The 57,501-nt window shown below is 53.2% G+C and carries 54 protein-coding genes (1 of these 54 only partly in view); 35 read left to right on the top strand and 19 right to left on the bottom strand.

The features are described 5' to 3' along the window. The 3 genes from QRY16_RS22320 to glgP all read left to right on the top strand — a co-directional run. Positions 1-59 carry the 3' end of a GlgC family sugar phosphate nucleotidyltransferase gene (locus QRY16_RS22320; RefSeq protein WP_496201184.1) on the top strand. It extends 298 nt beyond the left edge of the window, so only the last 59 of its 357 coding nucleotides appear in the window; its start codon lies beyond the left edge, outside the window; the stop codon is at positions 57-59. A gap of 62 nt (positions 60-121) precedes the next feature. Next, positions 122-1,555: a glycogen synthase GlgA gene (gene glgA, locus QRY16_RS13220; RefSeq protein WP_289776909.1), complete on the top strand. Its 1,434-nt coding sequence runs from the start codon at positions 122-124 to the stop codon at positions 1,553-1,555. A 17-nt stretch (positions 1,556-1,572) separates the two neighbouring features. Then, positions 1,573-4,020, top strand: a complete 2,448-nt coding sequence (glgP, locus tag QRY16_RS13215) for a glycogen phosphorylase (protein ID WP_289776908.1) — start codon at positions 1,573-1,575, stop codon at positions 4,018-4,020. Positions 4,021-5,987: 1,967 nt separating this feature from the next. On the opposite strand, the gene glpD is transcribed toward glgP, so the two are convergent. After that, positions 5,988-7,487, bottom strand: coding sequence for a glycerol-3-phosphate dehydrogenase (gene glpD / locus QRY16_RS13210; protein ID WP_289776907.1), 1,500 nt, complete (start codon positions 7,485-7,487; stop codon positions 5,988-5,990). Positions 7,488-7,715: 228 nt separating this feature from the next. Here glpD and glpE point away from each other — a divergent pair, with 228 nt between their 5' ends. The 4 genes from glpE to malQ all read left to right on the top strand — a co-directional run bounded on the left by glpE (position 7,716) and on the right by malQ (position 11,994). Beyond that, the gene (gene glpE, locus QRY16_RS13205) at positions 7,716-8,042 is read left to right on the top strand and encodes a thiosulfate sulfurtransferase GlpE (RefSeq protein WP_193406032.1); all 327 of its coding nucleotides are present in this window, start codon (positions 7,716-7,718) and stop codon (positions 8,040-8,042) included. A 32-nt stretch (positions 8,043-8,074) separates the two neighbouring features. Beyond that, positions 8,075-8,899 carry a rhomboid family intramembrane serine protease GlpG gene (gene glpG, locus QRY16_RS13200; protein WP_289776906.1) on the top strand — a complete coding sequence of 275 codons (825 nt, stop codon included), beginning with the start codon at positions 8,075-8,077 and terminating at the stop codon, positions 8,897-8,899. Positions 8,900-8,946: 47 nt separating this feature from the next. Continuing rightward, positions 8,947-9,705, top strand: a complete 759-nt coding sequence (locus QRY16_RS13195) for a DeoR/GlpR family transcriptional regulator (protein WP_193406034.1) — start codon at positions 8,947-8,949, stop codon at positions 9,703-9,705. Between the two features lie 219 nt (positions 9,706-9,924). After that, positions 9,925-11,994: a 4-alpha-glucanotransferase gene (malQ, locus tag QRY16_RS13190; protein WP_289776905.1), complete on the top strand. Its 2,070-nt coding sequence runs from the start codon at positions 9,925-9,927 to the stop codon at positions 11,992-11,994. A 48-nt stretch (positions 11,995-12,042) separates the two neighbouring features. Here malQ and nfuA read toward each other — a convergent pair whose 3' ends face one another. Further along, positions 12,043-12,618, bottom strand: coding sequence for a Fe-S biogenesis protein NfuA (gene nfuA / locus QRY16_RS13185; protein ID WP_289776904.1), 576 nt, complete (start codon positions 12,616-12,618; stop codon positions 12,043-12,045). Between the two features lie 58 nt (positions 12,619-12,676). Next, positions 12,677-13,357, bottom strand: coding sequence for a DNA utilization protein GntX (gene gntX, locus QRY16_RS13180; RefSeq protein WP_289776903.1), 681 nt, complete (start codon positions 13,355-13,357; stop codon positions 12,677-12,679). Between the two features lie 34 nt (positions 13,358-13,391). On the opposite strand from gntX, the gene bioH reads away from it, so the two are divergent. Both bioH and QRY16_RS13170 read left to right on the top strand, forming a co-directional pair. Further along, a complete protein-coding gene (bioH, locus tag QRY16_RS13175) occupies positions 13,392-14,168 on the top strand; it encodes a pimeloyl-ACP methyl ester esterase BioH (protein WP_289776902.1) in 777 nt (258 codons plus the stop codon). A 169-nt stretch (positions 14,169-14,337) separates the two neighbouring features. Next, positions 14,338-14,607, top strand: a complete 270-nt coding sequence (locus QRY16_RS13170; RefSeq protein ID WP_193406039.1) for a YdgH/BhsA/McbA family protein — start codon at positions 14,338-14,340, stop codon at positions 14,605-14,607. On the opposite strand, the gene QRY16_RS13165 is transcribed toward QRY16_RS13170, so the two are convergent. From QRY16_RS13165 to yjbE, 4 genes are all read right to left on the bottom strand, one after another. Further along, positions 14,608-16,296 carry an alpha-amylase family glycosyl hydrolase gene (locus QRY16_RS13165; RefSeq protein ID WP_289776901.1) on the bottom strand — a complete coding sequence of 563 codons (1,689 nt, stop codon included), beginning with the start codon at positions 16,294-16,296 and terminating at the stop codon, positions 14,608-14,610. A gap of 284 nt (positions 16,297-16,580) precedes the next feature. Next, positions 16,581-18,902 carry a Tex family protein gene (locus QRY16_RS13160; RefSeq protein WP_419776132.1) on the bottom strand — a complete coding sequence of 774 codons (2,322 nt, stop codon included), beginning with the start codon at positions 18,900-18,902 and terminating at the stop codon, positions 16,581-16,583. 107 nt (positions 18,903-19,009) lie between these two features. Continuing rightward, positions 19,010-19,483 carry a transcription elongation factor GreB gene (gene greB, locus QRY16_RS13155; protein WP_289776899.1) on the bottom strand — a complete coding sequence of 158 codons (474 nt, stop codon included), beginning with the start codon at positions 19,481-19,483 and terminating at the stop codon, positions 19,010-19,012. A 166-nt stretch (positions 19,484-19,649) separates the two neighbouring features. Next, positions 19,650-19,895 carry an exopolysaccharide production protein YjbE gene (gene yjbE, locus QRY16_RS13150; RefSeq protein WP_193405722.1) on the bottom strand — a complete coding sequence of 82 codons (246 nt, stop codon included), beginning with the start codon at positions 19,893-19,895 and terminating at the stop codon, positions 19,650-19,652. Positions 19,896-20,436: 541 nt separating this feature from the next. On the opposite strand from yjbE, the gene ompR reads away from it, so the two are divergent. Together ompR and envZ are read left to right on the top strand one after the other, a co-directional pair. Next, positions 20,437-21,156 carry an osmolarity response regulator transcription factor OmpR gene (ompR, locus tag QRY16_RS13145; RefSeq protein ID WP_001157751.1) on the top strand — a complete coding sequence of 240 codons (720 nt, stop codon included), beginning with the start codon at positions 20,437-20,439 and terminating at the stop codon, positions 21,154-21,156. After that, positions 21,153-22,511: a two-component system sensor histidine kinase EnvZ gene (gene envZ / locus QRY16_RS13140; protein WP_193405590.1), complete on the top strand. Its 1,359-nt coding sequence runs from the start codon at positions 21,153-21,155 to the stop codon at positions 22,509-22,511. Before ompR ends, envZ begins: the two co-directional genes overlap by 4 nt. Before the next feature lie 34 nt (positions 22,512-22,545). Here envZ and pckA read toward each other — a convergent pair whose 3' ends face one another. The 5 genes from pckA to QRY16_RS13115 form a co-directional block, all read right to left on the bottom strand. Further along, positions 22,546-24,165, bottom strand: a complete 1,620-nt coding sequence (pckA, locus tag QRY16_RS13135) for a phosphoenolpyruvate carboxykinase (ATP) (protein ID WP_289776898.1) — start codon at positions 24,163-24,165, stop codon at positions 22,546-22,548. A gap of 285 nt (positions 24,166-24,450) precedes the next feature. Next, positions 24,451-25,317: an Hsp33 family molecular chaperone HslO gene (hslO, locus tag QRY16_RS13130; protein ID WP_289776897.1), complete on the bottom strand. Its 867-nt coding sequence runs from the start codon at positions 25,315-25,317 to the stop codon at positions 24,451-24,453. Between the two features lie 51 nt (positions 25,318-25,368). Then, positions 25,369-25,770, bottom strand: coding sequence for a ribosome-associated heat shock protein Hsp15 (gene hslR, locus QRY16_RS13125; RefSeq protein WP_193405593.1), 402 nt, complete (start codon positions 25,768-25,770; stop codon positions 25,369-25,371). 13 nt (positions 25,771-25,783) lie between these two features. Next, complete coding sequence (gene yrfG, locus QRY16_RS13120) at positions 25,784-26,434, bottom strand: GMP/IMP nucleotidase (protein ID WP_289776896.1); 651 nt, start codon at positions 26,432-26,434, stop codon at positions 25,784-25,786. Between the two features lie 51 nt (positions 26,435-26,485). After that, a complete protein-coding gene (locus QRY16_RS13115; protein ID WP_289776895.1) occupies positions 26,486-28,621 on the bottom strand; it encodes an intracellular growth attenuator family protein in 2,136 nt (711 codons plus the stop codon). Between the two features lie 388 nt (positions 28,622-29,009). Here QRY16_RS13115 and nudE point away from each other — a divergent pair, with 388 nt between their 5' ends. After that, on the top strand, positions 29,010-29,576 hold the full coding sequence (nudE, locus tag QRY16_RS13110) for an ADP compounds hydrolase NudE (RefSeq protein ID WP_193405596.1): 567 nt from the start codon (positions 29,010-29,012) through the stop codon (positions 29,574-29,576). Positions 29,577-29,643: 67 nt separating this feature from the next. On the opposite strand, the gene mrcA is transcribed toward nudE, so the two are convergent. Beyond that, on the bottom strand, positions 29,644-32,196 hold the full coding sequence (gene mrcA / locus QRY16_RS13105; protein WP_289776894.1) for a peptidoglycan glycosyltransferase/peptidoglycan DD-transpeptidase MrcA: 2,553 nt from the start codon (positions 32,194-32,196) through the stop codon (positions 29,644-29,646). Positions 32,197-32,313: 117 nt separating this feature from the next. Here mrcA and pilM point away from each other — a divergent pair, with 117 nt between their 5' ends. From pilM to trpS, 12 genes are all read left to right on the top strand, one after another. Next, entirely contained in the window at positions 32,314-33,117 is an 804-nt protein-coding gene (pilM, locus tag QRY16_RS13100; protein ID WP_289776893.1) for a pilus assembly protein PilM, read from the top strand. Then, positions 33,117-33,659 (top strand): PilN domain-containing protein, encoded by a 543-nt coding sequence (locus QRY16_RS13095; RefSeq protein ID WP_193405599.1) that lies wholly within the window; start codon positions 33,117-33,119, stop codon positions 33,657-33,659. Before pilM ends, QRY16_RS13095 begins: the two co-directional genes overlap by 1 nt. Next, positions 33,652-34,146, top strand: coding sequence for a HofO family protein (locus tag QRY16_RS13090; protein ID WP_193405600.1), 495 nt, complete (start codon positions 33,652-33,654; stop codon positions 34,144-34,146). Before QRY16_RS13095 ends, QRY16_RS13090 begins: the two co-directional genes overlap by 8 nt. Continuing rightward, positions 34,136-34,522, top strand: a complete 387-nt coding sequence (locus tag QRY16_RS13085) for a HofP DNA utilization family protein (RefSeq protein ID WP_289776892.1) — start codon at positions 34,136-34,138, stop codon at positions 34,520-34,522. The genes QRY16_RS13090 and QRY16_RS13085 overlap by 11 nt, the downstream gene beginning before the upstream one ends. Beyond that, the gene (hofQ, locus tag QRY16_RS13080; RefSeq protein ID WP_290428311.1) at positions 34,479-35,729 is read left to right on the top strand and encodes a DNA uptake porin HofQ; all 1,251 of its coding nucleotides are present in this window, start codon (positions 34,479-34,481) and stop codon (positions 35,727-35,729) included. The genes QRY16_RS13085 and hofQ overlap by 44 nt, the downstream gene beginning before the upstream one ends. Positions 35,730-36,108: 379 nt before the next feature. Next, positions 36,109-36,630, top strand: a complete 522-nt coding sequence (aroK, locus tag QRY16_RS13075) for a shikimate kinase AroK (protein WP_193405603.1) — start codon at positions 36,109-36,111, stop codon at positions 36,628-36,630. Positions 36,631-36,668: 38 nt separating this feature from the next. Beyond that, a complete protein-coding gene (gene aroB, locus QRY16_RS13070) occupies positions 36,669-37,757 on the top strand; it encodes a 3-dehydroquinate synthase (protein WP_289776890.1) in 1,089 nt (362 codons plus the stop codon). Positions 37,758-37,826: 69 nt separating this feature from the next. After that, complete coding sequence (locus tag QRY16_RS13065) at positions 37,827-38,861, top strand: SPOR domain-containing protein (RefSeq protein WP_289776889.1); 1,035 nt, start codon at positions 37,827-37,829, stop codon at positions 38,859-38,861. A gap of 96 nt (positions 38,862-38,957) precedes the next feature. Next, positions 38,958-39,770 (top strand): adenine-specific DNA-methyltransferase, encoded by an 813-nt coding sequence (dam, locus tag QRY16_RS13060; RefSeq protein ID WP_193405606.1) that lies wholly within the window; start codon positions 38,958-38,960, stop codon positions 39,768-39,770. Between the two features lie 67 nt (positions 39,771-39,837). Further along, the gene (gene rpe, locus QRY16_RS13055; RefSeq protein ID WP_289776888.1) at positions 39,838-40,521 is read left to right on the top strand and encodes a ribulose-phosphate 3-epimerase; all 684 of its coding nucleotides are present in this window, start codon (positions 39,838-39,840) and stop codon (positions 40,519-40,521) included. Next, a complete protein-coding gene (locus QRY16_RS13050; protein WP_289776887.1) occupies positions 40,505-41,182 on the top strand; it encodes a phosphoglycolate phosphatase in 678 nt (225 codons plus the stop codon). The genes rpe and QRY16_RS13050 overlap by 17 nt, the downstream gene beginning before the upstream one ends. Positions 41,183-41,198: 16 nt before the next feature. Then, entirely contained in the window at positions 41,199-42,203 is a 1,005-nt protein-coding gene (trpS, locus tag QRY16_RS13045; RefSeq protein ID WP_193405608.1) for a tryptophan--tRNA ligase, read from the top strand. A gap of 334 nt (positions 42,204-42,537) precedes the next feature. Here the strand turns inward: trpS and tsgA are convergent, their stop codons facing one another. After that, entirely contained in the window at positions 42,538-43,716 is a 1,179-nt protein-coding gene (tsgA, locus tag QRY16_RS13040) for an MFS transporter TsgA (protein ID WP_193405609.1), read from the bottom strand. Positions 43,717-43,979: 263 nt separating this feature from the next. On the opposite strand from tsgA, the gene ppiA reads away from it, so the two are divergent. From ppiA to argD, 5 genes are all read left to right on the top strand, one after another. Next, positions 43,980-44,552, top strand: a complete 573-nt coding sequence (ppiA, locus tag QRY16_RS13035; RefSeq protein ID WP_193405610.1) for a peptidylprolyl isomerase A — start codon at positions 43,980-43,982, stop codon at positions 44,550-44,552. 98 nt (positions 44,553-44,650) lie between these two features. Next, on the top strand, positions 44,651-44,821 hold the full coding sequence (locus QRY16_RS13030; RefSeq protein WP_193405611.1) for a FicA/YhfG family antitoxin: 171 nt from the start codon (positions 44,651-44,653) through the stop codon (positions 44,819-44,821). Beyond that, positions 44,811-45,404, top strand: coding sequence for a putative adenosine monophosphate-protein transferase Fic (locus QRY16_RS13025; RefSeq protein ID WP_289776886.1), 594 nt, complete (start codon positions 44,811-44,813; stop codon positions 45,402-45,404). The genes QRY16_RS13030 and QRY16_RS13025 overlap by 11 nt, the downstream gene beginning before the upstream one ends. 41 nt (positions 45,405-45,445) lie before the next feature. After that, complete coding sequence (locus tag QRY16_RS13020; protein WP_289776885.1) at positions 45,446-46,021, top strand: aminodeoxychorismate/anthranilate synthase component II; 576 nt, start codon at positions 45,446-45,448, stop codon at positions 46,019-46,021. An 88-nt stretch (positions 46,022-46,109) separates the two neighbouring features. After that, the gene (argD, locus tag QRY16_RS13015) at positions 46,110-47,330 is read left to right on the top strand and encodes a bifunctional acetylornithine/succinyldiaminopimelate transaminase (protein ID WP_289776884.1); all 1,221 of its coding nucleotides are present in this window, start codon (positions 46,110-46,112) and stop codon (positions 47,328-47,330) included. A 1-nt stretch (position 47,331) separates the two neighbouring features. Here argD and QRY16_RS13010 read toward each other — a convergent pair whose 3' ends face one another. Both QRY16_RS13010 and crp read right to left on the bottom strand, forming a co-directional pair. Beyond that, positions 47,332-49,407 carry a YccS/YhfK family putative transporter gene (locus QRY16_RS13010; protein ID WP_289776883.1) on the bottom strand — a complete coding sequence of 692 codons (2,076 nt, stop codon included), beginning with the start codon at positions 49,405-49,407 and terminating at the stop codon, positions 47,332-47,334. A 57-nt stretch (positions 49,408-49,464) separates the two neighbouring features. Then, on the bottom strand, positions 49,465-50,097 hold the full coding sequence (gene crp / locus QRY16_RS13005) for a cAMP-activated global transcriptional regulator CRP (protein ID WP_000242758.1): 633 nt from the start codon (positions 50,095-50,097) through the stop codon (positions 49,465-49,467). Positions 50,098-50,398: 301 nt separating this feature from the next. Here crp and QRY16_RS13000 point away from each other — a divergent pair, with 301 nt between their 5' ends. Beyond that, positions 50,399-50,803, top strand: coding sequence for an OsmC family protein (locus QRY16_RS13000; RefSeq protein WP_193405616.1), 405 nt, complete (start codon positions 50,399-50,401; stop codon positions 50,801-50,803). 30 nt (positions 50,804-50,833) lie between these two features. Here the strand turns inward: QRY16_RS13000 and QRY16_RS12995 are convergent, their stop codons facing one another. The 3 genes from QRY16_RS12995 to QRY16_RS12985 form a co-directional block, all read right to left on the bottom strand. Beyond that, positions 50,834-51,703: a phosphoribulokinase gene (locus QRY16_RS12995; RefSeq protein WP_193405617.1), complete on the bottom strand. Its 870-nt coding sequence runs from the start codon at positions 51,701-51,703 to the stop codon at positions 50,834-50,836. 61 nt (positions 51,704-51,764) lie between these two features. Further along, on the bottom strand, positions 51,765-51,983 hold the full coding sequence (locus QRY16_RS12990) for a YheU family protein (RefSeq protein ID WP_193405618.1): 219 nt from the start codon (positions 51,981-51,983) through the stop codon (positions 51,765-51,767). Positions 51,984-51,986: 3 nt separating this feature from the next. Beyond that, the gene (locus tag QRY16_RS12985) at positions 51,987-52,979 is read right to left on the bottom strand and encodes a hydrolase (RefSeq protein WP_289776882.1); all 993 of its coding nucleotides are present in this window, start codon (positions 52,977-52,979) and stop codon (positions 51,987-51,989) included. 84 nt (positions 52,980-53,063) lie between these two features. Here QRY16_RS12985 and QRY16_RS12980 point away from each other — a divergent pair, with 84 nt between their 5' ends. From QRY16_RS12980 to tauD, 5 genes are all read left to right on the top strand, one after another. Next, a complete protein-coding gene (locus tag QRY16_RS12980; RefSeq protein WP_289776881.1) occupies positions 53,064-53,666 on the top strand; it encodes a LysE family translocator in 603 nt (200 codons plus the stop codon). 201 nt (positions 53,667-53,867) lie between these two features. Further along, complete coding sequence (tauA, locus tag QRY16_RS12975) at positions 53,868-54,848, top strand: taurine ABC transporter substrate-binding protein (RefSeq protein WP_193405621.1); 981 nt, start codon at positions 53,868-53,870, stop codon at positions 54,846-54,848. A 21-nt stretch (positions 54,849-54,869) separates the two neighbouring features. Further along, positions 54,870-55,637, top strand: coding sequence for a taurine ABC transporter ATP-binding subunit (gene tauB, locus QRY16_RS12970; protein ID WP_193405622.1), 768 nt, complete (start codon positions 54,870-54,872; stop codon positions 55,635-55,637). Further along, positions 55,634-56,461 (top strand): taurine ABC transporter permease TauC, encoded by an 828-nt coding sequence (tauC, locus tag QRY16_RS12965; protein ID WP_193405623.1) that lies wholly within the window; start codon positions 55,634-55,636, stop codon positions 56,459-56,461. Before tauB ends, tauC begins: the two co-directional genes overlap by 4 nt. Next, positions 56,458-57,297, top strand: coding sequence for a taurine dioxygenase (gene tauD, locus QRY16_RS12960; RefSeq protein WP_289776880.1), 840 nt, complete (start codon positions 56,458-56,460; stop codon positions 57,295-57,297). The genes tauC and tauD overlap by 4 nt, the downstream gene beginning before the upstream one ends. Positions 57,298-57,501 lie beyond the last annotated feature (204 nt).

Genomic DNA, 57,501 nt, shown 5'->3' with positions numbered 1-57,501 from the left:
AGGGCATCGTACTGGTTACCCGTGCCATGTTGGCCAAACTGGCTAATGCGGGACAGTAAGCGATAAGCGGCACACGCAATCGGCACGCGGATCGTGCCTGATAAACTTAATGAGGTCGAGGATGCAGGTTTTACATGTCTGTTCAGAACTTTTTCCGCTGCTCAAAACTGGCGGGCTGGCTGATGTAGTCGGGGCATTACCTCAGGCACAAATTGCGGGTGGAACGGATACGCGGGTGCTGATTCCCGCGTTTCCAGCATTGCGCAAAGGCATAACGGAGACGCAAGTCGTCGCGGAGCTAAATACCTTTGCCGGTGATGTGCGCTTACTTTTTGGACATTTCAATGGTGTGGGCATTTATATGATTGATGCCCCAGGACTGTATGAGCGACCGGGAAGCCCCTACCACGACGAATCTCAGTTCGCTTACGTTGATAATTATCTGCGTTTTGCGCTGCTCGGCTGGATGGGATGTGAGCTGGCTTGTGGACTCGATACCTACTGGCGTCCTGACATCGTACATGCGCATGACTGGCATGCGGGCCTTACCTGTGCCTATATGGAAGCACGGGGTCGCCCGGCAAAATCAGTATTTACAGTGCATAATCTGGCCTATCAGGGGCTCTTTTCCGCCCATCATCTGGATCAGATTCAGCTACCCCGGTCGTTCTTCAATATGCACGGCTTAGAGTTCTTTGGACAAATTTCTTACCTGAAAGCCGGTCTGTTTTATGCCGATCATGTCACGGCAGTTAGCCCGACGTATGCTCATGAGATTACCTCGGCGGAATTTGGTTATGGCATGGAAACACTACTGGCGCAGCGCATGCTTGAAGGACGCCTAAGCGGCGTGCTCAACGGGGTTGATCCCTCCATTTGGGACCCGGCGCATGATTTGCTACTCAGTGCGCGTTACAACCGTGACACGCTGGAAGCTAAGGCAGAAAACAAGCGTCAGCTCCAGGTCGCCATGGGGCTGAAAGTGGATGAAAAAGCGCCGGTATTCGCGGTCATCAGTCGTCTGACGCGTCAGAAAGGGCTGGATTTAGTGCTCGAAGCATTACCTGGCCTGCTGGCGCAAGGGGGGCAACTGGTGCTGCTTGGGCAGGGCGATGCGGAGTTGCAGCAGGGCTTTTTAGCGGCTGCGGCAGAGCATCCCGGCAGCGTGGGGGTGCAGATTGGCTATCACGAAGCATTCTCACACCGCATTGTTGGTGGCGCTGACGTCATTATGGTGCCAAGCCGCTTTGAGCCTTGCGGCTTAACGCAGTTATACGGCTTGAAATATGGCACCTTGCCGCTGGTGCGAAGAACCGGTGGCCTGGCCGATACGGTTAACGACAGTTCGTTAGAGAATCTGGCGGATGGTATCGCCAGCGGTTTTAGTTTTGAGGACAGTAACGCCTGGTCACTTCTTCGGGCGATTCGGCGCGCTTTTGTATTGTGGTCCCGGCCCTCGCTATGGCGTTACGTCCAGCGTCAGGCGATGGGAATGGATTTTAGCTGGCAGGTGGCAGCACAAGCTTATCGCGATCTCTACCAACGTTTGCTGTAACTGATGAGATACTGGATATGAATGCACCTTTCACTTACGCCTCACCGACACTGACAGTTGATGCCCTAAAGCACTCGATTGCTTACAAACTGATGTTCACCATTGGTAAAGATCCCTCGATTGCCAATAAGCACGAATGGCTGAACGCCGCTCTGCTGGCGGTGCGCGATCGCATGGTGGAACGTTGGCTGCGCTCCAGCCGTGCCCAGCTGTCGCAGGATGTGCGTCAGGTTTATTACCTGTCGATGGAGTTCCTGATGGGCCGCACATTAGGAAATGCGCTGTTAGCGATGGGCATTTACGACGATCTCAACCAGGCGCTGGATGAAATGGGGCTTGATCTGGCTGAATTGATGGAAGAGGAGAACGATCCCGGCCTCGGTAACGGCGGCTTAGGTCGTCTGGCCGCCTGCTTTCTTGATTCCCTTGCCACACTGGGCATGCCGGGACGGGGTTATGGCATTCGCTACGATTACGGCATGTTCAAACAAAATATTGTTGATGGTCAGCAGAAGGAATCGCCGGATTACTGGCTGGAATATGGAAATCCGTGGGAATTCCAGCGTTTCAATACCCGTTATAAGGTGCGGTTTGGCGGACGTATTCAGCATGAGGGCGCTAAGGTGCGCTGGCTGGAAACCGAAGAAATCCTGGCGATGGCTTACGATCAAATCATTCCGGGCTTTGATACCGACGCCACCAACACATTGCGGTTATGGGGCGCCCAGGCCAGTAATGAGATCAACCTCGGTAAATTTAATCAGGGCGATTACTTCGCTGCGGTGGAAGATAAAAACCACTCGGAAAACGTTTCGCGGGTGCTTTATCCTGATGATTCAACCTATTCAGGTCGCGAGCTGCGTTTGCGGCAGGAATACTTTCTGGTCTCGGCCACCGTACAGGACATCCTGAACCGTCACTGGCGTATGCATCAAACCTGGGACAATCTGGCAGATAAGATTGCGATTCACCTCAACGATACGCATCCGGTTTTGGCAATTCCTGAACTGATGCGCTTGCTGATCGATGAACAGAAGTTTAGCTGGGACAACGCTTTTGAAGTGATCTGCCAGGTATTCTCTTATACCAACCATACATTGATGACCGAAGCGCTGGAAACCTGGCCTGTGGATATGATTGGCCGGATCCTGCCGCGCCATCTCAGTATTATTTTTGAAATTAACGATTATTTCCTGAAAACTATCCAGGATTACTACCCGGATGACTGGGATCTGCTGTCGCGCATTTCCATTATCGACGAAAAAAATGGTCGCCAGATTCGTATGGCGTGGCTGGCGGTAGTGATCAGTCATAAAGTTAATGGCGTTTCTGAACTGCATTCCAACCTGATGGTGCAGTCGCTCTTTGCCGACTTCTCCCGGTTGTTTCCAGGCCGTTTCTGCAACAAAACCAACGGTGTAACACCGCGTCGCTGGCTGGCGCTGGCAAACCCGGCGTTGTCTGACGTCCTGGATGAAGAAATTGGTCGTAACTGGCGCACCGAGCTGAGCCAGCTTAATGAGCTGAAAACGCAGATTGATTATCCTGCCTTTATTGAAAAAGTGGCGGTGGCGAAGCATCAGAATAAACGTCGTCTGGCGGAGTGGGTGGCGAAAAATCTGGATGTCGTGCTTGATCCGAACGCGTTATTTGACGTGCAGATTAAGCGCATTCACGAGTATAAACGTCAGCTTCTCAACGTGTTACATGTGATTACTCGCTACAATCGCATTAAAGCCGATCCGGATGGCGACTGGACACCGCGTGTGAATATTTTTGCGGGTAAAGCGGCATCCGCTTATTACGTGGCAAAGCATATTATTCATCTGATCAACGACGTTGCGAAGGTGATCAATAATGATCCGCAGGTGAAAAACAAGCTGAAAGTGGTCTTTATCCCGAATTACAGTGTCAGCCTGGCGCAGATCATCATCCCGGCTGCCGATCTTTCTGAGCAGATTTCAACCGCGGGCACAGAAGCCTCTGGCACCAGTAACATGAAGTTTGCGCTGAACGGCGCATTAACTATCGGTACGCTGGATGGCGCTAACGTTGAAATGCTTGAGCATGTCGGCGAAGAGAATATCTTTATTTTTGGCAATACCACGCCCCAGGTCGAAGCATTACGACGCGACGGCTACAATCCGCGTAAATATTATGAAGAGGATGCAGAGCTGCACCAGGTACTGACGCAGATTGCATCCGGCGTATTTAGTCCACAAGAACCGGAACGCTACCGTAATTTGTTCGATTCGCTGGTGAATTTCGGCGATCACTATCAGCTGTTAGCCGACTACCGCAGCTATGTGGATACACAGGATAAAGTGGATGCGCTTTATCGCCGACCTGAAGAGTGGCAACGCCGCGCCGCGCTGAATATCGCAGGGATGGGTTATTTCTCATCAGACAGGACGATTCAGGAATATGCGGATGAGATCTGGCATATTTCGCCAGTGCGATTGTAGTAGAGGTTACGCCTGGCGTGGAGGATCACGCTGTGAAGCGTTCCGCCCGCCAGGCGGGGGAGATAGTACGGTCTGACGGGCTGGCCAGGCACGCAGGGTGTGGTGGTTCACTCCGTGGAGGTTCCGCTCGCCAGGCGTGGGGGAGTTTCAGCCCGGCCTGTGCAGGCGGACGTGTTAAGGGGCTTACGCCCGCCCCTTAACAATCCCGGCGTCCGGCAGCCTTCGCTGTCCCTTCGTCACTCACTGCGGCCTGACGGACCGACCGGACTCGCCGTCCTGGCTCGTTCCGGCCTCTCGCCGACGTCCTGTCGGCTCGCCCTGGCCTCCGTTCTCTCCTCGGCGCGCCTCCTCAAACCGCCTTTTGTGAGTGATAGGTTTTTTCTCAGCCGGGCGTTGTCTGTTGGCTGGGGATGCAAAAGCCAGAAATTCATCGCGATGAAGGCAGAAGATAAAGAGGCCGCTGTTGCGGCGGAGATTTAGTGACTGCTCACTCTGTGAAGGTTCCGCCCGCCAGGCGTGGGGGAGTTTCAGCATGGCCTGTGCAGGCGGACGTGTTAAGGGGCTTACGCCCGCCCCTTAACAATCCCGGCGTCCGGCAGCCTTCGCTGTCCCTTCGTCACTCACTGCGGCCTGACGGACCGTCCGGACTCGCCGTCCTGGCTCGTTCCGGCCTCTCGCCGACGTCCTGTCGGCTCGCCCTGGCCTCCGCTCTTTCCTCAGCGCGCCGGATGCCTCCTCAAACCCCCGCCTGTGAGTGTTGGATTTTTTCTCAGCCGGGCGTTGTCTGTTGGCTAGGGATGCAAAAGCCAGAAATTCATCGCGATGAAGGCAGAAGATAAAGAGGCCGCTGTTGCGGTGGTTCACGCTGTGGAGGTTCCGCCCGCCAGGCGTGGGGGAGTTTCAGCATGGCCTGTGCAGGCGGACGTGTTAAGGGGCTTACGCCTGCCCCTTAACAATCCCGGCGTCCGGCAGCCTTCGCTGTTCCTTCGTCACTCACTGCGGCCTGACGGACCGACCGGACTCGCCGTCCTGGCTCGTTCCGGCCTCTCGCCGACGTCCTGTCGGCTCGCCCTGGCCTCCGCTCTTTCCTCAGCGCTCCGGATGCCTCCTCAAGCCCTGCCTGTGAGTGATAAGTTTTTCTCAGCCGGGCGTTGTCTGTTAGTCAGGAATGCAAAAACTACAAAGCCAGTAACTCATCGCGATAAAGCCATAAAATTAAGGTACCGCTGTTGCAGCGGGGGTTTGTCAGAGGCCATCCCGTCCGCTGAGCGGATGAGGGATTTCAGGACGAGCGGCAGGGAGGCCGCGAAGAGGACGGCATGAGCCAGGACGGCGAATCCGTCCGGTCCGTAAAGAAATCGCGAAGAAGCGAGGGAACCGCGTAGCGGCGGGCGGGCTGGCCGGAAGCGCGGGTCAAGGGTTGCCGCTCAGCAACCCTTGTCGGTCGCCCGCAGCGGGCAGAATGAAACTGCCCGTTTACCCGGGCGAACGAAACCTCACCGCTAGTTCGTACCACGAACAAATCTCTCACCACGCCGGTTCGCGCCCAGCCCGGTCAGCCCACCGCAGTAAAACAGCGACAGAAAGATACCGATGTCACAGCGGGGATGTGCCAGAGGCCATCCTGCCCGCTGAGCGGATGAGGGATTTCAGGACGAGCGGCAGGGAAGCCGCGAAGAGGACGGCATGAGCCAGGACGGCGAATCCGTCCGGTCCGTAAAGAAATCCCGAAGAAGCGAAGGCACCGCGCAGCGGCGGGCGGGCTGGCCGGAAGCGCGGGTCAAGGGTTGCCGCTCTGCAACCCTTGTCGGTCGCCCGCAGCGGCAGTAATGAAACTGCCCGTCTGCCCGGGCGAACGAAACCTCACCGCGCTGATCCGCAGCACCAGACAACTCCTCACCGCGCCAGTTCGTGCCACGAACAAATGCCTTTAGCGCCGGTTCGCGCCCCGACGCGCTCAACTGCGGTTATGAGGCCAATGACAGGGCAGGTTTGGCTGTCAGCCACTCGGCTACACGTGCCTGCTGCTCTTTTGTCAGCCACATACCCTGCTTGGTACGACGCCAAATCGCATCATCCAGCTCACGTACCCATTCGTTCTGCACTAAATAACGTAGCTCTGCTTCGTAGAAATCATGACCAAAGTTCTCACCCAGATCTTCCAGCGTTGTCGCACCCTCCAGCAGTACTTCGGTATTGCTTCCGTAAGTGCGGGCATAGTGGCGAGCCATATTTTCATTGATGAACGGATAGCGACGACGCAGGCTGGCGGCGTAATCTTCGCGCGTTCCGGCAATGTTACCCCCTGGCAGCACGCAGTTTTTTGTCCAGGCGGGTCCGGCGTTCGGGAAGTACCGGGCCAGTTTTTCCAGCGCATGTTCAGCCAGTTTACGATACGTAGTCAGCTTGCCGCCGAATACCGACAGCAGCGGAGCCTGACCGTTTTCGTCACGCACGTCCAGCGTGTAATCGCGGGTAATCGCCTGTGGTGAGTCGGATTCATCATCACACAACGGACGCACGCCAGAATAGGTCCAGACAATATCATCAGCGGCCAGCTGTTTGTTGAAGTGTCCGTTGTACACTTTCAGCAAATAATCTATCTCGCTGTCGTCGATTTTGACGTTTTTTGGATCGCCTTTGTATTCAACATCGGTGGTGCCAATGATCGAGAACTCATCCATCCACGGAATGACAAACACAATGCGGTTATCTTCGTTTTGCAGGATATAAGCCTGTTTCTCTTTATGCACGCGCGGCACCACGATGTGGCTACCTTTGATCAGGCGGATACCGTAAGGGGATTTCAGCTTCAGTCCATCGTCAAAGAATTGTTTCACCCACGGACCGGCTGCGTTTACCAGCCCTTTGGCGCGCCAGGTATAGGTTTTTCCGCTGTCGATATCTTCCGCTTCTACCATCCACAAGCCGCCTTCACGCCAGGCGCGCGTTACACGGGTGCGTGTTTTCACTTCACCGCCGTGCTTCACGACTTCCTGCGCGTTCAATACCACCATGCGGGCATCGTCGATCCAGCAGTCAGAATATTCGAATCCGCGCGTAATCTCTGGCTTCAGGGCCGAGTCCGCGCCAAAACGCAGGCTTTTACTGCCGGGTAAACTGGTGCGTTTACCTAAATGATCGTACATAAACAGGCCGGTACGGATCATCCATGCCGGACGCAAATGTGGACGGTGCGGTAAACGGAAGCGCATAGGGAACGCGATATGGGGCGCCATTTTCAGCAGCACTTCACGCTCTGCCAGTGCTTCACTGACTAAGCGAAATTCGTAGTGTTCAAGGTAGCGCAGGCCGCCGTGGATCAGTTTTGAACTGGCAGAAGAGGTCGCGCAAGCCAGGTCCCGCGCCTCCAGCATCAACACCGACAGTCCGCGTCCTGCAGCATCCGCTGCAATGCCGGCACCGTTGATGCCGCCGCCGATCACGATCAGGTCTTTGGTTTCCACGTCATATCCTCCGATGTTCGGAATAGTTCATTAATGTTCGTTTTCGAGCATAATAATAATCGTAAACCAACATTGATGCCAGCTTTTAACCAGGTAAAAACATTTTTGCGTGATATAGCTAACATTCTGAGGGTGAAAAAAATTCAAACACCTAAAGTTAGTCAGGTCATTGGGGCAAATTATCGGGTTACACTAGGCGCTCATTGTGACGCAGTAATGAGAGACACCATGGAAACGTTCGAATGTATTAATGTTCAGCAGGCTCAGGATCGCCTGGCGCAAGGCGCGCTGCTGGTAGATATTCGCGACCCACAAAGTTTTGCGTTGGGTCATGCAACTGGCGCGTTGCACCTGTCAAACAGCAACCTCAATGCGTTTATTGCCGGTGCCGATCTCACGTTGCCGGTGCTGGTGATGTGCTATCACGGCAACAGCAGCAAAAGCGCAGCACACTATTTGTTGCATCAGGGATTCGCGGCGGCATACAGCATTGATGGCGGCTTTGATGCCTGGCGTGCAGCTTTTCCAGCGCAGGTCGCTAACGGCAGCGTTTAAACAGCACATCATCGCACAGAGAGTTACGTATCATGCGCATTACCCAATTTAATCAGCCGCGTATGGCGCAGGCGTTCGTCGATTACATGGCAACGCGCGGCGTCGTTTTGCGCATTGAGCGCGAAAGTCATTACGTCATTATGCTGGATGATGAAAGTAAACTGACGATGGTCGAAAACGAACTTGAGCAGTTTGTGCGTGACCCTAATCATCCACGTTATCAGGCGGCTAGCTGGCATAGTGGTAAAACCGACAGCGGCTTACGTTATGAACGCACCAATTTCTGGGCGAATATTCGTGAACGCGCCGGCCCGCTGAGCATGACCATCATAGCGATGTGCATCGCGGTATTTATTTTGATGCAGGTGATCGGCGACAGCACCGTCATGTACTGGCTTGCCTGGCCAGACGGCCCGGATCAATATCTTGAAGGCTGGCGCTGGTTCAGCCATATCCTGCTGCATTTTTCGCTGCTGCACATTCTGTTCAACCTGATGTGGTGGTGGTATCTCGGTGGCGCGGTAGAAAAGCGTCTCGGCAGCGGCAAACTGTTTGTCATCATGCTGATTTCAGCGCTACTCAGCGGCTGGATGCAGGCTAAATTCAGTGGCATCTGGTTTGGCGGCTTATCCGGCGTAGTTTATGCCCTGATGGGATACTGCTGGCTGCGCGGTGAACGCGATCCTGACAGCGGCATCTATCTTGAGCGTGGCTTGATCGGTTTTGCAATTGTCTGGCTGGTGATTGGCTGGTTTGGCGCTTTTGGTCTGGCAATAGCCAATGCGGCGCATGTTGCCGGTCTGGTGGTGGGATTAGCGATGGCCTTTGTTGATACGCGCAACGTTAAGCGTCGTTAGGAACAATAAAAAGAAGAACGGCTCATGGCCGGAAACAGGAGAGCAATGTGAAGCAGACGCAACGTCACGACGCCATTATCGATCTGGTTCGGCGTCAGGGATATGTCAGTACCGAAGAGCTGGTGGATCACTTCGAGGTGAGCCCGCAAACCATTCGTCGTGATCTGAATGATCTTGCTGATCAAAACAAGATCCAGCGTCATCATGGCGGTGCTGCACTGCCGTCAAGTTCTGAGAATACCGCCTGGCAGGATCGTAAAATGATGTGGTCGGCAGAAAAGGCGCGTATTGCTCAGCGCGTCGCCAGCCAGATCCCCGATGGTGCAACGCTGTTTATCGACATTGGCACGACGCCGGAAGCGGTTGCGCATGCGTTACTCAATCACAATGATTTACGTGTAGTCACCAACAACCTTAATGTGGCGATGCTGTTGATGGGTAAGCCGGATTTTCGGGTCATCATCGCCGGTGGTGAAGTGCGTACCCGTGATGGCGCAGTGATGGGCGAAGCCACGCTGGACTTCATTTCACAGTTCCGCCTTGATTACGGCATCCTTGGCATTAGCGGTATTGATACAGATGGCTCGCTGCTGGAATTCGATTATCACGAAGTACGCACCAAGCGCGCGATTATCGAAAACTCGCGCTGCGTGATGCTGGTGGTTGATCACTCCAAGTTTGGTCGTAACGCGATGGTGAATCTCGGCAATATGAGCCTGCTTGACTATCTCTACACCGACCAGATACCGCCAGCCAGCGTCATGAAGGTCATTGAGCAATATGAAGTGCACCTTGAGCTTTGCTAATTTACCTTAACGCCAGCGTAATGCTGGCGTTTTTCCTTGATCGCTGTCGCTTTTTTCCTCCCTCACGTTTTTACTTATGACGTTACTGACACACCATCGTCAGCCCATGCGCATCCCGGTCAGTAACGTAACGCCGCCTACACCGGTATGCTCAGCCGGGATCATCCGGTTCACAATTATCAACCACGCATCTGGCAAGCCAAACGCTAAGGAGCGGCAATGAAAGAGAGTTCGCTTGATAAAGCAGCGCGTGCTGCCGGGATTTCGCTGCACTTCACCGATGTTAACGGTGAAATCCAGTCGATCAGTGATGAAACTAAGCGTGCATTACTGGCGGTGATGGATAACGCCGATCGCGGTAAAAAGTCGCCGCTGCCGCCAGTTGTGGTGTTCAGTGGCAGAACAAAGCGTCAGCTTACGCCGCGTGGCCGTGGCGTATATCACTGGCAGCTTCGTAGCGAAAATGGAAATGTTTTCGAAGGTGAGGTGCAAGGTGAGGCGCTTTTTACGCTGCCTTCACCGCTGGGGCAAGGCTATCACCAACTGACGCTAAGCCAGGGCAGGCAGCAATGGCACATGCGGATTATCGTCACGCCGCGCCGCTGTTATCTGCCCCCCGCGCTGCGTGCGGGTGAAAAGCGTTGGGGCGCACTGGTGCAGCTTTATACCCTGCGTTCGGCCACCAACTGGGGTATCGGCGATTTTGGCGATTTACAGCAAATGCTGGAGCAGCTGGCTGCACAGGGCGGAGATTTCGTTGGCCTGAATCCTCTGCATGCGCTTTATCCCGCCAGCCCGGACTTTGCGAGCCCTTATAGCCCCTCTTCGCGACGCTGGCTCAACATCATTTACATTGATGTGGCGCAGGTAGTGGATTTTCAGCAAAGCGCAGCGGCACAGCGATGGTGGAAAAGCGCTAAGACGCAGCGTGCAGTCGCCAAAGCGCGTGATGAGGAGTGGGTAGATTATGATGCAGTGATGGCGCTGAAGCTGACCGCGTTGCGTCACGCATGGGCGCAGTTTCAGCCACGCGATAAAGACGATGAGGATAAGCGTGTCTTTGCTGCGTTTGTGCAGGAAGGGGGCGATAGTCTGTATTACCAGGCCGCCTATGACGGCTTGCAGGCAGAGCGCCGCGCCGAAAATGCGCAACACTGGGGCTGGCCAGCCTGGCCGGAGGACTGGCGTAACAGTCAACTGCCTGAGGTGCAGCGCTGGTGCGAACAGCACAAGGATGAAATCGCTTTCTGGCAATGGCTGCAATATCTGGCGCAGCAACAGTTTTCTCGCTGCTGGCAGATCAGCCAAACGCGGGGAATGAGCGTTGGCCTTTACCGCGATTTGGCCGTTGGCGTCGCGGAAGGCAGTGCTGAAACCTGGCACGATCCTGAACTTTACCGCCTACACGCCTCGGTAGGCGCACCGCCCGACAGGCTTGGCCCGCTGGGGCAATACTGGGGATTGCCGCCGATGGATCCGCACGTGATGCAGGCGCGCGGCTATCAGCCCTTTATCGACATGTTGCGCGCGAATATGCGGGACTGCGGCGCACTGCGTATTGATCACGTCATGTCGCTGCTGCGCCTGTGGTGGGTGCCTGCGGGTGAGACTGCCGACAAAGGTGCTTATGTCGCCTATCCGGTTGAGGATCTGCTTGGGATTCTGGCGCTGGAAAGTCAGCGTCAGCGCTGCATGGTGATTGGCGAAGATCTGGGAACTGTGCCGAAAGAGATTGTCAGCCTGCTGCGTAACAGCGGGATATTTTCCTGGAAGGTGCTGTGGTTTGAGCAGCAGCATGATGGAAAATATCGCACGCCGGATGAATATCCGCGCCAGTCGATTGCCAGCGCCAGTACTCACGATCTGCCGACATTAAGCGGTTTTTGGGAAGCGGGGGATCTGCTGCTGGGAGAAAAAATAGGGTTATATCCCGGTGATGCGGTGCAGCCGCTACATCAGCAACGTGCAGCGCAGAAACAGGCGCTGTTAAATGTGCTGCACCAGGCCGGATCGCTTCCCGTAAGCAGCCCGAGGCAGGCGGATAAGCTCCCCATGTCACCCAGACTTAATCAGGCCATCCATCGTTTTCTTGCGAATACGCATAGCACGTTACTGGGGTTGCAGCCGGAAGACTGGCTGGGCATGACCACGCCAGTGAACGTGCCGGGTACGGTGGATCAATATCCTAACTGGCGCCGAAAGCTGACGCAGCCGCTTGAGGAAATCTTCGCAAATACAGAAGTGAAAAAATTACTGAAAACGGTAAGCCAGCAACGTAAGGCAAACTGAGAAGGGAAGCGCGACAGGGCTGTCGCGCTGCATTACCCAGTAAATCGATCAGTAATAAGAATGCTCACCGCGCTGATGTTCGGTAAGGTCACGCACGCCTTTCAGTTCAGGGAAAGCCGCCAGCAACTCTTTTTCGATGCCGTCTTTTAGCGTTACATCGATCATGGAGCAGCCATTACAGCCACCACCAAATTGCAGAATGGCATAACCATCGTCAGTAATTTCCATTAGTGACACGCGCCCACCGTGACCGGCCAGCTGTGGGTTAATCTGCGCCTGTAACAGGTATTCAACGCGTTCGACCATCGGCGCATCGTCAGATACTTTACGCATTTTAGCGTTTGGCGCTTTCAGCGTGAGCTGCGAGCCGAGGTTATCGGTAACGAAATCGATCTCAGCGTCTTCCAGATAGGGCGCGCTCAACTCGTCAATATAGGCGGACAGCTTTTCGAACTTCAGTTCGGTATCCGTCGCTTCAACGGCATCGGGCGGGCAATAGGAAACGCCACATTCGGCCGTTGGCGTACCCGGGTTAATCACGAATACGCGAATCTGGGTGCCATCTTCTTGTTTGGACAGCAGTTTTGAGAAGTGCTCTTGGGCAGAATCAGTAATTCGGATCATGTCGATTGCTCAATAGTTGACTAATTTAGTTGGTTATAATACGCCCATCACCGGCGCTCTACAAGGTACGGCACAGGCACCAAACCTGCACGCTGGCCGCGCCCTGCGCCAGTAACAGACGGCTAATTTCTTCTACCGTACTGCCGGTGGTAATCACATCGTCGATAAGGGCGATATGGCGCCCACGCACCGCAAATTCAAGGCGAAAGGCGCCGCGTAAATTAGTGCGGCGCTGCTGCGCGCTGAGCTGATGTTGCAATGCGCCCTTGCGCTGTCGCCGCAATCCTTCGCTAAATTCACACGTTAACCAGTGCGCCAGCGGTTGGGCCAGCAATGCCGACTGATTGTAGCCGCGCTGCCAACCGCGCTGATGATGCAGCGGTACGCACAGTAATAAATCTGGACGCGTTAACAGGCGTGTGCGGTAAGCCTGCAACCAGCTTAACAAAAGCAGTCGGGTCAGCATCACCCTAAGTGCGGTAACGCGAGAAAATTTGAGTTGATGCACCCAATGACTCACTGGCGCCTGATAAGCACTGACACAAACCAGTGCCTGCCACGCGGGCGGCGAAAGCAGGCAGCGACCGCAGGGTAACCGGGCTGAGGCTGCGGGCAGTCCACAGCGCGGACAAAGCAAAGGCAGCAGCGGCAGGCTACGTAAACAATGACTACAAATACCGTGATGCGAAAAGCGCAGCGGTAACGAGCATAGCCAACAAAGGGCTGGCATTGGTAGCATAACGACCTCCTTATCAACTTTGGAAGAGTAACTGATGACGTCGCTTTACGGGTATACCTGCGGAGAAGGGGAGACAGATCTTGTGCTGCTTCACGGCTGGGGACTGAATGCCGAAGTGTGGCAAAGCATCGTTCCGCGACTCAGCGCGCAATTTCGCCTGCATCTGATCGACCTACCGGGATATGGTCGCAGTCGGGGTTTTACGGCAATGACGCTGGATGAGATGGCAGAACAGCTGTTGCCGTCGATGCCGCCACGCGCCATTGTGCTTGGCTGGTCGCTGGGGGGATTAGTGGCAACGCAGCTGGCATTAACGGCACCTGAGCGAGTACGCGCGCTAATTACCGTGGCTTCATCGTCCTGTTTTACCGCCAGCGATGAATGGCCAGGCATCAAATCAGAAACCCTGCACGGCTTTCAGCGACAGCTGAGTAATGATTTTCAGCGCACCGTTGAACGTTTTCTTGCACTACAAACGTTAGGCACTGAAAGTGCGCGCGCCGATGCACGCCAGTTGAAGGAGGTGGTGCTGTCACAACCGATGCCGTCGGTTGAGGTACTGGAAGATGGGTTAGAGATCCTGCGTGAGGTTGATTTACGCAGCGCATTACCCGGCATCAGCCAGCCGTTTCTGCGAATTTACGGTTCGCTGGATGGCCTGGTGCCGCGTCGTATTGCTCAGCTGTTAGAGCAGGCGCTGCCTTTCTCGCCTTCGGTCGTGATAGAGAAAGCAGCACATGCGCCTTTCATCTCGCATCCTGATGCATTTACACAACATATCATGCGTTTCAGCGATGAATTATCGACATAAATCCTTCCGCTGCTGGCAAAATAACCGGCAGCGGTAATACTTCATTCGTGAGCAAGGCCGCTGAATTTATATGTGAATAGCCAGGGCTGGGCTATGCCGTTCCATACTGCTTTATCGCGCTTTGCGGCTGCTTACATCTCAACAATGGATCATGAATGAGGGTAATCAAATGAAGATGATGAAATGGGTTTTGGCTTCCGTGATGATAAGTGCCGTTTCTTTCTCAGCTATAGCAGCGAAAGAGGTTACTAAAGAAGACGTTCAGAAGATGAACCTTAAGAAAATAGGTACAGTAAACACCACGGCGGAAACCACCTCACCGATGGATGCGAAGCGCGAGCTGTCAAAATTAACGGATGAAAAAGGGGGACGTTATTTCCTGGTGATCGCTGGCCGTGAACACGGCAAATTTAGCGCCGTCGCTGACGTCTACAAATAATTATCCGCGTAGCCACATAAACTGCCAGGCATCCAGCGTTAACGGCTGGGTGCCTTCTATTTTATCTCCCGTAATCACGTCCTGTAATGTCCGCGCCTCCGGTAGCTGCGTTTTAACTTGTCGGCCACTCAAATTAAACACGCAGAGTAAACTCTCGCCGCTAGTGGGCGAATGGCGTTTTAGTACGAGCAGCGCATTTTCACAGTCAAATAGCGTCATGGGGTTATCGGGGTGAAAGGCTGGCTGTCGTCGGCGTAGCTGGATAAGCTGACTGAGCCGGGTATAAACCTGCTGACGTAGCCAGTCGCCGCCCGCCAGAGCGGTTTCAATCTCCTGCAAATCGTATTTCTGACGATTGATGGCGCGGTTATGTCCTGCCGCACGCACACCAGCGTAATCATTACGCGATCCCACAATGCTTTGAATGTAGACAGCCGGCACGCCAGGAAATGCCAGCAATATGGCATGAGCAAGCAAAAATCGCTTCAGGCGCGTTGTGTCGTCCTCTTCCTGACGCGTTAACGCGTCGAGATAGGTAACGTTAATTTCGTATGGGCTGGTGGTGCCGTCAGGATTGTTTTTGTAGGAAACCAATGCGCCTTCTAACGCTAAATCGCGCACCAACGCCACAATCTCGACTTCGGTTAAAATGCCGCGTGCCGGATTCAGTCCAATGCCATCATGCGAAGCGAGAAAATTGAAAAAGGTCGTGCCGCTGTTATTCAGATCGAGCGAGCTGGCCCACTGGCGCAGCGCACGTCCCGAACCCGAATGAATAGCATGCAGTACCAGCGGTGGCAGCGAAAACTGATACACCATTTGTGCTTCATCATGGCCATTGCCGAGATAGCTGATGTTGTCTTTATGCGGCACGTTGGTTTCGGTGATGATCACCGTGCCAGGCGCGACCTTATTCGCAATGGCGCGAAATAATTTCACCAGCAGGTGGGTTTTCGCTAAATGGATGCAGCGGGTGCCGGGGGTTTTCCACATATAGCCAACCGCATCCAGCCGCACGTAATCCGCTCCGCGCGTCAGATAGTCGAGCAACACATCCACCATGCGGATTAAAACGTCGGGGTTGGCGAAGTTGAGATCGATTTGATCGGCGCTAAACGTCGTCCAGATAAAGCGCGTTTCGCCATCTGCCATCTTAAATGGTGTCAGCAATGGCGAGGTCCGCGGCCGCGTCACCGCGCTGAGATCGGTGGCAGGCGGCATGCTGATAAAGAAATTGTCCCAGCCAGGATCCTGCGCCAGATAATGTTTAAACCACGCGCTGTGTGCTGACATGTGATTACAGACGAAATCGAACATCAGCCGGGTTTCCTGATGCAGTGTGGCGACATCGTGCCATTCGCCGCATAGCGGATTGACCTGATGATAATCAATCACTGAAAAACCATCGTCAGAAGAGTAAGGAAAAAACGGTAGCAGATGTACCAGTGGAAAAGTGGATTGCAGATGCTGCTGATAGAAGCGTGAGAAGCTGCGAAGCGTGGGTTTATCAGGCTCGCGGAACTGGTCGGCGTAGGTAATGAGGACCACATCCTGTTCATCCCAGTGCGTTTTGCGCGGCAGTTTCGTCGCATTGCACGCTCTGGCAATATTGGCAAGCAGGCGTTCACGCGCGGCCTGTGGAAAGGTGTCAGCATAAATCTTATCGATTAAAGCAGTGATCGTTTCCATCGTGAATTGGGTGCCACAGCAGGTGTTGTTTTTATGACAGGCGTTTTTTTAGCGTAGTGTGCCGGTGGGGATTTTCAAATAATTATCCCCCGCCAGGCAGGGGATAAACGGTTCAAAGCGATAAACTATCGCAAGCTACTGGCAGACATTACGCGCGGAGAACACGAGCAGCGAGGTAAAGCGTCTCGTGCGGTGGGCGACGCAGGACAGGCTGCCAGCAATGACATTGGTGCCCTGCCGTCTGTCCGGCGCTACCGCAATTGGCGCGCGGTCTCCAGTTTTATTTAGCGCTTCTTACCAAACGCGGCCGCCAGCGCATCGCCCATCGCGCTATTACCCGCCGTCTGGCTGACAGGACGCGGTCGCCCTTTATTCGCCGCTGGCCGCGCATTTTCACGTGGCGCGCTGCGATTGCTGCGGGCACTGCTTTCGCCTGGCTGTTCGTCCAGCCGCAGAGTTAACGCAATGCGTTTACGCTGTAGATCGACTTCCATCACCTTCACTTTGACAATATCGCCAGCTTTAACCACTTTGTGGGGATCGTCCACGAACTTGTCCGAAAGTGAAGAGATATGGACTAATCCGTCCTGATGAACACCAATATCCACAAACGCACCAAAATTGGTGACGTTAGTTACCGCCCCTTCCAGCACCATGCCGGGCGTTAAATCATTCAGTGTTTCCACGCCTTCAGCAAACTGTGCCGTTTTAAATTCCGGGCGTGGATCGCGACCCGGTTTTTCCAGTTCTTTCAGGATGTCAGTCACGGTTGGCAGACCGAAACGCTCATCGGTAAAATCCCTGGCGCTCAGACCACGCAAGCCAGACGGATTACCCATCAAATCATTCAGCGCCTGCTCGGTTGCCGCCAGAATACGTTCCACCACCGGATAGGCCTCCGGGTGAACAGTTGAAGCATCAAGCGGGTTATCGCCGTGATTAATACGTAGAAAACCTGCGCATTGCTCAAAGGCTTTAGGGCCAAGACGGCTAACTTTCAATAACTGCTGACGATTCTGGAAACGGCCATTCTCGTCGCGCCAGTTAACGATATTTTGGGCCATCATCCGCGTTAAACCCGCAACGCGCGTAAGCAGCGGCACCGAAGCAGTATTCAGATCAACACCGACGGCGTTCACGCAGTCTTCCACTACCGCATCCAGCTTCTTCGCCAGCTGGCTTTGACTGACGTCGTGCTGGTACTGGCCCACACCAATCGATTTTGGATCGATCTTCACCAGCTCTGCCAGCGGGTCCTGCAAACGGCGGGCGATAGAAACGGCACCGCGGATGGAAACGTCCAGGTCAGGAAACTCCAGCGCGGCCAGTTCTGACGCGGAATACACCGATGCCCCCGCTTCGCTGACAATGACTTTCTGCGCGGTAACCTGCGGATACTGTTTCTGCACTTCAAGGAAGAAGCGCTCAGTCTCACGCGAAGCGGTGCCGTTACCAATGGCGACCAGTTCAACCTGATGCTTGCTACACAACGTCGCGACGAGGGCCGCAGCTTTCGCGGCCTGGCCGGTGTGGGGATAAATGGTATCGGTGGCGACCAGCTTGCCGGTGGCATCGACAACTGCGACCTTCACGCCGGTGCGCAGACCGGGGTCGAGCCCCATCGTCGAACGCATCCCCGCCGGTGCCGCCATCAGCAGATCGTGCAGGTTACGGGCGAACACGTTGATGGCTTCATCTTCAGCGCGTTCGCGTACTGTGCCCATCAGCTCTGTTTCCAGATGCAGCATTACTTTGATGCGCCACGTCCAGCTCACTACCGCTTTACGCCAGCTGTCTGCCGGGGCGTTATTCAGTTGAAGGTTTAAGTGCCCGGCAATCAACGTTTCGCCGTGGCTTTCACGCGGCGCTTCGTCAAATTGCGGATCGGCATTCAGCGACAGCTGCAATATGCCTTCGTTTCGTCCGCGCAACATGGCCAGGGCGCGGTGTGACGGCACGCTGTTTAGCGCTTCATGATGATCGAAATAGTCGCGGAATTTTGCGCCGGCTTCTTCTTTTCCTTCCACCACCTTTGATACCAGATGGGCGTTTTTCCACAGGTAATCGCGCACTTTCGCCAACAGCGTGGCGTCTTCAGCAAAGCGTTCCATCAGAATATAGCGGGCGCCATCCAGTGCAGCACGGACATCCGCGACGCCTTTATCCGGCGCGACATAGCCTGCCGCTAACTGCTCAGGATGCTGCGAAGGATCTTGCCACAAGGTCTCTGCCAGCGGCTCCAGACCGGCTTCAATCGCGATCTGTCCACGTGTGCGGCGTCTGGGTTTATACGGTAGGTAAAGGTCTTCGAGTTCGGTCTTACTGAGAGTGGTACGGATGGCTCTGGCGAGGTCGTCGGTGAGTTTGCCTTGTTCATCAATGGATTTCAGAATCGACTGGCGGCGTTCTTCCAGTTCACGCAGATAGCTCAGGCGGGTTTCCAGCTGGCGTAGTTGGGTATCGTCCAGTCCGCCGGTCACCTCTTTACGATAACGTGCAATAAACGGCACGGTATTCCCTTCGTCCAGCAGGCGAACGGCGGCATCAACTTGCTCTGCCCGCGCCTGCAGCTCACTCGCAATTATGTGGCTCAGCGTATCTTTCATCATCAGTAACTGTCTTGCTTACAGGGTTAAGAAATAGCGAACAGTTATACGGATTGACGGCTGAGATTGCCAGCGGCGCAGGCGGATTTAGGCGATATTCTGAGTCGCTATTCCTGATAAGTAATCGCGTTGACATACCACAATGCGGGACCGGCTGGTGTCTCTACCGTCGCGACATCGCCAGCCTCTTTTTTTAGCAGCGCCCGAGCCATGGGGGAATCAATCGAGATGTAATCTTTACGGCCAAAAATTTCGTCGTAACCAACGATGCGAAAGCGTTTAATAATCCCGTCATCGTTCTCGACTTCGACCCACGCACCAAAGAAAACCTTGCCATCCTGCTGCGGGGAATAATCAACAATGCGAAGTTGTTCAAGGCTTTTGGTCAGATAACGTACCCGACGATCAATTTCGCGCAGACGCTTTTTGTTGTATTGATAATCTGCATTTTCGCTGCGATCGCCGAGGCTGGCAGCCCAGGTGACTTTTTTGGTCACTTCAGGTCGCTCTTCGCGCCACAGATAATCAAGCTCGGCCTTTAACTGATTAAAGCCTTCGCGGGTAATGAGTCGGGTTTTCATGCAACAGCAGCCAGAAATGTGAAAAGAGGTTCAGTGTAAAGCAAATGCGGCGCGGCAAAAAAGAGTCGGGGAAAGGGTTTTTAAACGCTAAAAACCCACGTTGACTTCCCCGGTGGCGAAACAGGCTGACACAGAAGGGGTATTCTAAGCGTGATAATGAACTGAATTATTTTCCGGCCTGGGTCGCGGTGGTCGTCGACGTGCCGTTACCGTGGCCATCTCCGCCGCCGCCAGCCGTTGCCAGCGCTACGCCAAATAGCGCTGCGACTGCACCAACACCGATGGCGTTTGAGTTACCTTGTGCGGTTGTTGACGCTGTTGCTCCTGCGGCTTCGCCCGCCGTCGTGGCAGCATAAACCGGGCTAACGCTGGTCAGCGCCAAGGCACTCAGCAGTAATAATGTTTTTTTCATCATTGTCTCCCCGTAATGACATCGCAAGGCGTGATGCCAGGCCAGTCTGAGCGAAATAATCCGGAGAGAAAAGATGACTTTACTGATTGATTTATTAGGCTTTAATTTTAAATGGCCTTATCCCGCGCTGCGCTAAAACTATTCCGAGAGGAGAGCGGTAAAAAAGCGGAAAATGACCGGATTTTATGCTGCATTTTTCCCGCTGAAGTGGATTAGCTGGCGTTCATGCGTAATGATAATGCGATCTTAAGGCAAATTAACTGCTAACTCGCTGAATTTTCTGTCTGAATAAAATCTGGCTTTAACAGGACGCCAGCGTATTAAAGAAAGATGGCCAATATTTCAGATTTATTGGAACCTCTTCAACTCGCTGTAAAGAGAGCTTTTTACGGCTTAGCTAAGGGGTGAAATTAAATATAAGCTGCTGTTTAATATGCTTTGTAACAATTTTGGCTAGAATATAAACCATTAAGGACTGTCACTATAAGGCATCTTTTTTTAACAATATCGGCTCAGGCAATAGCGCCTTTGGGAGTAGAAAATGCAAGAGAACTACAAAATTCTGGTCGTTGATGATGATATGCGTCTACGTGCGCTGCTCGAACGCTATCTCACCGAGCAGGGCTTTCAGGTGCGCAGTGTCGCGAATGCCGAACAGATGGATCGTTTGTTAACCCGTGAGTCTTTCCACCTGATGGTGCTGGATTTAATGCTGCCCGGCGAAGATGGTTTATCCATCTGCCGCCGTCTGCGTAGTCAAAGCAATCCCATGCCTATCATTATGGTGACAGCGAAAGGCGAAGAAGTGGATCGTATTGTGGGCCTGGAAATCGGTGCGGATGACTATATTCCTAAACCGTTTAACCCGCGCGAACTTCTGGCGCGTATCCGTGCCGTGCTGCGTCGCCAGGCCAATGAACTGCCAGGCGCGCCTTCCCAGGAAGAGGCCGTTATTGCTTTTGGTAAGTTTAAGCTGAACCTCGGGACGCGGGAAATGTTCCGCGAAGACGAGCCGATGCCGTTAACCAGCGGGGAGTTTGCGGTATTAAAAGCGTTGGTCAGCCATCCGCGTGAGCCATTATCGCGCGATAAATTAATGAACCTGGCACGTGGACGTGAATACAGCGCCATGGAACGTTCTATTGACGTACAGATCTCGCGCCTGCGCCGCATGGTGGAAGAAGATCCGGCGCACCCGCGCTATATCCAGACTGTATGGGGTCTGGGCTACGTATTTGTGCCGGACGGCAGTAAAGCATGAGGCGGCTGCGCTTCTCGCCCCGCAGTTCCTTTGCTCGCACCTTACTGTTAATCGTTACCTTGCTGTTCGTCAGCCTGGTAACGACTTATCTGGTGGTGCTTAACTTCGCCATTCTTCCTAGTCTGCAACAGTTTAATAAGGTCCTCGCTTACGAAGTGCGTATGTTGATGACCGACCGATTGCAGCTGGAAGATGGAACGCAGTTAGAAGTGCCGCCAGCTTTTCGCCGGGAAATTTATCGCGAATTGGGTATTTCGCTCTATACCAATGCGGCAGCAGAGGAGAGCGGCTTGCGCTGGGCGCAGCATTACGAATTTCTCAGTGAACAGATGGGCCAGCAACTGGGTGGCCCAACCGATGTGCGGGTAGAAGTTAACAAGAATTCACCGGTGGTGTGGCTGAAAACCTGGCTGTCGCCCGACATCTGGGTACGTGTGCCGCTAACAGAAATCCATCAGGGTGACTTCTCGCCGCTGTTCCGTTACACCTTAGCGATCATGCTGCTGGCGATTGGCGGCGCCTGGTTGTTTATTCGTATTCAGAATCGACCATTGGTGGATTTAGAACACGCTGCGCTACAGGTTGGTAAAGGCATTATTCCGCCGCCGTTACGCGAATATGGTGCGTCTGAAGTGCGTTCGGTGACGCGTGCCTTTAATCAGATGGCGGCGGGCGTAAAACAGCTGGCCGACGATCGCACCTTGCTGATGGCGGGCGTCAGTCACGATCTGCGTACGCCGCTGACGCGTATTCGTCTTGCAACCGAAATGATGAACGAACAGGATGGCTATCTTGCCGAGTCGATTAACAAAGACATCGAAGAGTGTAACGCCATCATTGAACAGTTCATTGATTACCTGCGTACCGGCCAGGAAATGCAGACCGAGCGCGCCGATCTGAACAGTGTGTTAGGGGAAGTTGTCGCAGCGGAAAGCGGCTACGAGCGCGAAATTGAAAACGCTGTCATGTCGGAAGAGTTGATGCTGGACATCAACCCGCTGTCGATTAAGCGCGCCTTAGCGAACCTGGTCGTCAATGCGGCACGTTATGGCAATGGCTGGATCAAAGTCAGTAGCGGACGTGAATTACATCGCGCATGGTTTCAGGTTGAGGATGATGGTCCGGGCATTAAGCCGGAGCAGCTTCAGCACTTATTCCAGCCGTTTGTACGCGGCGACAGCGCCCGCAGCACCAGCGGCACAGGTTTAGGGCTGGCGATTGTACAGCGTATTATCGATGCGCATCAGGGGGCGCTGGAAATTGGTGACAGCGAACGTGGCGGGTTGCGTATTCGCGCCTGGCTGCCATTGATAGAAACGCCCGCGCCCGGCACCAGCCTGAGCGTCCAGAGCTAGACCAGGCGCGGCAAAGCTTGCCGCGCCTGGAGTTTTAACGCTGTGGGCCTGCTTTTACTAATGCTGCGCCTGCGGCGTTATCGGTATACTTCTCGAAATTAGTCATAAAACGCTGCGCCAGATCCTGCGCGGCGGCGTGCCATTTCTCTTCGTTTTCCCAGCTGCTGCGTGGATCGAGCATGACCGAATCCAGCTTGCCCAGGCTTTTTGGCATTTGCAGATTAAAAATCGGCAGCGTTTCGGTCGGCGCTTCATCCAGCTCACCGGCCAAAATGGCATTAATGATGGCACGCGTATCGGACAGTGAGATGCGCTTGCCACTGCCATTCCAGCCAGTATTAACCAGATAAGCCTGCGCACCCGCTGCTTCCATGCGCTTCACCAGCACTTCTGCATATTGTGTCGGATGCAGCATCAGGAAAGCGGCACCAAAACAGGCCGAGAAGGTTGGCGTCGGCTGCGTTACGCCGCGCTCAGTACCGGCCAGCTTGGCGGTAAAGCCTGACAGGAAGTGATATTGCGTCTGCGCTGGCGTTAAGCGCGAAACGGGCGGCAGCACGCCGAAGGCATCGGCGGTCAGGAAAATGACTTTCTTCGCATGTCCTGCTTTAGAAACCGGCTGAACAATATTGTCGATGTGATTGATGGGATAAGAAACGCGGGTGTTTTCCGTTTTACTACCGTCCGCGTAATCTACGCTGCCATCAGCGCGAACCACGACATTTTCCAGCAAGGCATTACGGCGAATGGCGCGATAAATTTCCGGCTCGGCCTGCTCAGAAAGGTTAATAGTTTTGGCGTAACAGCCTCCTTCAAAATTAAACACGCCGTCATCGTCCCAGCCGTGTTCGTCATCACCAATCAACTGGCGTTCAGGATCGGTCGATAACGTGGTTTTTCCGGTGCCGGAAAGGCCAAAAAATACCGCCACATCACCCGCTTTGCCGACATTGGCCGAGCAGTGCATTGAGGCGATGCCTTTGAGCGGCAGCAGGTAGTTCATCACCGCAAACAAACCTTTCTTCATTTCGCCGCCGTACCAGCTTCCACCAATCAGCTGCACGCGCTCAGTCAGGTTAAAAGCGATGAAATTCTCTGAGTGCAGACCTTGCTGTTGCCAGTCTGGATTGGTGCATTTTGCACCGTTCATGACCACGAAATCTGGCGTAAAGCTGGCCAGCTCTTTCTCATTGGGTTGAATGAACATGTTTTTGACGAAGTGCGCTTGCCATGCGACTTCGGTAATAAAGCGGACACTCAGGCGGGAGTCGGGGTTGGCGCCGCAGAAGGCGTCAATGACAAACAGACGCTTGCCAGAAAGCTGCTGCGTTACGCATGTTTTCAATGCCTGCCACGTCTCCTGAGACAGGGGTTGGTTATCGTTTTTACCGGTTCCCTGATCGTTCCACCACAGCGTATCGCGCGTGGTGTCATCACGAACAATGTACTTGTCCTTGGGCGAACGTCCGGTAAAAATACCAGTATCTACCGCAATTGCGCCGCTCTGCGTCAGGGTGCCGCGTTCAAAACCTTCGAGTTCCGGGCGAGTCTCTTCCTGAAATAGCGTGTCGTAATCAGGGTTGTAAACCACTTCCGTAATATCAGTGATGCCCATGTCGGCAAGGTCTTGCGAGGTCAGGCCGTTAACGCGCATTTTACTGCTCCTCAAATCGGTATCTGTTCTGCAAAGACAGAGAAAAGTTAGCGTCATGCATAATTTATGCTGCCAGGTTAAGGGCAGCTGCACGATCGCGCGCAGTTTACTCCTCTGCATTAGCGGGAAAAGGCTTGTTCCTCAGAAATGCGACACAGGGCGCGTTAAGATGATATTTCGGATGTTTTTAACTTGTTAAGAAAGTAAAAAAAGATAATTTCCCCGAGAAATTAAGGGGATAGTAGGCAGTAAAGCTTACAGGGCGGCAAAGCCGCCCGACAGGAATTAATGCAGGCGCTCGTTATTTTCCACCGAATTGGTGCGAATTCCCGCAATATCGACCGCGTCGAAAATGTAGTGCGAGCCGCAATAATCGCAGTGCATATCGATTTTGCCATCTTCTTTGATGATTTCATCGACTTCTTCCTGCGGTAACGTTTTCAGCACGTCACCACACCGCTCGCGTGAACAGGTGCATTTATAGATGACAGGCTGCGGCTCATAAACCGTGGCTTCTTCCTGATGGTAAAGACGCCACAATATGTCAGTTGCTGGCAGCTCAATCAACTCTTCGCTCTTGATGGTTTCAGTCAGGGCCGCCAGATGCTCAAAGTCGTCTTTACGGGTGTCTTGCGCAGGCAATACCTGAAGCAGAATACCGGCCGCGCCTTTTTCGTTAGTGCGAATAAACAGGCGCGTTGGCAGTTGCTCAGAACGCATAAAGTAATCTTCCAGGCATTCGGCCAGGGTTTCGCCTTCCAGACCGACCACGCCTTGATAGCGCTCCCCTTTTTCTGGAGAAATCGTGATCACCAGATACCCGTTGCCGATCATGCTTTTCAGCGTGCTGTTATCCGCAATGGTGTCTTTCATACGAGCCACACCACGCAGTTCCTGCTTGTTGTTACCGTTAATGACTGCCAGCGACAGCGGACCGTCACCTTGCAGCTGCACAGTGATTTCACCATCAAATTTCAGCGTTGCGGTCAGCAAGCTGGTAGCCACCAGCATTTCGCCCAGTAATGTCTGCACTGGCGCTGGGTAATCGTGATTTTTAACGGTTTCGCGCCAGGTGTGGGAAACGTTCACAAGCTCGCCGCGCACGGCTGCGTTTTCAAACAGGTAACGATGCAGTTGATCTTGTACAGACATAGCTTTTCTCTCGATGGGGGCGAGGCGTATCAGCGCCGTAAACGGATGGCGTTACTCATCGCCCGATAATTTAAATTTCCTCAAATCGCGACGCTCTTTTTTATCCGGTCGTCGATCGGGATGCGGCATTGTGAGCGCATTCAGCTTGCGCGCCTGTGCCATTTTCTCGCGCTTTTCAATACTGGCGTCAGTTTCACGATAAAGCCGTTGTGCCTCACTGGCGGGACGACGTTGCTCGCTGATTTCGGTGACTAAAACGGTGCGCTCGTCGTTTCCCTGACGCAGTGTCAGTTCAGCGTTCAGTTCAACCAGCTTGCTCGGCTTGCTGCGCTGCCCGTTGTAATGCACTTTGCCGCCTTCAATCATTTCCCGCGCAATCGAGCGGGTTTTGTAAAAGCGCGCGGCCCATAGCCATTTATCAAGGCGCACGCCTTCGCTGATTTTTTGTTTCATTGCTGCTCCTGAATCAGATCAGCGCCCGGTAATCGCGGACGGCAGTATGACGCTGAAAGATTTGCTCAGGTCGTCCTGAATCGGGATTACTTACGCCTAAGCACCAGCCAATGCCCCAGACTTTTGCGGCATCCAGAATGGCTTCGTTGTCATCAATAAACAGCGTGCGCGCATTAAGAAATCCCGTTTGCTGTTGCACTGCTTGCCATAGACGCTGGTCTTCTTTCGGATACCCAAAGGTATGGGTGGAAAGTAATAAATCAAGGTGTGGCGCTAAACCGGTTTGTTCCAGTTTTACGTCCAGATTGTAAGGATGCGCATTGGTTAGCAAGATGGTGCGTTTTCCGGCGCGACGAAGCGCCTGCAAAAAGGGCAGGGTGTCCTCGCGGAGGGTAGCGCGGCTGCGCTTTTCCCATGTCATCGCGCGAATATCCAGCGCCAGCTCCCGCGCCCAGTAATCCAGACAATACCAGTTTAGCGTATGCGCGACCGCCTGATACTTTTCCGCGATGATCTGCTCAGCCTGCACCAGCGTAATGCCGCGCTGGAGGCTAAGCGTTTCTGGAACATGCTCCAGCCAGAAGTGGCGATCAAATGCCAGATCAAGCAGCGTGCCGTCCATATCGAGCAGCACGGTATCAATTCCAGACCAGTCGAACGTCATAAATTCACCCCGCAAAAAACAGGGCGACAGGGTAGCACAGTTAGTCAGGGGTCAGAATAACGAGCGCACGCTCTGCATTGTGCTGAGATTATGGTTAAAACACTTGTCGTAATAGTGCTGAATATCTTTCATGCGCTGGCGATTGCGATGTATGCGGCGCAGCGCCAGCAAACCGTTAATCACACAGCACGCGATCAGCACCAGCAGCAGCAGCGCGGTGCCCAGATAACGCCATTGCGCCATCGCATCGGGTTCATTATGCAGCGCAATATGACGGGTGCCGTTCGCATCCGTCGTAATGTTGGTAATAATGCCATTTGCGCTAAACGGCGTATGCAACAGCATTGCAGACATGCGCTGTAGTTCGCGCCATTGCGACGGCGCATCCAGATCAAACAGCGATACGGTCGGCTGCGGCTGATTCACCAACTGACGGCCTTCATCGCTAACAATCAAAAAACCGCCTGGCGGTGGGCTGTTAAGGTTTTCAGCCGCACGGCGCGTTTCGCGGAAGAAGAACGTGGATGTCGCCGTGTTAACCAGATTTTCCAGCGCTTCGGCACTCACCGGGCGCAGCAGCACATTCATACCGTTCAGCTGGCCTGAATCGGCGCGGTGAATCAGCGCTTGCCAGTCCTTAGCATTCCCCAGATTCACCAGCGCATTTTTCAGGCGTACGCAATCTTGCTGCTGATTACACAGGTCTTGCGTTTTCAGCACCAAATCGGAGAAATCGTCTAACAGAATCATGCCCGACTTTTGAATAGCTGACGCCAGTTGCGGGTTCAGCTTGGGATCGGTATTGGTTTCGGGATGCAGTTGTCTGGTGGTAGTTTCCAGCAGTGCGGCCGCTTTATCAATGATGTCCGACTGTGGCTGCGGCAACGGCGTGGCGTTATTCCAGTAAACGGCCGAACAATCGAACGGCATGTAGGCGTAACTGCGGTTGCTTTGATAGTTATCAGGCACTGAACACATGCCGGTGCCGCTGACTTTCAGGTTGTCGCCGACGTTCAGCGCGACGCTGTTAAGTTTATCAACGCTGCTGACGTCCAGACTGTCGGTGCCTTTCGCCCAGGCAAGGCTGAGCTTAATCGGCATGCTGAGCGGAACCCAGGTAATCAGCAACGCTAATACCACCAGCGAGCCGCAGGCTAACACGACATTTTTACGCCAGCGTTGAATCGGGAAATTTTTGACCTCATCCTGCAAGGAGAGAAAACGTCCCTGGCGCACGACCTGACGATTGAGATAGATGTCAACGTCAGTGACCTGCCCTAAATCATGCGCGACGTAGGGTTGCCAGTGTGGTGGATAGGCCAGATCGATAATGCCCAGCGTGATATTGCTCTGTTCCTGATTAAACTCACCAAACAGGCCCCAGCGTTTAGGCGCACCACGCAGACAGTGAATATCACGCAGGCTGCCCTCACCCGGAAAGCGATACAACAGCCACAGACTAACGGCTATCATGGCGCACCCGGCCAGGATCAGCCAGAGCATAAGCGTCTCAGGAACCAGCAAACTAAGGAAAAACAGCAGAAAGGCCAGAGAGATGGTAACGGCTTCGCGCGTGCCATCCGGGCGGGATAGCCGATACTCTTCAGCTGTCTCTTTACGCACTTGCAACAATTCAACGCTCTCGCTTTCCGCTTTGCGTATAGAAGCATTGGTTGATATTGGACGCATCAGCGTCGGCAGCGCAGGCTGATCAAGAGAATACTCAACCAGCGAATGACCATTAAGCGAAATAACTAAGGGAATGGTCTGAGTATGGATCAGCTCAACGTAGTTTTCGTCGGTGATGTACTGTTCCCACAAAGGCGGCAGATGAACTTCGATTTCATCAAGGTAATATCGCCACTTGTGCGGATCGTCGGTTGACAGGCCATAACGCGTAATGGCGCGCCTGGCCGGGTAGACATGATTACTTTGTGCAGTCAGGGCGAGTCGGTCAGCACTGGCGCGTTTCTCACCCGGCAACGCAGCGCGGGGTTGTTTTCCCAGCGTCGCCAGGTATTTTTCAACGGCGCTGCGTTCTTCATCAGACAGTTTTCGACAGGGCGGGCTAATAAATGGCAGTGGTTTCGCCAACGGCGGGCGATGCCGCATAGCGTACCAAAATCCGATGCCTGCCAGAATTGAACAGGTTAGCACTACGGCCAATATGATAATTATTGTGCTCATGCTTTGCTCAATTCAGCCAAAATACTGCCTTCACGTTAAATATGTACTCCTGAATGCGCCCACATGTTAAGAAAAATTATGCGGAAATAAACCTCTCTGACACCTTACAGGCCAGATGAAATACGGCTGCAAATCATTTAATTAGATGCTTTTACAACATGCCTTGCCGGTATGGTAACTGGCAAATGCTTAATTAAATATCGGTATCGTCCTAATTTTATGCTGAGATATTGACGGTTAAAAAAATTGCGTAGTTGCAACCCAGCAGCGTCATAGAGATCGCCATTTTTTCCGGCTAACGCGACGTTAACTGGCTGTCGCACAATTGGATGCGGTTAGGTATGCTGATCTGCTCCTGGCCGCTGGGGCAGCAAAGTCTGAGGCTGATATGAAAAATCCGTTAAAAAAACCTGACATCCTCAAGGTGGAAACCGCAGCGCGCTCGCGGCTATTCACTATCGAAGCGGTCGATTTAGCATTCAGTAACGGTGCTCGTCGTGTTTACGAGCGCATGAAACCTTCGGAACGCGAAGCCGTAATGATTGTGCCGATCATTGATGATCATCTGGTTTTGATTCAGGAATATGCGGTTGGTCTGGAAAATTATGAGCTTGGCTTTCCGAAAGGGCTGATTGATCCGGGCGAGTCGGTGAATGAAGCGGCCGATCGTGAACTGAAAGAGGAAGCGGGTTTTGGCGCGGGTGAACTCACGCTACTCGGCAAGCTCACCATGGCACCCTCATACTTCTCCAGCAAAATGAATATCGTGGTGGCGGAAGGTCTGTACGAAGAGAAGCTGGAAGGGGATGAGCCGGAACCGTTAGTTGTCCATCGCTGGCCTTTGAACGATATGCTGGCGCTGCTACAGGAACCGGATTTTCGTGAAGCACGTAACGTCAGCGCGCTATTTATGGTGCGCGAATGGCTGGTAAAGCAAGGGCGCATAAATTACTAAGCGTTGAACGGCTGACAAATATCAGCCTTGCGTTGATAAGGGACGACAGCTATCGTCCCTTTTTGCATCAGAACAGCTCATGACTTTGGCCGTTATCCATAATGGTCGTACCGACGTCATGCACGGAATACTCGGTTGGTTGGGTGCCATTAATGAAGTATTCCTGACGCGTATTACCGCCGCCATTGGCCAGCTTGCCGGTGCTACGATCGATAGTGACCGTAACAATGCCATCGGGTGGCGTTAACGGCTGCGTTGGCACGCCCTCCAGCGCAGTTTTCATGTAGTCGTCCCATGCCGGTTGTGCACTTTTCGCGCCGCCTTCATAACCCGAAATCTGATCCGGAATGGCGCCAGATAACGTGCTACGCCCCAAATCACGACGCGCATCATCAAAGCCAATCCATACCGATGTCACTACACCCGGTCCGTAACCTGAAAACCACGCATCTTTTGAATTGTTGGTCGTACCGGTTTTACCGCCAATATCATTACGCTTCAGATCGCGCGAGGCGCGCCAGCCCGTTCCCATCCAGCCTGGTTCACCAAAAATATTACTATTGAGCGCGCTTTTGATCAGGAACGATAGCGGCGTATTGATTACATGCGGCGCATATTGCTGATCACCACTTTGCTGGGGCTGAGCCGGAACCTGCTCCAGTTCCGGTTGCGGCACTGTACTGTTTTGATTCTGATCGGAAGGCGCGACATTTTCGATGCTCTCCTCGTTCAGTGCCAGCGCTTTTTTGGTGTCGCCATAAATCACCGGCAAATTACACTGCGGACAGGCAATTTTCGCCTTTTCTTCGAACACGGTTTGTCCCTGTTCGTTCTCAATCTTTTTAATGAAATAAGGATCGATCAGGAAGCCACCATTGGCCATAACCGAGTAGCCGCGTACCACTTGCAGAGGGGTAAATGAGGCCGCCCCCAGCGCCAGCGATTCGGTATGCACGATATTTTGTGCCGGGAAGCCGAAGCGCTGCAAATACTCAGCGGCATAATCCACGCCCATTGCACGCATCGCGCGTACCATCACCACATTTTTCGACTGCCCTAATCCCTGACGAAGACGAATTGGGCCGCTGTAGGTTGGCGGTGAGTTCTTCGGACGCCAGTCGGCTCCTGCGCCAGCATCCCAGCGGGAAATGGGGACGTCGTTGAGAATGGAAGCCAGCGTTAAGCCACGATCCATGGCCGCGGTGTACAGGAATGGCTTGATATTTGAACCAACCTGGCGCAGCGCCTGGGTCGCGCGGTTAAACATGCTCTGGTTGAAGTCAAAACCTCCCACCAGCGCACGTACAGAACCGTCAGTCGGATCAAGTGAAACCAGCGCCGAGTTCACATCAGGTACTTGCCCCAGCCACCAGGCATCACCCACTTTACGTACCCAAATTTGCTGACCGGCCTGCAACACCTGCGTCACGCTTTTCGGCGTTGAGCCTTGCAGCGTGTCTGATTTATAGGGGCGCGCCCAGCGTACGCCAGCCAGCGTTAATGACACGTTAGTGCCGTCTTTCATCATCGCTGTGGCTTCATCGCTGCTTGCGTTAACGACTACCGCTGGGATCAGCGGACCGTAAACGGGCAGCTTTTTCAGCGTTTTTTCAATTTGCGCCTGGTTCCATGCCGGTTCACCGACTTTCCATAACACGCTGGTTGGACCACGATAGCCATGACGCATATCATAAGCCATCACGTTATTACGTACAGATTCCTGTGCGGCTTGTTGTAGTCGACGCGTAACGGTGGTGTACACCTTAAAGCCATCACTATAGGCATTTTCGCCGTAACGTTTCACCATCTCCTGGCGCACCATCTCGCTGAGATAAGGCGCGGAAAAGGCGATTTCTGGTCCGTGATATTTAGCAATCAGCGGGGTGTTGCGCGCATCATCATACTGCTGCTGCGTGATGTAATGCTGGTCCAGCATACGCGCCAGCACCACGTTACGGCGCGACAGAGCACGACTGTGGGAATAGAGCGGGTTAAAGGTAGAAGGCGCTTTTGGCAGACCGGCGATCATCGCCATTTCGCTCAAAGACAGCTGATCGACCGTTTTACCGAAATAGACCTGCGAAGCAGCACCAACGCCATAGGCACGATAACCGAGATAGATCTTATTCAGATACAGCTCAAGGATTTCATCTTTTGTCAGCAACTGTTCGATGCGGATCGCCAGAAATGCTTCTTTGATCTTACGCATCAGGGTGCGTTCCGGGCTGAGGAAGAAATTACGTGCAAGCTGCTGCGTAATGGTACTCGCGCCCTGGGAAGCGTGGCCGGAGACCAGAGCAATACTGGCGGCACGGAAAATCCCGATGGGATCAACACCATGGTGCTCATAAAAGCGGCTGTCTTCGGTGGCAATAAACGCTTTCACCATCTCAGGCGGCATTTGTTGCAGGCTCAGAGGGATGCGACGCATCTCGCCATATTGCGCCATTAACTCACCATCTGCGCTGTAAACCTGCATTGGCGTTTGCAGGCGCACGTCTTTCAGCGTGTTGACGTCGGGTAGCTGCGGCTCGATGTACTTATAAAGTCCATAAACCGAGCCGACTCCCAGCAAAATGCAACATACTGCAAGGATTAATAAATACTTTACGAACTTCACCTGAGATTTCCCATCTGTTGTCAATTGGGCAGTTTATAAACAACCGCGCGGTAGTATAAAGGCAAGCCAGACGCTTTGATATGTCCATTTTCCCCGGACGATAAGGAGATCGCGCGCATGGCTTTTCATACCTGGCAAATTGGACTGGATATTCAGAATAGGCAGCTTTATGCCCTTGCCATCCAGCAACGTCGTGAAGGCTGGAAGTTGTGCCACTGGTGGCAGCAACAGCTGCCGCAAGATACGTTAAGAAACGGCGTGCTGCAATCTTCACCTGAGTTAGTCGCGGCGTTAACCTCGTGGCGTAAACGCTTACCCCAGCGCTATTCGTTGCGCGTTGGCCTGCCTGTGCAGCTGGTGTTGCAACGGCCTTTACCGTTACCGACCCAACAGATGTGCGAACCCATAATGCGCCGCTACGTACAAACCGCCGCGCGAAAACTGTTTCCCATAGAACCGGAAGCGCTGGCGCTGGACTATCGTTCTGATCCGGCAGGCGATCAGCTTTACGTAACGGCGGCGCGACAATCCGTGGTTGATCAGTGGTGTTTGCCATTGCAGCAAGCCGGTTTGCAGCCGGAAGTCTTTGAGCTGACAACCCATGCATTTAGCGTGATCGCAAAAGCCGCAAAACTGCCCGCCAATAGCGTGCTGGTGTTACGCCACGGTGAACGCTGGCTTTGGTGTGACAGTGAGGGGATTTGCACGTCAGACGATGCGGCCACGCTGACAGCATTGCAGCAGGTTCTACCACAAGGCGCCCATATTCTTCTGTGCGATAACAAGGAACGTGCGCTTGCTGCAGGCACAGACTTCTTTTCTCCTTTCGATCTCTTCCATTATAAGCAACCGCCGCTACCTGAGTGTCCGGATGATTTCACGCTTGCCGCCGGGTTGGCTCTGCGTAAGGGGGATGACTGATGGTTGCCGTAAACCTTCTTCCCTGGCGTCAGCGGCGCTGGCAGTACCAGCGTCGTCAAGCGCTGACGATCGTTTCGCTGCTACTGTCTGGCATTGTACTGCTGGTTTCGTTCCAGGCGTGGAGGATATACGCAGCCACACAGACTGCACTGCAGCAGCAAGACACGCTACGCATTGCACTGGAGGAGGTCGCTCAGCGCCTGACGCAGCAAAAACAAGCGATGCAGATGCTGGATATGCAGCAAAAGCAGCTAAATAAGCAGCAGTTTCAGGCAAAACAGCTCGCCATCTGGCAACAGTTTTGGCTGGATTTACCAGCTTTATTGCCGGATACGCTGTGGTTACAACGGCTGGAGAAGCGTGATCTTCAATTACTGGTGGAAGGCCATGCAGAAAATATGCAGGCAATACGCACTTTTCGTCATCAGCTGGCCGGTCAGCCACTTTTTGTCCAGGTCAGGCAGGGCAGCGTAAAACGACAATCCGAAGGGATTTACCAATTCTCGTTGCGGGCACAGTTGCAGGAGATGGCTAATGAATGAAGGGATACAGCGCTGGTTATCTCTGCATCCATTACCGCGCTACGCCATGTTGCTGGTGGGCGCGCTGGGCTTGTGGCTGCTGTGCTGGGCACTGTTATTGCGTCCGCTAAGACTGGAGCGGCAAGATGTGCTGGCTGTGCTGGAAAAACAACAACAACGCTTGCAACAACGTCAGAATCAATTATCTCAACATCCCTTACCCGAGACATTACATGACCAGCTGGCGCAGATTTCTGCGCAATTACATACAGTCTCATCAACCCCGGCCTTAGAACGCCTTCTGGCGATGCGTGGTCAGCAGCTTGAGCAATGGCTGCCAGAGGCTCAGCCGCGAACCTTAATCCTGCATTTGCAGTGGACACAATTTCAACCACTATTTGCCGAACTGGCTCAGGCAGCCGTGCCTTTTCCACAGCGTTTTCAGTTGGCAATGCAGCAAGCGCATTTGGTTGCTGAACTGTGGCTGGAGCATGACGATGCGTCCTAACCTGCTTATTTTGCTGATGTGCTGCGGCAGCGCGTTAGCCCGCGATCCGTTTCAACCCATGGCGGGTGCAGCCTGCATTCAACAGGTTGAAACGCTGCCTGGCTGGCGCTTGCAGGGGATTATTGGACGTGAAGATCATTATCGCGCCTGGCTACTTGGCCCACAAGGCAAAACCATCACGGTAGATGCAGGACAACCCTTTCCGCTGGCACCGTGGCGACTGGCATCGTTAACCCGCAGTCGCGTCTCGCTGGTGGTGGAAAACAGTTGCTCAACGCAGACCCTCACATTTCAAATAAAAGGACACGCGCGTGATAAGGACGAGCATTTTGATGCTGGCATTGTGTTGCCTGGCTCCCGCCTTCGCCAGCCATAAAGAAAAACTCAGCCTGGCTTTTGACGATGCACCCGTAGAGCGCATTTTACAGGCGCTGGCGGATTATCAACATATCAACCTCATGATCGCGCCGGGTGTACAAGGCGCACTGACGCTGCGGCTGGATGATATGCCCTGGGCGCAGGCGCTGGAACTGGTTTCGCGTATGGCACGTCTGACGCTGATTGAAGAGGAAAATGTTTTGCTGGTATATCCCGAACGCTGGCAGCAACAACAGCGAAAGGAGGAAAAAGCACAGCAGGAAGAGAAGCAGCAGCAACTGCCGCTAAAGCAGCGCAGCGTTGTGCTGCATTATGCGAATGCCAGCGATGTGCATCGCAGCCTGCAAAGTGAGCGTCAGTCATTAATGACGCCGCGTGGCAGCGCCACGGTGGATAATCGTACCAATACCTTATTGTTGCGGGATACCGAGTTGGCGCTGAAAGAGACTGAACGCTGGCTTCAGGCGTTGGACGTCCCGCTGGAGCAAGTCGAGCTGGCCGCGCATATTGTGACGATCAGTGAAGAACATCTGCATGAGCTTGGGGTTAACTGGGCTTTAAATGCTGGCGAAGGTGCTGCCATTCAGGCTTTACGCAATCCCCGGCTGGATATTCCGCTAGCTGTGAACTCCCCCAGCGTAAGTGTTGGCGTTACGCTGGCGCGTATTGGTGGACAGCTGCTGGACCTGGAATTGAGTGCGCTGGAGCAGGAAAACCAGATTGAAATTATCGCCAGCCCTCATTTATTTACTTCTCATCAGCAAACGGCTTCGATTAAACAAGGCACGGAGATCCCGTATGAAGTGTCGGCGGGAAACAGCGGGGCCACCAGCATTGAATTCAAAGAGGCCGTGCTGGGGATGGAAGTCACGCCAACAGTATTAGGCAATAGCCGTATCCAGCTAAAAATTCGCATCAGCCAGAACGTGCCGGGACGCAGTATTCAAACGGGTGATACAGAGGTGCTATCAATTGATAAACAGGAAATTGAAACGCAGGTGACGCTAAAAGATGGGCAGACGCTGGCGCTCGGTGGTATTTTCCAGCAGCAGCGAACGCACGGACAACGACAGGTTCCACTGCTGGGCAATATGCCCTTACTGGGGACGTTATTTCGGCAGCAAACAGAAGAGCGCAAAAAAAGAGAGCTGGTTATCTTTATAACGCCTCGATTGGTCAGGGAAGCAGCGCTTATCGCCGGATAAACCGGAAAATACGTTCCTGAATGCCATCCGCATTGACGCAGGGCAGGAATTAGCTTACAAGGTTTAGCGATTTTCAATATGTTGTAACCGCGTTGTAACCGTTTATGTTGGGCTAAGCTCAGCAGACAGCTCAGAAAGAAATCTCCTCTGAAGGCGGCGTTGAAAAAACGCAGCGCTGACGCGTTACAGTTTCGCGAACTACAGGCCAATTCAGAAATGGATGTGCCGCAGGCAATATAATCGGTTGCCAAACGGCCTTGAGTGTTGAGATAATTTTTCGTCTGACTCTTGCTAATGCTCATGAGGTCTCAGTTCCTGTCCCGCCAGCAAAAAGCTGAACGCGGGGTATCATTAACGAATTCTTAGTAATACCGACAAAATGGCAGAGAAACGCAATATCTTTCTGGTTGGGCCGATGGGTGCCGGCAAAAGCACTATTGGCCGTCAGTTGGCTCAGCAACTCAATATGGAGTTCTTCGATTCCGATCAGGAAATTGAGCGACGCACCGGAGCGGATGTGGGCTGGGTTTTTGACGTCGAAGGCGAAGCTGGCTTTCGCGATCGCGAAGAAAAAATCATCAATGAACTGACCGAGAAGCAAGGCATCGTCCTGGCGACTGGCGGTGGCTCCGTTAAATCCCGGGAAACCCGTAATCGTCTCTCCGCCCGCGGTGTCGTGGTGTATCTGGAAACCACTATCGAGAAGCAGCTGGCGCGCACGCAGCGTGATAAAAAACGTCCGCTGTTGCAGGTGGATTCACCACCACGCGAAGTGCTCGAAGCGTTAGCTGACGAACGTAACCCGCTGTACGAAGAGATCGCCGATGTCACCATCCGTACTGATGATCAGAGTGCGAAAGTGGTGGCGAATCAGATTATCCACATGTTGGAAAAAAGTTGATCCAACGCTTAAAGGCTCTGTAACAGGTATTGAGCATTATGGAGAAGATCACCGTTGCATTGGGGGAACGTAGTTACCCCATTACTATCGCCGCCGGACTGTTTAACGATCCGGCTTCTTTTTGGCCGCTAAAAGCGGGCGATCATGCCATGCTGGTGACTAACCAGACACTGGCACCGCTCTACCTTGAGAAGCTGTCGGCGCTGCTGACAGCGGCGGGCGTAAAAGTGGATCAGGTGGTTTTACCCGACGGCGAGCAGTACAAAACGCTGGCCGTGATGGATCAAGTCTTTACCGCACTGCTGCAAAAGCCGCACGGTCGCGACACGACGCTTATCGCCTTAGGCGGGGGGGTCATTGGCGATCTGACCGGTTTTGCTGCAGCCAGCTATCAGCGCGGTGTACGCTTTATTCAGGTGCCCACGACCTTGTTGTCACAGGTTGATTCTTCCGTGGGTGGCAAAACCGCCGTTAACCATCCACTTGGTAAAAACATGATCGGTGCATTTTATCAGCCCGCTTCGGTGATAATTGATACTGACTGTTTACGCTCGTTGCCGCCACGCGAACTGGCGTCAGGCCTGGCGGAAGTGATTAAGTACGGCATCATTCTGGATGGCGAATTTTTCACATGGCTGGAGCAAAATCTTGATCGGTTACTGGCGCTGGAAACGCAAGCCATGGCGTACTGTATTCGTCGCTGCTGTGAGTTGAAGGCGGAAGTGGTTGCTGCTGATGAGCGGGAAACCGGCCAGCGTGCGCTGTTGAATCTGGGCCATACCTATGGTCATGCGATTGAAGCACACATGGGTTATGGCAACTGGTTGCACGGCGAAGCTGTTGCTGCAGGCATGGTTATGGCAGCACGTACCGCAGAACGTTTAGGCCAGTTCAAAACCGAAGAAACCGATCGCATTATCACTTTACTGCATCGTGCCGGTTTACCGGTGCATGGCCCAGAAGCGATGAAAGCGGAAGACTACTTGCCTCATATGATGCGCGACAAGAAAGTCCTCGCTGGCGAATTACGCCTGGTGCTGCCTTTATCGATTGGCCGTTCTGAAGTGCGTGGCGGCGTAGCGCATGATATGGTGCTGGCTGCAATTAACGATTGCCAGAAAACTTGATAATAAGCAGTTAAGCGGCAGAGCTGCGCGGTGAAGCGCAACCTATACCCGCTTTACTGAGGAGGCAAAATGGATGAGTTTAAACCGGAAGACGAGTTAAAACCTGACGCCAGTGACCGCCGTCCCTCGCGTCCACGCAAGCCGACTTCTGCACCTAAAGTGCCGGTTTCCCGTCAGAAAATGATGATGGGCATCGGCATTTTGGTTTTGCTGCTGTTAGTGCTGGGCATTGGCTCGGCGCTGAATGGCCCGGACGACAGCAAACCGGCGTCTGATAGCAGTAAGGCTACATCCACAGGTGGATCTAACGCTAACGGCGACAGAAATATCGATCTTACAGGGGCGACTTCCATGACCGGCGGGCAAAATTCGTCCGGACCAGCTGCATCAGCCGTAAACACCCCGCCAGCTGCGGGCGAGAGTGCCAGCAACGCGCCGCGTGACATTTCAATGCCTGAAGTTTCCTCCACTCCTACTCAGGCCGCGCCAGTTGAAGCACCTGCTAACCAGCAACGCGTCACTTTGCCAGGCGACCTCAACAGCGCGCTGAATAATCAGCAGCAGCAAATGGATAACGCTGCGCAGGGTGCGCAGAACACCGGTTCTTTACCAACGGCTCCGGCCACGGTAAGTGGCAATGCGAACCATACAGCCACAGCGCCGGCGAACCGCCCGGCAGCGGGTAAAAACAGCTCGCCGGTGCGAACTCAACGCGAGCAGCCGCATAAAACAGCGACGAAGCCCGTAACCAGCGAAAGCAAAACACATACTACGCCAGCGCGTCCGGTTACCCGCGGTTCTGACACCAGTAGCCATGCAGGAAGCAGTGCCTCCAGCAAATCACTGCCGGGCGGCAACTATACGCTGCAGCTGAGCGGCGCATCGCGTGAAGACAGCCTGAATGCCTGGGCGAAGAAACAGAATCTCAGCGGTTATCACGTATATAAAACCACCCGTAACGGTCAGTCGTGGTACGTGCTGGTGAGTGGCTCTTACGCGACCCCCGCCGAGGCTAAACGCGCCGTTGCCTCGCTACCGGCAGACGTTCGTGCGCAGAACCCCTGGGTGAAGCCGCTGAGCCAGGTGAAGAAAGAAGCTCAATAGTTGATGTGGGGCCAGTCACCCTGGCCCCGTTTTTAAGCGCAGATCTGCTGTCGGTCCAGCCACAGCCTCACCATAAGATGTATTAACCACGACAGCATGAAGAAAAATCGCGCTTTCCTGAAATGGGCAGGGGGGAAGTTTCCCTTAGTTGAAGAAATTCATCGCTATTTACCGCAAGGTGACTGCCTGGTTGAACCCTTTGTTGGTGCCGGATCGGTGTTTCTTAATACCGAATTTGACCACTACCATCTTGCTGATATTAACAGCGACTTAATTAATCTTTACAACATCGTTAAGCATCGCACGGCAGATTTTATTCGTGATGCACAGCTCTTGTTCACCCCGGAAGGCAACACTGAAGCCTGCTATTACCTGCGCCGTACCGAATTCAACCTCAGTGCCGACAGCTATCAGCGCGCACTGCTGTTCCTCTATTTGAATCGTCACTGCTACAACGGCTTGTGCCGCTATAACCTGCGTGGCGAATTCAATGTGCCGTTTGGTCGTTATCGTAAACCCTACTTTCCTGAAGCGGAGCTGCTATGGTTTGCCGAGCGGTCACAGAAAGCGACATTTGTCTGTGAGTCATACGATGTTACCCTGAGCAATGCCCGCAAAGGCTCTGTGGTATATTGTGATCCGCCGTATGCCCCGCTGTCCGCGACGGCCAATTTTACGGCGTATCACACCAACAGTTTTAGTCTGCGTGAACAGCAGCATCTGGCAGAGCTGGCTGGCAAGCTGGCGACAGAAAGCCAGATCCCGGTATTGATTTCCAACCATGACACTGCACTCACACGTTTATGGTATCAGGAGGCAGTGTTATATGTGGTTAAGGCCCGGCGTTCTATTAGCCGAAGCATAAGCGGTCGCACAAAGGTCGACGAACTGCTGGCACTGTTTAGCTAGTCGGTTTCGTCCGCGACCAACGCATTACGCCAGCCGCAAGGTTGGCGCACAACAGTGGGAGAAACGGATGAAACAATATTTGCTGGCCCCTTCAATCCTTTCGGCGGATTTTGCCCGTCTGGGCGAAGACACCGCAAAAGCGCTGGCGGCTGGAGGCGACGTGGTTCACTTCGACGTAATGGATAACCATTACGTTCCCAACCTGACCATGGGGCCGATGGTGCTGAAAGCGCTGCGCGACTATGGCATCACCGCACCTATCGATGTGCATCTGATGGTGAAACCGGTTGATGCGCTAATCCCTGAGTTCGCCAAAGCCGGCGCCACCTATATTACGTTTCATCCCGAAGCCAGCGAGCATGTCGATCGCACCTTACAGCTGATCAAAGAACACGGCTGCAAGGCAGGCCTGGTGTTCAATCCCGCCACGCCGCTCAGCTATCTCGATTACGTGATGGATAAGCTGGACATCATTCTGCTGATGTCGGTGAACCCAGGCTTTGGTGGGCAATCTTTTATTCCTGGTACGCTGGATAAATTGCGCGAAGCACGTAAACGCATTGATCAGAGCGGCTACCACATTCGTCTTGAGGTGGACGGTGGTGTGAAGATTGATAACATCGGGCAAATCGCAGCAGCGGGTGCCGACATGTTTGTTGCTGGATCCGCTATTTTTGGTCATCCCGATTACAAAAAAGTCATTGATGATATGCGCAACGAGCTGGAGAAAGCGAATGGCTCATTTCACTGATATTCGTGCGCTGGCATTTGATCTTGACGGCACGCTGGTAGACAGCGCGCCGGGCCTGGCCGATGCGATTGATCGTACGCTGGCAGATCTAAAATTACCTGCCGCTGGCATCGAGCGCGTATCCACCTGGATTGGCAATGGTGCTGACGTGATGATGTCGCGTGCATTGACGTATGCACTGGGCCGAGAGCCGCAGCCGGACGAGCAACGCGATGCGCGTGCCTTATTCGACAGGCATTACGCCGACACGGTGGAGGCGGGCAGTACGCTGTTTCCACAGGTAAAAGCGACGCTGGAAACGCTGCAGACTAAAGGCATTCCGCTGGCTCTTGTTACCAACAAGCCCACCCCCTTTGTTGCGCCTTTATTAGCCTCGCTCGGTATTGCCGACGCGTTTTCGCTGATTATTGGTGGCGATGATGTCATTGTGAAAAAACCACACCCTGCTGCGATTTTTCTGGTACTGGGTAAGTTCGGCCTACTGCCGGGACAATTACTGTTTGTCGGCGATTCCCGCAATGATATTCTCGCTGCCCAGGCGGCTGGCGTGCCCAATATCGGCATGACGTTTGGTTACAATTACGGCGAGCCGATTGCTACCAGCCAGCCTGATTTAACCCTCAACTCTTTCGACGAACTTTTGCCCGCTCTTGGGCTGTAATTATCAGGACACAATCATGAGCAAACCCATCGTTTTCAGCGGCGCACAGCCGTCCGGCGAACTGACCATTGGCAACTATATGGGTGCGCTGCGTCAGTGGGTGCAGATGCAGGACGATTTCCACTGCATTTACTGCATCGTTGACTTACACGCCATCACCGTGCGTCAGGATCCTGCTGCTCTGCGTCAAGCCACGCTGGATACGCTGGCGCTTTATCTTGCCTGCGGTATCGATCCTGAGAAAAGCACTATTTTCGTCCAGTCACATGTGCCAGAACATGCGCAGCTGAGCTGGGTTTTGAACTGCTACGCCTATTTCGGCGAACTCAGCCGTATGACCCAGTTCAAAGACAAATCGGCGCGCTATGAAGAGAACATTAATGCGGGCCTGTTTGATTACCCGGTGCTGATGGCCGCAGACATTCTGCTGTATCAGACTAATCAGGTGCCGGTGGGTGAAGATCAGAAACAGCACCTGGAGCTGAGCCGTGATATTGCCAGCCGTTTTAATGCGCTTTATGGCGAAATTTTCAAGGTGCCGGAGCCATTCATCCCGAAATCAGGCGCACGCGTGATGTCGCTACTTGAGCCGACCAGGAAGATGTCCAAGTCTGACGATAATCGCAATAATGTTATCGGCCTGCTGGAAGATCCTAAATCGGTAGTGAAGAAGATCAAACGAGCCATGACCGACTCCGAAGAGCCGCCAGTGGTGCGCTACGACATTAAAGAAAAGCCCGGCGTTTCTAACCTGCTGGATATTTTGTCTGGCGTCACTGGCAAACCTGTTGCCGAGCTGGAACAAGAGTTTGAAGGCAAAATGTATGGTCATCTGAAAGGTGCAGTAGCCGATGCGGTTTCTGGCATGTTGTCGGAATTGCAGGCGCGTTATAACCGTTTCCGGAATGACGAAGCTTTGCTGGAACAGGTAATGCGTGACGGCGCAACTAAAGCGCGCGCGCAGGCGCAAGAGACGCTGAAGAAGGTGTATCAAGCGGTGGGTTTTGTCGCCCAGCCTTGAGTGTTAAGCGGTAAAAAAAAGCGGCGGGCCTGAACCCGCCGTTTTTACTGGATGCGGCACAGCGACCGCTTTTCACCCGCGGCTGCAAAAAGCGCAACGCTGAGTATGGCTGCATAATAAAAAGTCGAGCGGTTCAAGCTGAAGCGTGCGGGCTGTAAGCGCTCATGTTCTACTGAAGCGCCCGTTACTATAACGCGGCTGTTCCTGCAGCGGTGGTCTGTCAGCGTTTATCTGGGCTTCCAACCGGCGCAATATGCCATCTACCGGCAGGAAAAAGAGGGAAGGATGCCAAAGGTTGAAGGAAGAGGGCGCGCCGCAGCGCCGCCCGAAAGGATTAATGCGTGACGTGACCATGCTGGCGATGCTTAGACACAAAACCAAGCAGCACACACATAATGAACACCACCGCATACAAACCGTTAGCGGTAAACAGTGCAGCGTGCACGCTGCTCTTCTCAACAATCGGTCCGGTTACCACGAAAGTTAACATAGTGCCGACTGTGCCGCAGGTCAGGATAAAATTCACCAGCTTTGGCGACGAGACTTTGGTTTGCAGCGAACCAAGCGTAATGATGGTGGTGTAAATCGCGCTGGAGCTGAAGCCTAGTGTCATGATGATCCAGCTCAGCATACCGGCATCGTTGCTGCGGACAAACCAGTACATCAATACCGTGGCGAGGCCGGTCAGAACCATCAGAATGCGTTGCAAATCGAAGAAACGCAGCAGGAAGCTGAACACCCACATGCCGATCATATAGGCGGTCCAGAAATTACCGACCAGCTGACCCGCGCTGGCAATATCCATGCCCATGGTTTTGGTCGCGTATTCCGGCACCCAGGAAATAAAGCCGAGTTGACCCAGGATATAGCACAGCGCGGCAATCGACAGGAACAGCACGCCAACGCCCCACTTCTCTTTTTCTACCGTTGGGCTGTTTTCTGGTTTACTCAGGACCGGAAATTCTACCAGCAGCGTCAGCACAAAAATCGCGACGTAAATGACGCCAATACAGGCGTAGACCCAATACCAGGGCAACTGGCGTGCCAGCAGGATGCCTGCCAGCACCGGGAACAGTGTGCCGGCCATGCTAAAAAAGGAGTCGGTAAACAACAGGCGTGAGCCTCGCTGGCGACCTTCATATATATGTGTAATCAGGAAAGTGCCAATCGACATGGTGATACCGCTGACCACGCCCAGTACGAACATACACAGCGAGAAGATGCTTAGATCGCGGCTGGTCATCAGACCTGCTACCGCCAGTATCATTAAGACAAAGCCAAAGATCAGCTGGCGTTTAAGGGGTACGATGACCATCAACCAGGCATTAAGGAAAACCGCCGCCAGAATACCGGCATTAAGAAAAGTAAAAGTGTTACTCATGCTGGAGATGGGGATCTGGAAATCTTTCGCAATATCACCCATTACCATGCCGGTAACGATCACCAGCGCGCCGGTAAGCGCATAAGAAAAAAAGCTGATCCAGGTAAGGCCTAAACGATTTCGGTTTGTCATATTTCTGCACCTGTTAAATACCGGAAGGTCGGTAAAAGTGTGAGAAAGTGTAAACGGAACGGTGCCCTTAATAAACAATCAATGAAAATCTGGATCTATTATTTCACTATTAATGTGATTTCAATCAATTAATGTCCGGCGTTTATCGATTACACCGTTTCGTTAATGCGCACGTAAATAAAGGTAAAACGCTGGCTCTTAGAATACATGCTCTTTACAATCAATCTCGTTTTGAGCTCGCTCTCCAAGGTAAGGAATCTTTTATGTTTAAACGTACTTTGACAGCGGCAGTTGCCCTGTTAGCGCTCTCCTCGGTTTCTGCCTCGGCATTAGCCGCTAAAGGCGATACACACATTCTGCTTACCACTTCTGCCGGTAATATCGAACTCGAACTGAACGATCAAAAAGCGCCGGTTACAGTGAAAAATTTCGTTGATTATGTAAATAGTGGTTTCTACAACAACACTATTTTCCATCGCGTGATCCCTGGTTTTATGATTCAGGGCGGCGGTTTTACGACTGATATGCAACAGAAGCAGACCAACGCGCCTGTTAAAAATGAAGCAGACAATGGCCTGCGTAATCTGCGCGGTACCATTTCTATGGCGCGTACAGCAGATAAAGACAGCGCTACCAGCCAGTTTTTCCTGAACGTGGCAGATAACGCTTTCCTTGATCACGGTCAGCGTGATTTTGGTTATGCGGTATTTGGTAAAATAGTGAAAGGGATTGAAGTGGCAGATAAGATTTCTCAGGTCCCAACCAAAGACGTTGGTCCATACCAGAATGTGCCAACAAAACCGGTCGTTATCCTTTCTGCAAAAGTTCTGCCTTAACACTTCTAACGCCATCGACAGATGGCGAATATTGCCACGCCTCCGGCAAAGGAAAATTTTGCTCTTATACTTAGGGCAAAACGCAGCCAGGAGGCGACATGGCAAACAAACTCACCGAGAAACAAAAATCGACGCTCTGGCAACAGCGGCGCGCAGCCTGCTATCAGGCCAGCTGTCGGCTGGAAGGCTTAGTGCTAAATGAACCCGCACTAAAAGGCGAAGATGCTCAGACGCGACTGGAATCGCTGAGGAGACAGTATGGCCAATAACGCTGCCGTTATCCGCGATCCCTACCTGTGGCACAACGAGGATGTGTTGAAAAATCGCCTTGATATTTATGATGCCGTTCAGCTGCGTAAAGCGGAGTTAAGCTTCAGCGCTACACGCCTTGCCACGCTTGAACTGGGCGCAAGTACCCTGGGCCTGCCTTATCTTTGCCATATTCATCGTACCCTTTTCCAGGATGTCTATAGCTGGGCCGGGGAGTTACGAACCATCGATATCTGGCGCGACGATATGCCGTTTTGCCATTTTGAATATATCGAAAAAGAGGGCAATACGCTGATGAGCGCGCTGGAAGAAGAGAAAGGTTTAGCCGATCTGGGGGCGGAACAGTTTGTACAGCGTATCGCACACTACTATTGCGAAATCAATATGTTGCATCCGTTCCGTGAAGGCAATGGTCGCGCCCAGCGCATCTTCTTCGAACAGCTGGCGCTGCATGCGGGGTTTTTGCTCGACTGGGGTAAGGTTGAGACGGAAAACTGGGCTGCCGCAAATCAGGCTGGCGCTTCCGGTGATTTGAAACGGCTTGAACAGGTATTTGCGAAAATAGTGAGCGAAGCGGGGTAAAAGCGTAGAATGGCGGCGCTTTCAACCACTCTGGATGGGCTATGCTGCTGCTTATCGACAATTACGACTCGTTCACCTGGAATCTCTACCAGTATTTTTGCGAGTTTGGCACGGAAGTTCGCGTTGTGCGAAACGATGCCATCACGCTGGAAGAGATGAACGCCTTACCGTTGACGCACCTGGTTATTTCCCCTGGGCCGTGCACGCCGGATGAATCTGGCATTTCGCTGGCAGCCATTCGCCATTTTGCCGGACGCATACCGGTGCTTGGTGTTTGTCTTGGTCATCAGGCCATTGCGCAGGCGTATGGCGCGAAAGTGACGGGTGCGCGTCAGGTGATGCACGGTAAAACGTCTGCGATTCAGCACACCAACCGCGGCGTATTCCGCAACCTGAACAATCCACTTACCGTTACGCGCTATCATTCGTTAATCGTGCAGCGCGATACCTTGCCGGATGATTTTGAAATCACCGCCTGGAGTCTGCGCGACGGACAACTGGATGAAATTATGGGATTCCGTCATAAAACCCTGGCGCTGGAAGGCGTGCAGTTCCACCCCGAGAGTATTCTTAGCGAGCAAGGCCATCAGCTGCTGCGCAATTTCCTTAATCAGTAAAGTTATGTTTGCCTTTAATTGATTTTTTATGCATATTTTATGATTATTATCTCGCATTGGCTCAACAGCTAATCAAATGAGGTCGTCAATGGCAGCGGAAAAAATTGCGGTAACGCGGGAAACATTCGATAACGTCATTTTGCCTGTTTATGCACCGGCACAGTTCGTGCCGGTGAAAGGCAAGGGCAGCCGCGTATGGGATCAGCAAGGCAAAGAATATATCGATTTCTCTGGCGGGATCGCGGTCACCGCGTTGGGCCATTGTCACTCGTCGCTGGTAGAAACCCTGAAAAGCCAGGGCGAAACGCTGTGGCATACCAGCAACGTGTTCACTAACGAACCGGCGCTGCGGCTTGCCAGTAAATTAATCCATGCCACTTTTGCTGAGCGCGTGTTCTTTGCAAATTCAGGCGCAGAAGCAAACGAAGCCGCGTTTAAGCTGGCGCGTTATTACGCTTACAAACGGCACAGTCCGTTCAAAAGCAAAATTATCGCTTTCCATAATGCTTTTCATGGCCGCACGCTGTTCACCGTGTCGGTTGGTGGGCAGCCAAAATATTCGGACGGCTTTGGTCCAAAGCCCGCAGATATTGTGCATGTCCCCTTCAACGATCTGGATGCAGTAAAAGCCGTTATTGATGATCACACCTGTGCCATCGTGGTTGAGCCGATTCAGGGCGAAGGCGGGGTGATGCCGGCGACGCAGGAATTTATGCAAGGTCTGCGCGAACTGTGCGATCAGTATCAGGCGCTGCTGGTGCTGGACGAAGTGCAAAGCGGCATGGGACGCAGCGGTAAACTGTTTGCCTATGAACATTACGGCGTGATGCCGGATATTCTGACCTCAGCAAAAGCGCTGGGCGGCGGTTTCCCGGTAAGTGCGATGCTGACTACCAATGAAGTTGCTTCTACCATGGCGCCAGGCGTACATGGTACGACTTACGGCGGCAACCCGCTGGCGTGTGCGATTGCCGAAACGGCGCTGGACATCATCAATACGCCGGAGGTGTTACAAGGCGTAGAGACCCGTCGTCAGCAATTTGTCGAAGCGCTGAAAGCCCTTGATGCTCAGCAGGATCTGTTCTCTGATATTCGTGGTAAAGGTCTGCTAATTGGCGCGGCGCTGAAACCGCAGCATGCAGGTAAGACGCGCGATATTCTGCATGCCGCTGCGGCAGAAGGCGTAATGATTCTGGTTGCGGGGACGGATGTGATCCGTTTCGCGCCGTCGCTGGTCATTGAACCAGACGTGATTGCCGAAGGTATGCAGCGCTTTGCCAAAGCGGTGGAGAAGGTGCTTAGCGCCTGATTTAGCTTTTTCTTAAATGCCTGACCAGCCAGCGACCATGTTGTGGCCGCTGGCTCCATGCCAGAGACGAAATGGTATGCATCACATTCAGGTGTCCCAAAATGCGTTTTACATGCTGCTCCACAACCGTAATCGGCCCTTCATTGATATTTTCCGCCTCCTGTAGCACGTTGGTTTGTGAACCGTTACCGTCATATTCCAGCCGCTGCTGGCAGCGTTGCAATGCAATCTCGCACGACTGTAAATAGCGTTCCGCCAGCGCGGGTGTCAGCATAGTATGCTCGCGCGCGAGAATGGTCATGGCGTTGATGTGTTCTACAATGAACTGGCTATGCGTTACCCACATTCGCATATCTTTCAAATATTGAGAGTTGAAACCCGGCTCCTGCATCGCCTGATTCAGCGAGTTAAAGAGTGCATTGTGTGCCTGATTGACCAGTACGCGCTGATAAGCCAGCTTTTCAGCTGACTGTTCCGGGCCAAGCAACATGCGTAGTGCATCCTGATACGTTTCCAGCGCATCATGCGCGTTCTGGCGCAGCAAGCCGCTTTGCCACTGTGGCCAAAGCCACACCATGCCACCAAAGGCGATCAGGCAACCCATCAGGGTATCCATCAGTCGTGGTAGCAGGAACTGTGCGCCATTCAGCGACAGCGGTTGCAGTGAATATACCGCTGTGACGGTAAAACCAATGGTCGCCCAGCCATAAAATTTACGGGTAAACAGGTAACTGACGAAGGTGATAACGAGCATGATAAGCAGCACCAGCGATTCCGGTACGGCGAAGCGCAAAGTGGCAGCGGCAATCACTAAACCGGCAAATGTGCCGAGCGCGCGGTGTTGAATGCGTACCCGCGTAGCGCTGTAGCTATTCTGACTCACGAACATAATGGTCATCAGAATCCAGTAAGGTTTAGGAATATTGAAAAACATGGCCAGTGCGCTGCCCAACATCAGCATAACGGCAAAGCGGCCAGCAGTGCGCAGTGCAGCAGACTTGAAATTCAGATAACTACGCAGGGCGGGCAACAGCGGCAGGTGACGCTGACGATCGGCCATCAGGTCGCGCTGATAGAGTGGTTTTTGCGTGCGCAGGACGCGCGCGATACGGTTGAAATGATAAAGACAAAAGTTACCGACCGGGTTATCAGGGTGCTGGCGTGCAATTTTTTCCAGCGCGCCGAGCTGTTTATCCATGGCAAAGCGGTCGGGCAGTTGATGATAAAGAATGTTATCCGCCAGCACCCGAAGCCGGGACGAAATGGTTCTGGCATTCCAGCGGATCACCGCTTCCGCATGACTCTGCTCCACCAGCTTTTGCACCTCTTCCGGTTGATGCAGGCTGACAGAGATATGCTCCTGCAAATCCAATGCAACCTGAAAGGAACGCTTCAGGCGTTTATGGCTTTCATCGCCATTGGCCGACAACATATGCATCTGTTGATAACAGATGTTAATCAGATCGACCACTTTTTGTTGACGCGCCAGCAGCGGCGGCAACGCTTTTTCTGGATCGACGAATTGCGTCAGTAGCGTGTATTTCGCGTCGCAGTAATCGGCCAGCTCGCGATAGACCAGACTCAGGCTTTCACGCATCGGCTGCTCTTTCCACAGCCAGAACCAAAACCAGTTGAACAGGCCGTACCACAGCGTACCGCCAATATAGAGCAACGGCGGAACATACATCGGCATACGTCCCATCAGGCTCAGTGTGAAAATGGCGGCAATTAGCGAACCGGGCAGTAAACGCCCATGAAGCGGGCTGATTTCACCCGTCACGCCGAGCAATAAGGGTATGACAAGCAGAATGGCGGGTAGCGGAACGCCTTTCAGTGTCAGAAACTGCATAAGAAAACTGCCGAGCGCAAACAGGCTGCCGCCGACAATCAGGCGCTTAAAGAAGCGTTTATGGGGAGTATCGAGGCCAGCAATATTGCAGCAGGCAGGCACCAGCGAGAACAGCAGTCCCTTTTGCAGATCGCCAAACAGCCAGCCGAGTGCAACGGGCACGCAAAGGACCAGCGTCTGCCGCAGGGCGTAGTTAATTTCCGGATGATAGATGATTCGACGCCACATCAGCTCAGCGCAAATAATAACGGCGTGATGTTGCCATCACGCCGGGAGTGACAGGAATTAGCGGGTGCCGTAAACGACGATGGTTTTGCCGTGTGCTGAGATCAGGTTCTGATCTTCCAGCATCTTCAAAATACGGCCCACGGTTTCACGTGAGCAACCAACGATTTGGCCAATTTCCTGACGAGTAATTTTAATTTGCATGCCGTCGGGATGCGTCATGGCGTCTGGCTGTTTGGCCAGATTAAGCAGCGTTTGCGCAATGCGTCCGGTAACGTCAAGGAAAGCGAGGTTACCCACTTTTTCTGACGTTACCTGTAAGCGACGCGCCATCTGCGACGACAGTCGCATCAAAATATCCGGGTTTACCTGAATCAACTGACGAAATTTCTTGTAGGAAATTTCTGCCACTTCGCACGCGGTTTTCGCACGTACCCAGGCGCTACGTTCCTGACCTTCTTCAAACAGGCCAAGCTCGCCAATAAAATCGCCTTGATTCAAATAGGAGAGAATCATCTCTTTGCCTTCTTCATCTTTGATCAGAACCGCAACGGAACCTTTCACGATGTAGTAAAGCGTTTCAGCCTTTTCACCTTGGTGAATCAGCGTACTTTTGGATGGATATTTGTGAATATGGCAATGGGACAGGAACCATTCGAGTGTAGGGTCTGTTTGCGGTTTGCCGAGAACCATTCGCTATTATCCTCTGTTGTAATCGTGCCCAAAATACAGGGGACAATTTCCCTGTCAGGCGATGAAAGCTTCAAGCATTTTCCATTCTGGAAATTATTCGGGCTGCATTTGGCGCATGGCGCTTAATTCTTCCCGGCTTCGTCATCAGGTGACGAAAAATATTTTCAGCTCTGTTTGTAACACAGCTTTTGCCGACTGTCTTGTGTTGTCTCGCTTCAGCAAAGGGCGGATTTCTCTGGATTGCTGTTTACCAGGTGAAAGCGTACTCTGACGCAAATGATCAGGTTATGGAGGCTATATCATGCAGGCAAGAGTGAAGTGGGTTGAAGGTCTGACATTTCTTGGCGAATCGTCGTCGGGCCATCAGGTAGTGATGGACGGTAACGCTGGCGATAAAGCGCCCAGCCCGATGGAGATGGTGCTGATGGCAGCAGGGGGATGCAGCGCGATTGATGTGGTGTCCATTTTGCAGAAAGGCCGCAATGATGTAGTCGAGTGTGAAGTCAAACTCACTTCCGAACGTCGCGAAGAAGCGCCGCGTATTTTTACCCATATTAATCTGCATTTTATTGTGAGCGGCAAAGCGCTGGCTGACAAAGCGGTGGCGCGCGCTGTTGACCTTTCTGCCGACAAGTATTGCTCGGTGGCGATTATGTTAGGTAAAGGTGTGGAAATCACTCACAGTTATGAAGTGACAGAACTGTAGTTGCCGGAGGCCGATTTGTGGCCTCCCCCCTTATTCAATACGTTTGCCTTCCATGAGCCGTTTGACCAGCGGCCCCATAATTAACTCCATCGCCAGCCCCATTTTGCCACCCGGAACAACCAGGGTATTGATATGCGAGATGAACGATCCTTGCAACATCGCCAGCAGATAGGGGAAATCAATATCTTCAAGCGCCTGGAAATGGATAACCACAAAGCTTTCATCCAGCGACGGGATGCTGCGTGCGGCAAACGGATTTGACGTATCCACAGTGGGAACGCGCTGGAAGTTAATATGGGTGCGAGAAAATTGTGGCGTGATGAAGTTAATGTAATCTTCCATTGAGCGCACCACCGAATCCATTACGGCTTCACGAGAATGGCCGCGCTCGCTGGTATCACGTACCAGTTTTTGGATCCATTCCAGGTTCACAATCGGCACTACGCCAACCAGCAAGTCGACGTTTTCGGCCACGTTGTGTTGCGCGGTCATCACGCCGCCATGCAGCCCCTCATAAAACAGAATATCGGTATTGGCTGGCAGTGGCTGCCACGGCGTAAAGGTGCCGGGCACCTGATTCCACGGCACCGCTTCGTCATAGGTATGCAGGTATTTACGCGACTGACCCTGACCACTTTTACCATATTCAATAAAGGTTTGTTCCAGCAGACCAAAATCATTGGCTTCGGGGCCGAAATAACTGACATGACGTCCCAGATCGCGCGCTTTGCGGATAGCCATGTCCATTTCAGGTCGCGTGAAGCGATGAAAACTATCGCCTTCAAGTTCTGCCGCGTGCAGATCCCACTGCTGGAAAATCTTACGGAAGGCGAGGCTGGTGGTAGTGGTTCCTGCTCCGCTGGAACCGGTCACTGCGATAATTGGATGGCGGGCAGACATAGAAAAGCTTCCTGTGAGGTCGGGCGAAGAGCATTGTTAGCATGAATTCCTCGTTAACGCATTAGCCACGAAATTCATTGCGCGGCATGATATTTACCGTTTCATGCAGTTCGGACCACACTAATAGCACTTCGCCGCGCTCAAGCTGGCGGCGTACGTCAGCGACTTTGTCTTCCAGGCTGCGTTCATGCTCGCCATAGTCGGTTCCTTCGCGCAGCACGAAGGTTTCAATCAGATTTTCGAGGGTTTCGGGTGAAACCTCTTGCCAGGGAATAATCACAGATTAGCCATCCAAAAAAGGTGAAAGCCATTGTGGCACGCGCTGTTCCAGCCACAGTTGTGGCTGGAACAGCGTACCGCCAACAAATCCAACGTGGCCGCCATGCGACGTCATTTGATAAGTAATAGTGGCAGATAATTGGTTTTTTCGCGGGATCACGTCGCTACTCATAAACGGATCGTCTTTGGCGTGAATGATCAGCAGCGGTTTACGTACTGAATTTAATAGAGGCAAGGCGCTGGCGCGACGATAATAGTCGCCGGCATCCACAAAGCCATGCGCGCGTGCGGTAATAGCATCATCAAAATCGCGCAGACGGCGCAGCGCTTTGAGTTGGGTTAAATTCACCGGTAACGTTTCCGGCCATGCGCGTAGCTTGCGTTCAGCATTTTTTTTGAGTTGAGCCAGCAAATAGTATTGATAGAAGCGCGAAAATCCCTGCTCCAGCCGCAGGCTACAGGGTTCAAGCATCAGCGGCGCCGAAACAATGACACTAGCATCCAGCGCGGTATCCTCCCCTTGCTGACCCAGCAGGCAACCCAGCATATTGCCACCCAGCGAAAAACCTACTGCCGCTGTCGGAACGCGGCCCCAGCGAGTGCGCAGCCATTGCAAAAAAAAGCGAGCGTCTTCCGTTTCGCCTGAATGATAAATGCGGTTGAGTCGATTGGGTTCGCCGCTGCAGCCACGAAAATGCATCACCACCGCCAGCCAGCCGCGTGCCTGACACCTCGCCATCAGCCCATGTATATAAGGGCTATAAAAGCTGCCTTCCAGGCCATGAAACAACACTACGCGCGGCTTATGCTGTACCGGTTGTGGATCTTCGCTCCATGCCAAATCAACAAAGTCGCCGTCCGGCAGATCCAGCCGCTGCCAGTGCGGCTGCAAGGTGACATGGCGACGCAGCAGGCGTGGTAGCACGGTTTGCAGATGCGGATTACCGAAGCCAGCGAGTGCGATAAAGCGCTCATGCTGCTCATCCATAAATTTCATGTTGTAAAGCCTTGTCTGTTCCCTATCACACTGCTAGCTTCGATAGGTTTTTTGCTTGCCAGGGGTGAGGAGCACCCGATTTCCATGGAACTGAGTCTTTTTTTATCAATGTTGGGTTTTCTTTGGGTCGCTGCGATCACGCCAGGCCCTAATAATATGTTACTCACCGCTTCAGGGGCCAATTTTGGCTTTCTGCGCACCATTCCCTTGATGATCGGCATCATGATCGGCATGCAGGTGATGCTATTGATGGTGGCGTTTGGAGTGGGTGGCTTAATCCTGCTTTACCCTTCACTGCACTTAATTCTGAAGATTGCCGGTAGCCTGTATCTGCTATGGCTGGCATGGAAGATTGCGACCGCGACTTATGAAAAGCTGGAAACCGATACGGCTCGTGTCGCCCCGATGCCTTTCTGGCAAGGAGGGTTGCTGCAATTGATCAATCCCAAAGCGTGGCTGATGGCGCTGGGAGCGGTGGCCAGTTTCAGTCTGGCGGGAGAGGCGTATCGCCATTCGGTGATGGCGATCAGTATCGGTATGTTTATTGTGAATCTGGTTTCAGGGGTGATCTGGATGGGTTTTGGCACCCTGATTGGCCGTATTCTGCGCAGCCGACGCGCCTGGACCCTCTTCAATGTAGCAATGGGGGTGTTAACCGCCGCCTGCGTATTATTAATCTGGCATTAAGCTCATGGGAAGCGCGTTCAACGCGTTTTCAGGACAACGCTTCCCGTCTTTTCTGACTGCTTTTGTATTTGCGAATTTCTTCTTAGTTTTGCAGATGATGATCTAAGGACTTATTTTTATTAGGGATAATTTTTAATTCCTTTGTGAAATTAATCGTTACAGGGAAACTGCCCGCATCGCAAAAAATTGGGGTGCAGCATCATGGCAGTGAAACGACGATTAACAGTTTTAGCAGCAGCACTGGCACTGCTGACTTTTCAGGCAGAAGCGGTGAATGTCACCGTGGCGTATCAAACCTCGGCTGAACCAGCCAAAGTAGCACAGGCAGATAACACCTTTGCCAGAGAAAGCGGTGCAACCGTTGACTGGCGCAAATTTGATAGCGGCGCGGGAGTATTGCGTGCACTGGCCTCTGGCGACGTACAGATTGGTAATATCGGCTCCAGCCCGTTAGCGGTAGCAGCCACGCAGCAGCTGCCGATTGAAGCTTTCCTGCTGGCTTCTCAGCTTGGCAATTCCGAAGCGTTGGTAGTGAAAAAGAGTATCGCCAGCCCGAAAGATCTGATCGGTAAACGTATTGCCGTTCCGTTTATTTCCACCACCCATTACAGCCTGCTGGCCGCGCTAAAGCACTGGGGCATTAAGCCGTCGCAGGTGCAGTTAGTTAATCTCCAGCCTCCCGCCATTATTGCCGCCTGGCAACGGGGCGATATTGATGGTGCATACGTCTGGGCGCCCGCCGTTAATCAGCTTGAGAAAGAGGGCAAAGTGCTGACTGATTCCTCACAGGTCGGAAGTTGGGGATCGCCAACCCTTGACGTGTGGGTGGTGCGCAAAGACTTCGCCGCGCAGCATCCTGACATCGTCACGGCTTTTGCCCGCAGCGCGCTTGAGGCGCAAAAAACCTACATCGCTAACCCTGAACAATGGCTGAAGCAGCCGGATAACCTGAATAAATTGTCACGTCTGAGCGGTGTGCCGGCAGCGCAAATACCCGGTCTGGTGAAAGGCAACACTTATCTCACCGCACAGCAGCAGGTTGAGCAGCTGAGCAAGCCGGTCAACACAGCAATTGTTGATACCGCGCAATTCCTGAAAGAGCAGGGGAAAGTGCCGCAGGCAGAAAGCGATTACAGCAGCTTTGTCACCACGCGTTTTGTTGCGCCATTAGCCAAACCGTAAGCCCACAGGTAAGGAGCAACCATGCTACGCATTTCGCATCTTAATGCCCGTTACGCTGGTCAACCCGTCTTGCAGGACATCAACCTGCAACTGGATAACAGTGAGCTGCTGGTTGTACTTGGCCCGTCTGGCTGTGGCAAAACCACGCTGCTCAACCTGGTTGCCGGCTTTCTGCCGGTTGAATCTGGCAGTATCACGCTGGATGGCAAGGTAATTAACGGACCGGGCGCAGAGCGTGGCGTGGTATTTCAGCATGAAGGGTTATTGCCATGGCGCAACGTGCTGGATAACGTTGCGTTTGGTTTGCAGCTGGCGGGCATGGCGCGTCAGGAACGCGAAATCATTGCGCGCCGACTGATTAAAAAAGTCGGGCTGGAAGGAGCGGAGAAGCGCCAGATTTGGCAGCTTTCCGGTGGTCAGCGCCAGCGCGTGGGTATCGCGCGTGCGTTGGCCGCCGATCCCCAACTGCTGCTACTGGACGAACCGTTTGGCGCGCTCGATGCCTTCACCCGCGAGCAGATGCAAACCCTGTTGTTAACGTTATGGCGTGATAGCGGCAAGCAGATTTTGTTAATTACTCACGATATAGAAGAAGCGATTTTCCTTGCCAGCGAACTGGTTCTGCTGTCTCCAGGCCCAGGCCGCGTTGTTGAGCGGCTCAGGCTTGATTTTGGTCAGCGCTTTGCCAGCGGCGAAGCGTGCCGCAGCATTAAATCCGATCCGACGTTTATCGCCCAGCGTGAATATGTGCTGAGCCGTGTTTTTGCGCAGCGGGAGGCTTTTGTATGAGCGCATTGATCAATGATAAAACGATACCATCGCGACGCCGCCTACGCTGGCCGCTTTCTACCCAGCTCAGCCTGAGCTTGCTAAGTGTCTGCATACTGCTGCTGATATGGTGGGGCGTGACGGCACTTGGCCTGATTGCGCCCCTGTTTTTGCCTTCGCCGCAGCAGGTACTGAGCAAGCTGTTGCTCATCGCCAGCCCACAAGGATTTATGGATGCCACGCTGTGGCAGCATCTGGCGGCCAGCCTGATGCGCATGCTGATTGCACTGCTGGCCGCAGCGGCGATCGGCATTCCGGTTGGCATCGCAATGGGCCTCAGTCCGGCGATACGCGGGTTGCTCGATCCGCTGATTGAACTGTATCGCCCGGTGCCCCCGCTGGCGTATCTGCCGCTGATGGTCATTTGGTTTGGCATTGGTGAAACTTCGAAAATCCTGCTGATTTACCTGGCGATATTCGCCCCGGTCACGCTATCAACGCTGGCAGGCGTTCGCAATGCACAGCAGGTGCGTATTCGTGCTGCCCAGGCGCTGGGAGCCAGTCGCTGGCAGATCCTGCGCTGGGTTATTTTGCCGGGGGCTTTGCCAGAGATTTTGACCGGGCTACGTATTGGCTTAGGGGTTGGCTGGTCAACGCTGGTCGCTGCCGAACTGATTGCTGCCACGCGTGGGCTTGGATTTATGGTGCAGTCAGCTGGAGAATTCCTCGCCACCGATGTGGTGCTGGCTGGTATTGCCGTTATTGCTTTAATCGCCTTTAGCTTAGAGCTCGGGCTTCGCGTGTTACAGCGCCGCCTGACACCCTGGAATGGAGAACAACCATGAACGAACGTCTGAACATCAACGCGCTGGGTCCGTACATTGGTGCGCAAGTGACGAATCTTGATTTGGCTCGCCCGCTTAGCGATGCGCAGTTTGAGCAGCTTTATCATGGCTTGCTGCGCCATCAGGTGCTGTTTTTGCGCGATCAGGTGTTGGCGCCTGAACAACAGCGCGCCCTGGCGATACGCTTTGGCGATCTGCATATTCATCCGGTGTATCCACATGCCGAAGGCGTGGAAGAAATTATCGTGCTGGATACGCATCAGGATAATCCACCTGACAATGATAACTGGCACACCGACGTTACCTTTATCGAGACACCGCCTGCGATAGCGATTTTAGCGTCAAAGGTATTACCGGAATTTGGCGGTGATACGTTGTGGACCAGTGGGATTGCAGCCTATGAAGCGCTGTCTGCGCCGATCAAAAGTTTGCTTGACGGTTTGCATGCCGAGCACGATTTCAAAAAATCATTCCTGGAATTTAAATATCGTAAGTCTGAGGAAGAGCATCAGCGCTGGCAGCAAGCGGTGGAGAAGCACCCGCCAGTGCAGCATCCGGTTATTCGTACGCATCCGGTGAGCGGCAAAAAAGCGCTGTTTGTTAATGAAGGTTTTACCACGCGAATAGTAGATTTGAGCGAGAAAGAGAGCGAGGCGCTGCTGGGATTTTTATTTGCGCATGTGACCAGGCCGGAGTTTCAGGTGCGCTGGCGCTGGCAGCCGAATGATGTGGCGATTTGGGATAACCGTGTGACGCAGCATTATGCCAATGCGGATTACTATCCAGCGAGAAGGGTGATGCATCGGGCGACGGTGCTGGGAGATAAACCTTTTTAAATTCTTCATACCGGGCGACGGCTGCGTTGCGTTTGTCGCCCGGTATGAAGAGGTTGGGTTGCGCGAACGGTAGCGTCAGCTGTACTAGCTCAGACCTGATCTGACAGTTACCGGTTATTTATACAGGTGTCTGTCAGATTAAATCTGGTTCAGATTCTTTTCTGCCCAGACCCGTTTTCCATCAAGTAACGTGGCCATTGGCGT

Origin of the sequence: Mixta mediterraneensis, assembly GCF_030283135.1 — a bacterium.
Taxonomy (GTDB): Bacteria; Pseudomonadota; Gammaproteobacteria; order Enterobacterales; family Enterobacteriaceae; genus Pantoea; species Pantoea mediterraneensis.
The sequence above is the reverse complement of the archived record's forward strand: the minus strand, read 5'-3'. Positions and strand labels throughout refer to the sequence as shown.

Bases quoted from the DNA above. Each gene is read 5' to 3' on its own strand.
- hslO (WP_289776897.1), bottom strand. From the start codon at position 25,317: ATGTCTGTACAAGATCAACTGCATCGTTACCTGTTTGAAAACGCAGCC.
- tauC (WP_193405623.1), top strand. From the start codon at position 55,634: ATGAGCGCATTGATCAATGATAAAACGATACCATCGCGACGCCGCCTA.
- QRY16_RS13115 (WP_289776895.1), bottom strand. From the start codon at position 28,621: ATGAGCACAATAATTATCATATTGGCCGTAGTGCTAACCTGTTCAATT.
- tauD (WP_289776880.1), top strand. From the start codon at position 56,458: ATGAACGAACGTCTGAACATCAACGCGCTGGGTCCGTACATTGGTGCG.
- crp (WP_000242758.1), bottom strand. From the start codon at position 50,097: ATGGTTCTCGGCAAACCGCAAACAGACCCTACACTCGAATGGTTCCTG.
- hofQ (WP_290428311.1), top strand. From the start codon at position 34,479: ATGCTGGCATTGTGTTGCCTGGCTCCCGCCTTCGCCAGCCATAAAGAA.
- tauB (WP_193405622.1), top strand. From the start codon at position 54,870: ATGCTACGCATTTCGCATCTTAATGCCCGTTACGCTGGTCAACCCGTC.
- QRY16_RS13085 (WP_289776892.1), top strand. From the start codon at position 34,136: ATGCGTCCTAACCTGCTTATTTTGCTGATGTGCTGCGGCAGCGCGTTA.
- QRY16_RS12980 (WP_289776881.1), top strand. From the start codon at position 53,064: ATGGAACTGAGTCTTTTTTTATCAATGTTGGGTTTTCTTTGGGTCGCT.
- glgP (WP_289776908.1), top strand. From the start codon at position 1,573: ATGAATGCACCTTTCACTTACGCCTCACCGACACTGACAGTTGATGCC.
- dam (WP_193405606.1), top strand. From the start codon at position 38,958: ATGAAGAAAAATCGCGCTTTCCTGAAATGGGCAGGGGGGAAGTTTCCC.
- tauA (WP_193405621.1), top strand. From the start codon at position 53,868: ATGGCAGTGAAACGACGATTAACAGTTTTAGCAGCAGCACTGGCACTG.
- QRY16_RS13050 (WP_289776887.1), top strand. From the start codon at position 40,505: ATGGCTCATTTCACTGATATTCGTGCGCTGGCATTTGATCTTGACGGC.
- yrfG (WP_289776896.1), bottom strand. From the start codon at position 26,434: ATGACGTTCGACTGGTCTGGAATTGATACCGTGCTGCTCGATATGGAC.
- hslR (WP_193405593.1), bottom strand. From the start codon at position 25,770: ATGAAACAAAAAATCAGCGAAGGCGTGCGCCTTGATAAATGGCTATGG.
- nudE (WP_193405596.1), top strand. From the start codon at position 29,010: ATGAAAAATCCGTTAAAAAAACCTGACATCCTCAAGGTGGAAACCGCA.
- aroB (WP_289776890.1), top strand. From the start codon at position 36,669: ATGGAGAAGATCACCGTTGCATTGGGGGAACGTAGTTACCCCATTACT.
- trpS (WP_193405608.1), top strand. From the start codon at position 41,199: ATGAGCAAACCCATCGTTTTCAGCGGCGCACAGCCGTCCGGCGAACTG.
- rpe (WP_289776888.1), top strand. From the start codon at position 39,838: ATGAAACAATATTTGCTGGCCCCTTCAATCCTTTCGGCGGATTTTGCC.
- argD (WP_289776884.1), top strand. From the start codon at position 46,110: ATGGCAGCGGAAAAAATTGCGGTAACGCGGGAAACATTCGATAACGTC.
- yjbE (WP_193405722.1), bottom strand. From the start codon at position 19,895: ATGAAAAAAACATTATTACTGCTGAGTGCCTTGGCGCTGACCAGCGTT.
- QRY16_RS13030 (WP_193405611.1), top strand. From the start codon at position 44,651: ATGGCAAACAAACTCACCGAGAAACAAAAATCGACGCTCTGGCAACAG.
- QRY16_RS12995 (WP_193405617.1), bottom strand. From the start codon at position 51,703: ATGTCTGCCCGCCATCCAATTATCGCAGTGACCGGTTCCAGCGGAGCA.
- pilM (WP_289776893.1), top strand. From the start codon at position 32,314: ATGGCTTTTCATACCTGGCAAATTGGACTGGATATTCAGAATAGGCAG.
- glpG (WP_289776906.1), top strand. From the start codon at position 8,075: ATGCGCATTACCCAATTTAATCAGCCGCGTATGGCGCAGGCGTTCGTC.
- glgA (WP_289776909.1), top strand. From the start codon at position 122: ATGCAGGTTTTACATGTCTGTTCAGAACTTTTTCCGCTGCTCAAAACT.
- aroK (WP_193405603.1), top strand. From the start codon at position 36,109: ATGGCAGAGAAACGCAATATCTTTCTGGTTGGGCCGATGGGTGCCGGC.
- QRY16_RS13165 (WP_289776901.1), bottom strand. From the start codon at position 16,296: ATGGAAACGATCACTGCTTTAATCGATAAGATTTATGCTGACACCTTT.
- ppiA (WP_193405610.1), top strand. From the start codon at position 43,980: ATGTTTAAACGTACTTTGACAGCGGCAGTTGCCCTGTTAGCGCTCTCC.
- ompR (WP_001157751.1), top strand. From the start codon at position 20,437: ATGCAAGAGAACTACAAAATTCTGGTCGTTGATGATGATATGCGTCTA.
- QRY16_RS13065 (WP_289776889.1), top strand. From the start codon at position 37,827: ATGGATGAGTTTAAACCGGAAGACGAGTTAAAACCTGACGCCAGTGAC.
- greB (WP_289776899.1), bottom strand. From the start codon at position 19,483: ATGAAAACCCGACTCATTACCCGCGAAGGCTTTAATCAGTTAAAGGCC.
- envZ (WP_193405590.1), top strand. From the start codon at position 21,153: ATGAGGCGGCTGCGCTTCTCGCCCCGCAGTTCCTTTGCTCGCACCTTA.
- QRY16_RS13090 (WP_193405600.1), top strand. From the start codon at position 33,652: ATGAATGAAGGGATACAGCGCTGGTTATCTCTGCATCCATTACCGCGC.
- nfuA (WP_289776904.1), bottom strand. From the start codon at position 12,618: ATGATCCGAATTACTGATTCTGCCCAAGAGCACTTCTCAAAACTGCTG.
- QRY16_RS13170 (WP_193406039.1), top strand. From the start codon at position 14,338: ATGAAGATGATGAAATGGGTTTTGGCTTCCGTGATGATAAGTGCCGTT.
- QRY16_RS13010 (WP_289776883.1), bottom strand. From the start codon at position 49,407: ATGTGGCGTCGAATCATCTATCATCCGGAAATTAACTACGCCCTGCGG.
- QRY16_RS13020 (WP_289776885.1), top strand. From the start codon at position 45,446: ATGCTGCTGCTTATCGACAATTACGACTCGTTCACCTGGAATCTCTAC.
- QRY16_RS13025 (WP_289776886.1), top strand. From the start codon at position 44,811: ATGGCCAATAACGCTGCCGTTATCCGCGATCCCTACCTGTGGCACAAC.
- QRY16_RS13000 (WP_193405616.1), top strand. From the start codon at position 50,399: ATGCAGGCAAGAGTGAAGTGGGTTGAAGGTCTGACATTTCTTGGCGAA.
- glpE (WP_193406032.1), top strand. From the start codon at position 7,716: ATGGAAACGTTCGAATGTATTAATGTTCAGCAGGCTCAGGATCGCCTG.
- QRY16_RS13095 (WP_193405599.1), top strand. From the start codon at position 33,117: ATGGTTGCCGTAAACCTTCTTCCCTGGCGTCAGCGGCGCTGGCAGTAC.
- QRY16_RS12985 (WP_289776882.1), bottom strand. From the start codon at position 52,979: ATGAAATTTATGGATGAGCAGCATGAGCGCTTTATCGCACTCGCTGGC.
- QRY16_RS13160 (WP_419776132.1), bottom strand. From the start codon at position 18,902: ATGAAAGATACGCTGAGCCACATAATTGCGAGTGAGCTGCAGGCGCGG.
- gntX (WP_289776903.1), bottom strand. From the start codon at position 13,357: ATGCTACCAATGCCAGCCCTTTGTTGGCTATGCTCGTTACCGCTGCGC.
- tsgA (WP_193405609.1), bottom strand. From the start codon at position 43,716: ATGACAAACCGAAATCGTTTAGGCCTTACCTGGATCAGCTTTTTTTCT.
- bioH (WP_289776902.1), top strand. From the start codon at position 13,392: ATGACGTCGCTTTACGGGTATACCTGCGGAGAAGGGGAGACAGATCTT.
- malQ (WP_289776905.1), top strand. From the start codon at position 9,925: ATGAAAGAGAGTTCGCTTGATAAAGCAGCGCGTGCTGCCGGGATTTCG.
- pckA (WP_289776898.1), bottom strand. From the start codon at position 24,165: ATGCGCGTTAACGGCCTGACCTCGCAAGACCTTGCCGACATGGGCATC.